The sequence below is a fragment of the Janthinobacterium sp. genome (assembly GCF_009923995.1).
Classification (GTDB): Bacteria; Pseudomonadota; Gammaproteobacteria; order Burkholderiales; family Burkholderiaceae_D; genus Janthinobacterium.
This window is the reverse complement of sequence record NZ_RFSK01000045.1, coordinates 1-52,298: the sequence shown is the minus strand read 5'-3', so window position 1 is coordinate 52,298 and position 52,298 is coordinate 1. Positions and strand designations below refer to the sequence as shown.

The 52,298-nt window shown below is 64.3% G+C and carries 48 protein-coding genes and 1 pseudogene; 38 read left to right on the top strand and 11 right to left on the bottom strand.

The annotated features are described in order from the left end of the window. The 35 genes from EBS11_RS20230 to tatC form a co-directional block, all read left to right on the top strand. Nucleotides 1-509: TonB family protein (locus tag EBS11_RS20230; RefSeq protein WP_290605738.1), on the top strand; the 509-nt coding region annotated here is incomplete at its 5' end. Between the two features lie 37 nt (nucleotides 510-546). After that, nucleotides 547-2,286 (top strand): putative porin, encoded by a 1,740-nt coding sequence (locus EBS11_RS20225; RefSeq protein WP_290605736.1) that lies wholly within the window; start codon nucleotides 547-549, stop codon nucleotides 2,284-2,286. Nucleotides 2,287-2,292: 6 nt separating this feature from the next. Then, nucleotides 2,293-2,991 carry a hypothetical protein gene (locus EBS11_RS20220; protein WP_290605734.1) on the top strand — a complete coding sequence of 233 codons (699 nt, stop codon included), beginning with the start codon at nucleotides 2,293-2,295 and terminating at the stop codon, nucleotides 2,989-2,991. Between the two features lie 25 nt (nucleotides 2,992-3,016). Continuing rightward, a complete protein-coding gene (locus EBS11_RS20215; RefSeq protein ID WP_290605732.1) occupies nucleotides 3,017-3,505 on the top strand; it encodes a YbjN domain-containing protein in 489 nt (162 codons plus the stop codon). A 209-nt stretch (nucleotides 3,506-3,714) separates the two neighbouring features. Further along, nucleotides 3,715-6,819 (top strand): DEAD/DEAH box helicase, encoded by a 3,105-nt coding sequence (locus EBS11_RS20210; RefSeq protein WP_290605730.1) that lies wholly within the window; start codon nucleotides 3,715-3,717, stop codon nucleotides 6,817-6,819. A 49-nt stretch (nucleotides 6,820-6,868) separates the two neighbouring features. After that, nucleotides 6,869-8,005: a HAMP domain-containing sensor histidine kinase gene (locus EBS11_RS20205; RefSeq protein ID WP_290605728.1), complete on the top strand. Its 1,137-nt coding sequence runs from the start codon at nucleotides 6,869-6,871 to the stop codon at nucleotides 8,003-8,005. A gap of 137 nt (nucleotides 8,006-8,142) precedes the next feature. Continuing rightward, nucleotides 8,143-8,823 (top strand): response regulator transcription factor, encoded by a 681-nt coding sequence (locus EBS11_RS20200; protein WP_034780956.1) that lies wholly within the window; start codon nucleotides 8,143-8,145, stop codon nucleotides 8,821-8,823. A gap of 18 nt (nucleotides 8,824-8,841) precedes the next feature. After that, nucleotides 8,842-8,988, top strand: coding sequence for a hypothetical protein (locus EBS11_RS20195; protein ID WP_290605725.1), 147 nt, complete (start codon nucleotides 8,842-8,844; stop codon nucleotides 8,986-8,988). A 132-nt stretch (nucleotides 8,989-9,120) separates the two neighbouring features. Beyond that, nucleotides 9,121-9,828 carry a transposase gene (locus tag EBS11_RS20190; RefSeq protein ID WP_290605724.1) on the top strand — a complete coding sequence of 236 codons (708 nt, stop codon included), beginning with the start codon at nucleotides 9,121-9,123 and terminating at the stop codon, nucleotides 9,826-9,828. A 194-nt stretch (nucleotides 9,829-10,022) separates the two neighbouring features. Beyond that, a complete protein-coding gene (locus EBS11_RS20185) occupies nucleotides 10,023-14,723 on the top strand; it encodes a glutamate synthase-related protein (protein ID WP_290605723.1) in 4,701 nt (1,566 codons plus the stop codon). 79 nt (nucleotides 14,724-14,802) lie between these two features. Then, complete coding sequence (locus EBS11_RS20180; protein WP_290605721.1) at nucleotides 14,803-16,266, top strand: glutamate synthase subunit beta; 1,464 nt, start codon at nucleotides 14,803-14,805, stop codon at nucleotides 16,264-16,266. Nucleotides 16,267-16,508: 242 nt separating this feature from the next. Next, nucleotides 16,509-17,318, top strand: a complete 810-nt coding sequence (locus tag EBS11_RS20175) for an ABC transporter ATP-binding protein (RefSeq protein ID WP_290605719.1) — start codon at nucleotides 16,509-16,511, stop codon at nucleotides 17,316-17,318. Further along, nucleotides 17,315-18,097, top strand: a complete 783-nt coding sequence (gene mlaE, locus EBS11_RS20170) for a lipid asymmetry maintenance ABC transporter permease subunit MlaE (protein ID WP_290605717.1) — start codon at nucleotides 17,315-17,317, stop codon at nucleotides 18,095-18,097. Before EBS11_RS20175 ends, mlaE begins: the two co-directional genes overlap by 4 nt. An 81-nt stretch (nucleotides 18,098-18,178) precedes the next feature. Then, the gene (gene mlaD, locus EBS11_RS20165; protein WP_290605715.1) at nucleotides 18,179-18,649 is read left to right on the top strand and encodes an outer membrane lipid asymmetry maintenance protein MlaD; all 471 of its coding nucleotides are present in this window, start codon (nucleotides 18,179-18,181) and stop codon (nucleotides 18,647-18,649) included. Next, on the top strand, nucleotides 18,646-19,536 hold the full coding sequence (locus EBS11_RS20160) for a VacJ family lipoprotein (RefSeq protein WP_290605714.1): 891 nt from the start codon (nucleotides 18,646-18,648) through the stop codon (nucleotides 19,534-19,536). Before mlaD ends, EBS11_RS20160 begins: the two co-directional genes overlap by 4 nt. Nucleotides 19,537-19,608: 72 nt before the next feature. Beyond that, the gene (locus EBS11_RS20155) at nucleotides 19,609-20,244 is read left to right on the top strand and encodes an ABC transporter substrate-binding protein (protein WP_290605712.1); all 636 of its coding nucleotides are present in this window, start codon (nucleotides 19,609-19,611) and stop codon (nucleotides 20,242-20,244) included. Nucleotides 20,245-20,296: 52 nt separating this feature from the next. Then, complete coding sequence (locus EBS11_RS20150) at nucleotides 20,297-20,644, top strand: STAS domain-containing protein (protein WP_290605710.1); 348 nt, start codon at nucleotides 20,297-20,299, stop codon at nucleotides 20,642-20,644. A gap of 210 nt (nucleotides 20,645-20,854) precedes the next feature. Further along, a complete protein-coding gene (locus tag EBS11_RS20145) occupies nucleotides 20,855-21,772 on the top strand; it encodes an ABC transporter ATP-binding protein (RefSeq protein ID WP_290605708.1) in 918 nt (305 codons plus the stop codon). After that, entirely contained in the window at nucleotides 21,769-22,530 is a 762-nt protein-coding gene (locus tag EBS11_RS20140; protein ID WP_290605706.1) for an ABC transporter permease, read from the top strand. Before EBS11_RS20145 ends, EBS11_RS20140 begins: the two co-directional genes overlap by 4 nt. 58 nt (nucleotides 22,531-22,588) lie before the next feature. Continuing rightward, entirely contained in the window at nucleotides 22,589-22,825 is a 237-nt protein-coding gene (locus EBS11_RS20135) for a BolA family protein (protein WP_290605704.1), read from the top strand. 4 nt (nucleotides 22,826-22,829) lie between these two features. Further along, a complete protein-coding gene (gene murA, locus EBS11_RS20130; RefSeq protein WP_290605702.1) occupies nucleotides 22,830-24,080 on the top strand; it encodes a UDP-N-acetylglucosamine 1-carboxyvinyltransferase in 1,251 nt (416 codons plus the stop codon). Between the two features lie 20 nt (nucleotides 24,081-24,100). Next, entirely contained in the window at nucleotides 24,101-24,769 is a 669-nt protein-coding gene (gene hisG / locus EBS11_RS20125) for an ATP phosphoribosyltransferase (protein WP_070219646.1), read from the top strand. Nucleotides 24,770-24,793: 24 nt separating this feature from the next. Beyond that, nucleotides 24,794-26,119, top strand: a complete 1,326-nt coding sequence (gene hisD / locus EBS11_RS20120) for a histidinol dehydrogenase (protein WP_290605698.1) — start codon at nucleotides 24,794-24,796, stop codon at nucleotides 26,117-26,119. A 5-nt stretch (nucleotides 26,120-26,124) separates the two neighbouring features. Next, nucleotides 26,125-27,090: a site-specific DNA-methyltransferase gene (locus EBS11_RS20115; RefSeq protein ID WP_290605741.1), complete on the top strand. Its 966-nt coding sequence runs from the start codon at nucleotides 26,125-26,127 to the stop codon at nucleotides 27,088-27,090. A gap of 33 nt (nucleotides 27,091-27,123) precedes the next feature. Further along, entirely contained in the window at nucleotides 27,124-28,218 is a 1,095-nt protein-coding gene (gene hisC / locus EBS11_RS20110) for a histidinol-phosphate transaminase (RefSeq protein WP_290605696.1), read from the top strand. A gap of 19 nt (nucleotides 28,219-28,237) precedes the next feature. Further along, nucleotides 28,238-28,828, top strand: a complete 591-nt coding sequence (gene hisB / locus EBS11_RS20105; protein ID WP_092801522.1) for an imidazoleglycerol-phosphate dehydratase HisB — start codon at nucleotides 28,238-28,240, stop codon at nucleotides 28,826-28,828. Nucleotides 28,829-28,863: 35 nt separating this feature from the next. Continuing rightward, entirely contained in the window at nucleotides 28,864-29,502 is a 639-nt protein-coding gene (hisH, locus tag EBS11_RS20100) for an imidazole glycerol phosphate synthase subunit HisH (protein ID WP_290605693.1), read from the top strand. 54 nt (nucleotides 29,503-29,556) lie between these two features. Then, nucleotides 29,557-30,330 (top strand): 1-(5-phosphoribosyl)-5-[(5-phosphoribosylamino)methylideneamino]imidazole-4-carboxamide isomerase, encoded by a 774-nt coding sequence (gene hisA, locus EBS11_RS20095; RefSeq protein ID WP_092801515.1) that lies wholly within the window; start codon nucleotides 29,557-29,559, stop codon nucleotides 30,328-30,330. 60 nt (nucleotides 30,331-30,390) lie between these two features. Then, complete coding sequence (gene hisF / locus EBS11_RS20090) at nucleotides 30,391-31,152, top strand: imidazole glycerol phosphate synthase subunit HisF (protein ID WP_152255889.1); 762 nt, start codon at nucleotides 30,391-30,393, stop codon at nucleotides 31,150-31,152. Nucleotides 31,153-31,179: 27 nt separating this feature from the next. Further along, nucleotides 31,180-31,614: a phosphoribosyl-AMP cyclohydrolase gene (gene hisI / locus EBS11_RS20085; RefSeq protein ID WP_290605689.1), complete on the top strand. Its 435-nt coding sequence runs from the start codon at nucleotides 31,180-31,182 to the stop codon at nucleotides 31,612-31,614. Continuing rightward, complete coding sequence (locus EBS11_RS20080) at nucleotides 31,611-31,982, top strand: phosphoribosyl-ATP diphosphatase (protein ID WP_076569447.1); 372 nt, start codon at nucleotides 31,611-31,613, stop codon at nucleotides 31,980-31,982. Before hisI ends, EBS11_RS20080 begins: the two co-directional genes overlap by 4 nt. Before the next feature lie 15 nt (nucleotides 31,983-31,997). After that, complete coding sequence (locus EBS11_RS20075) at nucleotides 31,998-32,369, top strand: histidine triad nucleotide-binding protein (protein WP_290605687.1); 372 nt, start codon at nucleotides 31,998-32,000, stop codon at nucleotides 32,367-32,369. Nucleotides 32,370-32,449: 80 nt separating this feature from the next. After that, nucleotides 32,450-32,686, top strand: coding sequence for a Sec-independent protein translocase subunit TatA (gene tatA, locus EBS11_RS20070; RefSeq protein WP_290605685.1), 237 nt, complete (start codon nucleotides 32,450-32,452; stop codon nucleotides 32,684-32,686). Nucleotides 32,687-32,734: 48 nt separating this feature from the next. Then, nucleotides 32,735-33,271, top strand: coding sequence for a Sec-independent protein translocase protein TatB (tatB, locus tag EBS11_RS20065; RefSeq protein WP_290605683.1), 537 nt, complete (start codon nucleotides 32,735-32,737; stop codon nucleotides 33,269-33,271). After that, entirely contained in the window at nucleotides 33,268-34,023 is a 756-nt protein-coding gene (tatC, locus tag EBS11_RS20060) for a twin-arginine translocase subunit TatC (protein WP_290605681.1), read from the top strand. Before tatB ends, tatC begins: the two co-directional genes overlap by 4 nt. 84 nt (nucleotides 34,024-34,107) lie before the next feature. Here tatC and EBS11_RS20055 read toward each other — a convergent pair whose 3' ends face one another. From EBS11_RS20055 to EBS11_RS20035, 5 genes are all read right to left on the bottom strand, one after another. After that, on the bottom strand, nucleotides 34,108-34,608 hold the full coding sequence (locus EBS11_RS20055) for a hypothetical protein (RefSeq protein WP_290605679.1): 501 nt from the start codon (nucleotides 34,606-34,608) through the stop codon (nucleotides 34,108-34,110). Between the two features lie 182 nt (nucleotides 34,609-34,790). Continuing rightward, nucleotides 34,791-36,644, bottom strand: a complete 1,854-nt coding sequence (locus EBS11_RS20050; protein ID WP_290605739.1) for a DUF885 domain-containing protein — start codon at nucleotides 36,642-36,644, stop codon at nucleotides 34,791-34,793. Nucleotides 36,645-36,820: 176 nt separating this feature from the next. Then, nucleotides 36,821-37,309, bottom strand: a complete 489-nt coding sequence (locus EBS11_RS20045) for a hypothetical protein (RefSeq protein ID WP_290605677.1) — start codon at nucleotides 37,307-37,309, stop codon at nucleotides 36,821-36,823. A 69-nt stretch (nucleotides 37,310-37,378) separates the two neighbouring features. Further along, nucleotides 37,379-41,560 carry a DEAD/DEAH box helicase gene (locus tag EBS11_RS20040; RefSeq protein WP_290605675.1) on the bottom strand — a complete coding sequence of 1,394 codons (4,182 nt, stop codon included), beginning with the start codon at nucleotides 41,558-41,560 and terminating at the stop codon, nucleotides 37,379-37,381. Further along, nucleotides 41,557-43,515, bottom strand: a complete 1,959-nt coding sequence (locus EBS11_RS20035) for a S9 family peptidase (RefSeq protein WP_290605673.1) — start codon at nucleotides 43,513-43,515, stop codon at nucleotides 41,557-41,559. The genes EBS11_RS20040 and EBS11_RS20035 overlap by 4 nt, the downstream gene beginning before the upstream one ends. Nucleotides 43,516-43,714: 199 nt before the next feature. Here EBS11_RS20035 and hemE point away from each other — a divergent pair, with 199 nt between their 5' ends. The 3 genes from hemE (at nucleotide 43,715) to EBS11_RS20020 (ending at nucleotide 48,040) form a co-directional block, all read left to right on the top strand. Beyond that, nucleotides 43,715-44,800, top strand: a complete 1,086-nt coding sequence (gene hemE, locus EBS11_RS20030; protein WP_290605671.1) for a uroporphyrinogen decarboxylase — start codon at nucleotides 43,715-43,717, stop codon at nucleotides 44,798-44,800. A gap of 880 nt (nucleotides 44,801-45,680) precedes the next feature. Beyond that, a complete protein-coding gene (locus EBS11_RS20025) occupies nucleotides 45,681-47,348 on the top strand; it encodes a histidine kinase (RefSeq protein ID WP_290605669.1) in 1,668 nt (555 codons plus the stop codon). Then, nucleotides 47,345-48,040, top strand: a complete 696-nt coding sequence (locus EBS11_RS20020; RefSeq protein ID WP_290605667.1) for a response regulator transcription factor — start codon at nucleotides 47,345-47,347, stop codon at nucleotides 48,038-48,040. The genes EBS11_RS20025 and EBS11_RS20020 overlap by 4 nt, the downstream gene beginning before the upstream one ends. A gap of 3 nt (nucleotides 48,041-48,043) precedes the next feature. Here the strand turns inward: EBS11_RS20020 and EBS11_RS20015 are convergent, their stop codons facing one another. The 6 genes and pseudogenes from EBS11_RS20015 to EBS11_RS19990 all read right to left on the bottom strand — a co-directional run. Continuing rightward, nucleotides 48,044-49,267, bottom strand: a complete 1,224-nt coding sequence (locus tag EBS11_RS20015) for a pilus assembly protein TadG-related protein (RefSeq protein WP_290605665.1) — start codon at nucleotides 49,265-49,267, stop codon at nucleotides 48,044-48,046. 23 nt (nucleotides 49,268-49,290) lie between these two features. Next, complete coding sequence (locus EBS11_RS20010; RefSeq protein ID WP_290605663.1) at nucleotides 49,291-49,713, bottom strand: TadE/TadG family type IV pilus assembly protein; 423 nt, start codon at nucleotides 49,711-49,713, stop codon at nucleotides 49,291-49,293. Nucleotides 49,714-49,721: 8 nt separating this feature from the next. Next, nucleotides 49,722-50,177, bottom strand: coding sequence for a TadE/TadG family type IV pilus assembly protein (locus EBS11_RS20005; RefSeq protein WP_290605661.1), 456 nt, complete (start codon nucleotides 50,175-50,177; stop codon nucleotides 49,722-49,724). Next, a complete protein-coding gene (locus tag EBS11_RS20000) occupies nucleotides 50,167-51,105 on the bottom strand; it encodes a type II secretion system F family protein (RefSeq protein WP_290605659.1) in 939 nt (312 codons plus the stop codon). The genes EBS11_RS20005 and EBS11_RS20000 overlap by 11 nt, the downstream gene beginning before the upstream one ends. A 25-nt stretch (nucleotides 51,106-51,130) precedes the next feature. Further along, a complete protein-coding gene (locus EBS11_RS19995; protein ID WP_290605658.1) occupies nucleotides 51,131-52,090 on the bottom strand; it encodes a type II secretion system F family protein in 960 nt (319 codons plus the stop codon). 1 nt (nucleotide 52,091) lies between these two features. Next, nucleotides 52,092-52,298 (bottom strand): annotated as a pseudogene (locus tag EBS11_RS19990) (CpaF family protein); the annotation flags it as partial.

The window sequence follows — 52,298 nt, the reverse complement described above, 5'->3', positions numbered from 1 at the left end:
CGCCGGAACCGGAAAAACTGCCGGAGCCGACGCCGGACAAGGTGGTGCCCGAGGTATCGGAGCCGGACCCGGCGCCGGCCGACAAGCCCATGGAGGACGCGCCGGAAAGCCCGTCGCCGGACAAGGGCGACCCCGTCACCATCGACGGCGCCGCGCAGGCCGGCAGCGACGCGTTCGGCATCCAGGCCGGACGCGGCGGCGGCATGACGGGCGGCGGCGGTGGCGGCGGCCTGGGCGCGGGATCGTACGGCCGCTATGTGGCCAATGCGCTGCAGCTGGCCATTGCCCGCGACCCGCGCACGCGCCAGCTGGCCTTTGCCGACATCCGCGTCGACCTGTGGCTCGATGCGGAAGGCCGGACGACGAAGGTGCACCTCGTGCAGGGCACGGGCAATGCGCAGACGGACGAGCAGGTGCTGGCCATGGTGCGCGACTTCCGCGCCGACGAGCGGCCGCCGGCGTCATTGCGTTTCCCCGCGAGAGTATCGATCAAGGGCCGCCGGCCGTAAGTGCACACATTCATTTTAATTTTTACCGAAAGAAACAATGAATTCCTTATTTTCTTCCCCACGGCGCACGCGCCGCCTGCCGCTGGCGCTGGCTGCCTTCGCCCTGAGCGTGGCGGCGGGCGCGGTGCAAGCCCAGGCCGCCGCACCGGCCGAGAGCACCATGGTCAAACTGATCCGTGGCCTGATGCAGAGCGGCGCCCTGAACAAGGATGCGGGCGAAGCCTTGCTGGCGCAGGCGCAGAGCGAAGCGCTGGCCGCTGCGCAAGCCCGTCCCGCCGCCGCGCCCGTGGCCCTGGCGCAAGTGCAGCCGGGCGACGTGCGCGTGCCGTATATTTCGCAAACCGTGCGCGAGCAGATCCGTGACGAGATCAAGGGACAAGTCATGGCCGAAGCGCAGGCGGGCGGCTGGGCTGCGCCGAACGAAGTGCCGGCATGGACCAAGCGCCTCCGCGTGGAAGGCGACGTGCGCGCCCGCTACGAATCGCGTTACTACGACATGGCCAACAGCAATATCGAGATCGACTGGCGCTCGCTCAACAGCGGCAGCGGCTACGACGTCAATTCGAACACCAACCTGGCCCTGCCGGCGCTGCTGAACACGCGCGAAGACCGCAAGCACTTGCTGCGCGCCCGCGCCCGCCTGGGCATCCTGGCCGACATTTCCGACAGCACGCAGGCAGGCATCCGCCTGGCCAGCGGCAATGACGACAGCCCCGTGTCCACCACGCAAACCCTCGGCGGCGGCCTGGGCAAGAAAAACATCTGGCTGGACCAGGCCTGGCTGTCGTATAAGCCCGCTTCCTGGCTGACGCTGACGGCGGGCCGCTTCGACAATCCATTTGTTTCCGCAGATGAACTGTTTTCCAGCGAACTCAATTTCGACGGCATCGCCGCCAAGGTGCAGCAGCCCGTCGGCGCGAGCAAGGACGTCACCGTCTTCGGCACCCTGGGCCTGATTCCGCTCGAGTATTCGTCCGACAATGCGCCGAGCCGCAGCCAGGCCAAAATGTCCAGCGAGAACAAGTGGCTGCTGGGCGCGCAAGTGGGCGCCTCGTGGAAGGTCAATGGCGACCACCAGCTGCGCGGCGCCTTGGCTTACTACAACTTCCGCAACATCAGCGGCGAATACTCGCAGCCATGCGCCCTGTACGCGGGCGCTGACGGCTGCAGCACGGACTGGTCGCGTCCGTCGAGCATGCAGAAAGGCAACAGCTTGATGCTGTTGCGCAATATCGCCCTCAATCCGCTGGACCCGGCCAACACGCCGCAGCCGCAATACGTGGGCCTGGCGTCGAAATTCCGCCTGGCTAACCTGAACGCGCGCTGGGACAGCAAGGTGGCCGGCGGCACGGACTTGCGCATCGAAGGCGATTATGTGCGCAACATGGCCTACGACAAGAATGCCATGTGGGCGCGCGCCAAGGGCGGCATCATGAACAACTTCGGCGGCACGGGCGGCGTCTCGCAAGCCGATTTCCGGAGCGGCGGCAATGCCTACATGCTGCAGGCAACCCTGGGCAAGGCGAATACCGTGGCGCGCGGCGACTGGAACGTGCTGCTGGGCTACAAGCGCATCGAACCGGACGCCTTGCCTGACGCCTACAACGATTCCACCTTCCACCTGGGCGGCACGAATGCGCGCGGCTATTACCTGGGCGGCGCCTATGCGATCGACCGGAATACCTGGTTCAGTGGCCGCTGGACGTCGAGCCGCGAAGTGTTCGGTTCGGCGCTGTCGATCGACACCCTGCAAATCGAATTGAATGCGCGTTTTTAAGGAGCCATGATGTTGATTTTCAACAAAACGCGCTTGCCGGCTTTGCTGCTGATGCTGCTGGCCGGCGGCACCGCCCAGGCGCAGGCGCAAAAGGGGCAAAGCATGGAAGAGCGATTGCGTGCCGAGTTGCGCAATGTCACGGCGCAATTGCAGCAGACGCGCGGCGAGCTGGAAATGCTGAAAGCCAAGGGCGCCCCTGTCGCCAAGGCGGCGCCCGTGGCCGCACCGGCCAGCGACGCCTTGAAGAAAGACCTGGCACGCAGCCAGTCGCAGCTGGCGCAGGAGCGCGCGCAGCGGGAAAAACTGGCCGAGGACCAGCAGCGCGGCGCGGCCGCCGCGCAGGAGATGGCCGCCCGCCTGGAGCAGTACCGCCAGGCCAGCGACAGCCTGGCGGCCAGCGGCAGGCAGCTGGAAGCGGAACGCTTGCGCCTCGATGGCGAAGTGGCGGCGCAGCGGGGCGCCCTGGCCCGTTGCGAAGGCAAGAATGCCCAGCTGTACGCCACCGGCCAGGAGATCTTGCAAGCGTATGAAGGACTCGACGTGCTGGGCGTCATGCAGGCGCGCCAGCCGTTTGCCGCGCAAAGCCGGGTCAGGCTGGAACAGATCGCCCAGCAGTACGGCGACCAGCTGTACCAGGGCCGCTTTGACGCGCGTCAAACCGAAGCTGCAGCAACGCCGGCCGCTCCTGCGCCGGCGCCCCACTGATTTTATTATTTGAAATGGAATAACGATGGAAAACACCAACAACTTGCTGATCACCCTGAACGCCGAGCAAATGGCCGACGCCATCAAGGCGGCCGGCTGCGCCGTCACCAGCATCGAACACGATGGCGTCGTGCGCCTGCACAGTGCCAGCCATGGCATCGGTTTTCAGGTGCTGTGGGGCAACGAAGCGGCGCCTGGCCAGTATGCGGACCTGACCCTGAGCTGTCCGCTGCGCGTGCAGGGCGGCGAGTTGCCGGCCGGCCTGCTGGCCGAATGGCACCGCAGCAAGCGCTTTGCCCGCGTGGCCCAGCATGGCGATTTCGTCGTGCTGGAAATGGACGTGCTGGTTGCCGGCGGCATCAGCGAAACGCACCTGAATATCAATCTGCAATTGTGGACGCAGATGATGGGCCAGTTTTTCTTGTTTTTACGCAACTTTACGCCCGCCCATGACGCTGCCGCGCCGGCCGTGGGCGCGCCAGCCGTGACGGAAGAGGAAAGCGTGCCAGCCTGACAAGGCGCCCCGCAAGCGGCAAAAATGGCCGATTCCGGGCCTTTTTTGCCGCCGGCATGGCGCAAGTGTCGTATTAAATACTTATTTTTTAGGCATCGCGCATTAAAACTGCTGAAAGAGCGTGTGTGAATCAAGCCAGCAACGCCCGTATGGCGGATAATATCGCCTGTTGCCGATTTGGATACGACCTTTACACAATAATGCGCCCCATGGATTTTACCCGCGACGAAACCAGTGAAACCCCAGTTGCCCCGGCCAGTGTGCCGGGAGCGCCTTTGCCGTATGCCGTCGCCACCTGGCTGCAGCGGGTGGAGGCTGCCGCTCATCCGAAGGCCGTGCTGACGATTGCCGAGCCTGATCCCAAACTCAACCAGCATCGATTGATCTACGTGCTGGCGCCCACCAGCGGTGGCCGCCATGTGGCCCTGTGCCTGTACAAGGCGCGGCTGCGGCCGAACGGCGACGTGGCGGCCGCTTCGCCCATCAGCGAAATCTTTTCGCTGCTGTCGGCGCCGCCCACGTTCCTGACGCCGGCCGATGAAGACCTCGTGCGCTTCTTCGTGGCCATGCGCAGCGGGCAGAACTCGCAGACGGGCAGCGCCACGGAGCCCAAGGGCAAGGTGGGCGCGGCCCTGCTGAAAATGCTGGCCGAGCAGGACAAGCTGCTGTGGGCCAATTCCTGGGCCGACGTCGGCAACGGTCTCGTGTACCCGTTGAAGGAAGGTCCCGTGCGCCCGGCGCGCCTGTTCTGGCGCGACGAGGGCAAGACCATGCGCCTGGGCTGGCAGGTGGACCCGCCGGAAGGCGCGAAGCACCATGGCGCCGACCAGATCGACTACATGCTGCCTACCGATCCGCCGTGGTACATCGACAACCTGTCGTGCGGCGTGCTGGAACTGAACCAGGGCGGCTCGGACATTTCCCTGGCCGACCTGCAGGCGCTGGTGGCGCAGGCGCCGCCCCTGAATGCGAACGACAAGGTGCGCGTGTCGCAGCTGCTGCTGGCGCAGGGCTTGCAGCATCTGATGCCGCTGCCGCAGCCCTTGCCGCAGCGCCTGCGCAAGGACGTGCCCGCGCAACCCGTGCTGCTGCTCGACAGCGCCATGCTGGCCGACGGCAGCCTGCAGCGCTGGCACGACTTCGCCGTGCTGTCCTACGACTACGATGGCGAGCGCGTCTCGTTCGACCCGTCGCAGCGCGTGGTGCGGCAAGTGGGCGAGGTGACGGAAATTATCCAGAGAAATACGGTCGACGAAGCGCGCGCCCTGGCCACCCTGGCCGAGCTGCAATTCAAGAAGCCCGGTTCCGCCCCCTTGAGCGGCTTGAAGGGCGCCTTGCTGCTGCCGTCCCAGGCGGAATGGCTGCGCTTTGCCGAGTCCGGCATCGATGCCTTGCTGGAGCAGGGCTGGATCGTGGAAAAGACGGCCAAGTACCGCTACGACGTGAGCGACGTGGGCGACTGGTATGCGGAGATCGACGACCAGGACCCGGACAGCGGCAATGCCTGGTTCGAGCTGGAACTGGGCATCGTCGTCAACCAGGAAAGAGTGCCGCTGCTGCCCGTGCTGGTGCAGCTGATCCGCAACGCGCCCAACGATTTCAACCCGAAAGTCATCGAAGCCCATGCGGACGACGACCAGATGCTGGCGACCTTGCCGGACGGCACGCGCGTCGCCTTGCCGTGGGGCCGGGTGCGCCCCATCCTCAACACCCTGGGGGAACTCTACTTCAGCGACAAGATCAAACATGCCGTGCGCATGTCGACCCTGGATGCGGCGCGCCTGGAAGAGCTGGCGCGTGGCCTGGAGATGCAGTGGACGGGCGGCGAACAGCTGCGCGCCATGGGCCGCAAGCTGAGCCAGTTCGGTTCCGTGCAGAAAGTGGCGGCCCCGGCCGGCCTGCAGGCGACCCTGCGCGATTACCAAGCGGACGGCCTGGCGTGGATGCAATTTTTGCGCGACCACGATCTGGCGGGCATCCTGGCCGATGACATGGGCCTCGGCAAGACCGTGCAAACCCTGGCGCATATCCTGGTGGAAAAGGAAGCGGGCCGCCTCACGCATCCGGCCCTCGTCATCGCGCCGACGAGTTTGATGGGCAACTGGCAGGACGAGGCGGCCAAGTTCGCGCCCGGCCTGAAGGTGTTGCTGCTGCAAGGCAAGGACCGCGCCCAGCAGTTCGACCAGATCGACCAGTGCGACCTGGTGCTGACGACGTACGCCCTGTTGCCGCGCGACGAGGAAACCTTGCGCGAGCACGATTTCCACCTCGTCATCCTCGACGAATCGCATTACATCAAGAATACGCGCAGCAAGGCGGCGCAAAGCGCGGGCCTGCTGCGCGCGCGCCACCGCCTGTGCCTGTCCGGCACGCCGCTGGAAAACCACCTGGGCGAGCTGTGGTCGCAATTCCACTTCCTGCTGCCGGGTTTGCTGGGCGACGAGAAGACCTTCAACACCCAGTTCCGTCACCCCATCGAGCGCCAGGACGACCCGCTGCGCCGCATGCTGCTGAACCGCCGCATCAAGCCTTTCCTGCTGCGCCGCACGAAGGACAATGTGGCCAAGGAGCTCCCGCCGAAGACGGAAATGGTGCGCAAGGTGGAATTGACGGGGCCGCAGCGCGACCTGTACGAAACCGTGCGGCTTGCGATGGATCAAAAGGTACGCGAAGAAATCGACAAGAAGGGCGTGGCGCGCAGCCAGATCGTCATCCTCGAAGCGCTGCTGAAGCTGCGCCAGGTGTGCTGCGACCCCCGCCTCGTGAAATCCCTGCCGGCAAAAAAACAGTCGGCCGGTTCGGCCAAGCTGCTCGACCTGATGCAGATGGTGGAAGACCTGCTCGACGAAGGGCGCAAGATCCTCGTCTTCTCGCAATTTACCAGCATGCTGGAATTGATCGAGGAAGAACTCGAGTCGCGCGACATTCCCTACGCCCTGCTGACGGGCGAGACGAAGGACCGTGGCGCCCAGGTGGCGGCCTTCCAGCAGGGCGCCGTGCCCATCTTCCTGATCAGCCTGAAAGCGGGCGGCGTGGGCCTGAACCTGACGGCGGCCGACACGGTGATCCACTACGATCCGTGGTGGAATCCGGCGGCGGAAAACCAGGCCACGGACCGCGCCTGGCGCATCGGCCAGGACAAGCCCGTCTTCGTGTACAAACTGATCGCGAAGGGCACCCTGGAAGAAAAAATCCAGCTGCTGCAGCAAAAGAAATCGGAGCTGGCGCAATCGATCCTGGCCGAAGGCGAATCGCAAAAGATGGCCCTCACACAGGAAGACTTGCAGCAGATTTTCGCCCCGCTGGAAGATTAAGGGCGCGGCACGCTTATACTTGGCGATTCTTTCTCGCCAGGTATAACGCATGCTGCCCTTCCTGCCGTTCCTCGTATTGCTGCTGGCCGGCGCCATCCTCATGGCGCTGCGCTTCGTCCAGCTGCGCCGCGCCCTGCTGCGCGCGCGGGCCGGCGAGCAACAGTTCCGCCTGCTGGCCGAACATGGCCGCGATGCGGCCTTCCTGCTCGACGCCACCACCCTCGACTTGATCTACATCAGCCCCGCCGCGCAGCGCATGACGGGTTACGACCCGGCCGCCCTGCGCGCGCACGCGGCGCGCCTGGCGGCCGACGTGCCGGCCCGGCTGCAGCGCTGGCGCGACGGCGATGCCAGCCGCGTGACCCTGCTGCGCGAAGTGGAGCTGCCGCATGCGGACGGGCACGCGCTGGCGCTGGAAATCCATTCCACCCTCGTGCCGGCTGCGGCAGGACGGGGCGTGAGCGTGGCGGGCACGGTGCGCGACGTCAGCGCGGTCCATGCGCAGGAGGCGGAACGGGAAAAGGAGCAGAAGCGCTTCGCTTCCATGCTGTCGCATGAATTCCGCACGCCGCTGGCCACCATCGACGGCGCCATCCAGCGCCTCGTCTCGACGTCCGGCGAGGCGGACGAAGCCACGCGCAAGCGCTACGTCAAGATCCAGACGGCCGTCGACCGCCTCCTGGGCATGATCGACGATTATCTGTCGCCCGAACGCATGGCGGCCATCGGCCGCGAACGGGCGGCCGACGGCATCGCGCCGCTGGCCCTGCTGCAACAGGCGGCGGCCACCGTGCCCGCCAGCCACACGGTGCGGCTGGAACTGGACGAGGAACTGCCGGGCAAACTGCGCTGCGACGTGCCCGGCATGGCCCTGTGCCTGAAGATCCTGCTGGATAACGCCGTCAAGTTCAGCCCGCCCGGCAGCGCCATCACCTTGTCGGGCAGCCTGGCGCCCGAGGGCGGCGTGGCGCTGTGCGTGCGCGATGCGGGACCCGGCCTGCGGGAAGAAGAGCTGCCCCACCTGTTCGAAAAAGGTTTCCGTGGAATCCATGCGACGCATCCCGGCGCGGGCCTGGGGCTGTACATGGCGCGTGCCGTGGTCGAGGTGCATGGGGGGAGTTTGCACGGGCATAATCTGCCCGAAGGCGGGGCGCTTTTCCGCATTTGGCTGCCGCTTCCTGTCTAGACAAGGAAAAGCCTTGCTTCCGCTGAAGGCAACCGTGATAATTCCTTGACGTAAACCTATTGTGCCGTCCATCATGGTGCAGAAGTCACTGGCACGGTTTGCCCACGGCAGCTCATTAACGGAAGAATGGCGTAGCAATGACGAAAATACTGATCGTCGAAGACAATCTGGACTACGCCGAAGACATGGCGGAGTTCCTCGTTGAGCTCGAGCACGAAGTCCATATCACCAGCTCGGCTGGCGGCATGTGGACTGCGCTCAGCCATGGCAATGTAGGCGTGGTGGTGCTGGACCTGGGCTTGCCCGATGAAGATGGTTTCAATGTCATCCCCCGCATGCGCCAGCTGTATCCGCAGATCGGCGTGCTGGTGCTGACGGGCCGCGTGGCCTTCGACAGCCGCATCCTGGGCCTGCGCCTGGGCGCCGACCACTATCTCACCAAGCCGATCAAGTTTCCCGAACTGGCCGCCCACATCGAGGCGCTCGACCGCCGTGTCGGTCCGCAAGACCCCGTGCCTGAGCCGGGAAAGTGGACCTTGAAAGTAAGCGCTCGCCAACTTGAGCTGATGGGCTCGGTCATCGCCCTGACGGAAAAAGAATTCAACTTCCTGCATTTGCTGACCATCAACACCCGCCCCGTGCCGCGCGACGTCATCGTGGCCGGCATGGGTGGCGAAGACCCCGATGCGGGCCGCCGGGTCGACATGCTCGTGTACCGCCTGCGCAAGAAGGCGAAGACGGGCCTGGGCCAGGACTTGCCCCTGCGCAGCGCCTACGGCGAAGGCTACAGCCTGTCGGCCAGTTTTAACTTGTCCTGACCGCCACCGGCGGTTTCCATGAAATGGCGTTCCCTGCTCGGGCTGCTGCTGATCGCTGGCTTGTCGCGTGCTGTCCTGTGGCTGCGTCAGGAATGGAAAATCGACAGCTGTCTCGACAATGGCGGCCGCTGGAACTACCCACTTGCCGTGTGCGACGGTGCATGAGCATCCTGTTCTGAAATTAAGGGACAGAGTCAACCGCTTTTTCCAGCACGTCAAATAAAACAGGGTCAGAGTCGCGTCTTGTACGTATCCTGTGTAGAATCAAGGCCTTAGCCTTCATTTCGCGATTCTGCCATGGCCCGTCTGCCCCGTCTCATCATCCCAGCACTGCCCCATTACGTGATCCAGCGCGGCAGCAACCGCCAGCCCGTGTTCCAGGATGCGGCGGACTATGCGCAATTCCTGTCCTGGCTGAAAACGGGCGCGAAAATGTTCAAGGTGGCCATCCACGCCTATGTTTTATTGCCTGATCAGCTACATTTATTGGCGACACCGGCCGATGCGACGGGCCTGGGCCAGCTGATGCAGTGGCTGGGGCGCTATTACGTGCCGTATTTCAACCAAAAATATGATCGCGAAGGCGGCTTGTGGCAGGGACGCTACAAAACGGCCGTTATCGATCCCGACAATTTCTTCCTCACCTGCTGCCGCTACCTGGAAGCCGTGCCCGTGCAGGCGGGACTGGCGGGCCAGGCGCTGGACCACGCATGGTCCAGCTATGCCCACCATGCGGGCGTGCGCCCCGACCCCGTCATCACGGACCATGCGCTGTACTGGGCGCTGGGCAACACGCCATTCGACCGCGAAGCGGCCTACCTGCGCCTGTTCGAGCAGGGCCTGAGCAGCAGCCAGGTCAAGGTCGTGGAGCAGGCCGTGCTGAAGGGCTGGCCCCTGGGTGCCGACGCCTTCAAGCAGGCGCTGGAACTGAAAATGAAACGGCAAGTGCTGCCCGCCAAGCGGGGACGCCCCCGCAAAATCGTGGTCGAAGCGGACGCCAAGTGAAACCCCTTCGCATTTAAAACAAAAAATGCTTCCTTTCCGCGCTTTTATTGAAATCCGTTTGACTATGTCCCTATTAAATTTTTAGAGCGACGGAAACGAATTTAATCTGACTCCGACCCTAATTGTTCTGATTGAGTTTTTTGTTGCGTTGCACTACTCTAGTTTTTCGATATCCATACGCAGCGGAGAAGCCCATGAAAGCGCAAGGCCTGTACGACCCAGCCAATGAACACGATGCCTGCGGCGTCGGTTTCGTCGCCCATATCAAGGGCAACAAGACCCATTCCATTGTTGAACAGGGCTTGCTGATTCTGAAAAACCTCGATCACCGGGGTGCCGTGGGCGCCGATGCGCTGATGGGCGATGGTGCCGGCATCCTGATCCAGATTCCCGACCAGTACTACCGCGAAGAGATGGCCAAGCAGGGCGTGGAATTGCCGCCGCCTGGCGAATACGGCGTGGGCATGGTTTTCCTGCCGAAGGAACACGCGTCGCGCATCGCGTGCGAACAGGAAATCGAACGGGCCGTGCGCATCGAGGGACAAGTCATCCTCGGCTGGCGCAACGTGCCCATCGATACGGACATGCCGATGTCGCCCACCGTGCGCGCCAAGGAACCCGTCATCCGCCAGATCTTCATCGGCCGTGGCCCGGACATCATGGTGACCGACGCGCTCGAGCGCAAACTGTATGTGATCCGCAAATCCTCGGGCCACGCCATCCAGGCCTTGAAACTGCTGCATGGCAAGGAATTCTTCGTGCCGTCCATGTCGGCCCGCACCATCGTCTATAAAGGCTTGCTGCTGGCCGACCAGGTGGGCGTGTACTACAAGGACTTGCAGGATGCGCGCTGCATCTCGGCCCTGGCCCTCGTGCACCAGCGTTTCTCGACGAATACCTTCCCCGAATGGCCGCTGGCCCACCCCTACCGTCTGATCGCCCACAATGGCGAGATCAACACGGTGAAAGGCAACTTCAACTGGATGCGCGCCCGCGAAGGCGTCATGAAGTCGGCCGTGCTGGGCGAGGACCTGCAAAAGCTGTTCCCCCTGATCTATGAAGGCCAGTCCGACACGGCTTGCTTCGACAATGCGCTGGAACTGCTGCTGATGGCGGGCTACCCCATCGCCCAGGCCATGATGATGATGATTCCGGAAGCGTGGGAAAACCACACGACGATGGATGACAACCGCCGCGCCTTCTATGAATACCACGCGGCCATGATGGAACCGTGGGACGGCCCCGCCGCCATGGCGTTCACGGATGGCCGCCACATCGGCGGCACCTTGGACCGCAACGGCTTGCGCCCGGCCCGCTACATCGTCACGGACGACGACCTGGTGGTGATGGCGTCCGAATCGGGCGTGCTGCCGATCCCGGAATCGAAGATCATCCAGAAGTGGCGCTTGCAGCCTGGCAAAATGTTCCTGATCGACCTGGAAGCGGGCCGCATCATCGACGACCAGGAACTGAAAAACACCTACGCCAACGCCAAGCCCTACAAGGCGTGGATCAACTCGGTGCGCATCAAGCTCGACGAGATCAAGATGCTGGAAGGGCAGGTCAAGCAGGACCGCGCCCAGGGCGAAAAAGCCCAGCCATCGCTGCTGGACCGCCAGCAAGCCTTCGGCTACACCCAGGAAGACTTGAAATTCCTCATGGCGCCGATGGCCGTGGCCGGTGAAGAGGCGACGGGCTCGATGGGCAATGACTCGCCGCTGGCCGTCATGTCGAACAAATTGAAGCCGCTGTATAACTACTTCAAGCAACTGTTCGCGCAGGTGACGAATCCGCCGATCGACCCCATCCGCGAAGCGATGGTGATGTCGCTCGTATCCTTCATCGGCCCGAAACCGAACTTGCTCGATACCAACAACGTCAATCCGCCCATGCGTCTGGAAGTGGCGCAGCCCGTGCTGGGCTTTGACGACATGGCCCGTTTGCGCAACATCAGCGCCCACACGGGCGGCAAGTTCAAGTCGTATGAACTGGACATCTGCTACCCGCTGGCCTGGGGCAAGGAAGGCGTGGAAGCCTGCCTGGCGTCGCTGTGCGCGGAAGCCGTCGATGCCGTGAAATCCGGCCACAACATCCTGATCGTGTCGGACCGCGCCATCTGCGCCGACCAGGTGGCGATCCCCGCCCTGCTGGCCACCTCCACCGTGCATCAGCACCTGGTGAGCAAGGGTTTACGGGCTTCCACGGGCCTCGTCGTGGAAACGGGCTCGGCCCGTGAAACCCACCACTTCGCCCTGCTGGCAGGCTATGGCGCGGAAGCCGTCCACCCCTACCTGGCCATGGAAACCCTGGTCGAACTGGCGCACGGCTTGCCGGGCGACTTGTCCGGCGACAAGGCCATCTACAACTACACGAAGGCGGTGGGCAAGGGCTTGATGAAAGTCATGTCGAAGATGGGCATTTCCACGTATATGTCCTACTGCGGCGCGCAGATTTTCGAAGCCATCGGCTTGAACAAGTCGCTGGTCGACAAATACTTCAAGGGCACGGCCTCGAACGTGGAAGGCATCGGCGTGTTTGAAGTGGCGGAAGAGGCGCTGCGCCTGCACGCGCTGGCCTTCGGCAACGATCCCGTGCTGGCTGACAAGCTCGACGCGGGCGGCGAATACGCCTTCCGCGTGCGGGGCGAAGACCATATGTGGACGCCGGACGCGATTGCGAAACTGCAACACTCTACGCGCAGCAACAATTTCTCCAGCTACAAGGAATATGCGCAGATCATCAATGACCAGAGCCGTCGCCACCTGACCTTGCGCGGCCTGTTCGAGTTCAAGCTCGACCCGACCAAGGCCATCCCGCTCGACGAAGTGGAACCGGCCAAGGAAATCGTCAAGCGCTTCGCCACGGGCGCCATGTCGCTCGGTTCCATCAGCACGGAAGCGCACGCGACCCTGGCCGTGGCCATGAACCGCATCGGCGGCAAGTCGAACACGGGCGAGGGCGGCGAAGATCCGAACCGCTACACGCAGGAATTGAAGGGCATCCCCATCCGCCAGGGCGACACCATGGCGTCCGTCGTGGGCAGCAAGCAGATCGTCGTCGACATTCCCCTGCAGGAAGGCGATTCCATGCGCTCGCGCATCAAGCAGGTGGCATCGGGACGTTTCGGCGTCACGGCCGCCTACCTGAACTCGGCCGACCAGATCCAGATCAAGATGGCGCAGGGCGCGAAACCGGGCGAGGGCGGCCAGCTGCCGGGCCATAAGGTGTCCGAATACATCGCCAGCCTGCGCTTTTCCGTGCCGGGCGTGGGCCTGATTTCGCCGCCGCCGCACCACGACATCTATTCCATCGAAGATCTGGCGCAGCTGATCCATGACTTGAAGAATGCCAATCCGCGCGCCTCGATTTCCGTGAAACTGGTGTCGGAAGTGGGTATCGGCACGGTCGCCGCCGGCGTCACCAAGGCCAAGGCCGACCACGTGGTCGTCGCCGGCCACGACGGCGGCACGGGCGCGTCGCCTTTGTCGTCCGTGAAACATGCGGGTACGCCGTGGGAGCTGGGTCTGGCAGAAACGCAACAAACGCTGGTCCTCAATGGCTTGCGCAGCCGCATCCGCGTACAGGCGGACGGCCAGATGAAGACGGGCCGCGACGTCGTCATCGCCGCCCTGCTGGGCGCCGACGAGATCGGTTTCGCCACGGCGCCGCTGGTGGTCGAAGGCTGCATCATGATGCGCAAATGCCACTTGAATACGTGCCCGGTGGGCGTGGCCACGCAAGACCCCGTCCTGCGCGCCAAGTTCTCCGGCAAGCCCGAGTACGTCGTCAATTACTTCTTCTTCGTCGCCGAGGAAGCCCGTCAACTGATGGCGCAGCTGGGCATCCGTACCTACGATGAGCTGATCGGCCGGGTCGACCTGCTGGACAAGTCGAAGGCGATCACGCACTGGAAGGCGCAGGGCCTGGACTTCTCGGCCATCTTCCACAAACCGGAAACGACGGGCGAACAAGCCTGCCGCCACGTGGAAAACCAGGACCATGCGCTGGAAAAGGCGCTGGACCACAAGCTGATCGCGCAGGCGCGCGCGGCGCTGGAAAAGGGCGAGCGCGTCTCCTTCATTTCGCCCGTGCGCAACGTCAACCGCACGGTGGGCACCATGCTGTCCGGCGAAGTGGCGAAGAAATACGGCCATGCCGGCTTGCCGGACGACACCATCCACATCCAGCTGCAAGGCACGGCGGGCCAGTCGGCCTGTGCCTTCCTGGCGCATGGCATCACCATCGACCTGGTGGGCGAGGGCAACGATTACGTGGGTAAAGGTCTGTCCGGCGGGCGCATCATCGTGCGGCCGAATACGGAATTCCGCGGCTGGGCCGTGGACAACATCATCATCGGCAACACGGTGCTGTACGGCGCCATTGCCGGCGAAGCCTTCTTCAACGGCGTGGCGGGCGAACGCTTCGCCGTGCGCAACTCGGGCGCCACCACGGTGGTCGAGGGCCTGGGCGACCATGGCTGCGAATACATGACGGGCGGCACGGTCGTGGTCCTGGGCAACACGGGACGCAACTTTGCGGCCGGCATGTCGGGCGGCATCGCCTATGTGTACGACCCGGCGGGCGACTTTGCCAGCCGCTGCAACACGGCCATGGTCAGCCTGGACAAGGTCGTGTCCGCAGCGGAACAGCATGTGGACCGCGACGCCTGGCATACGCAGCACCGCGACGGCGCGCCGGAAGCGGACGAAGTGATCCTCAAGCGCCTGATCGAGCGTCACTTCAAGCACACGGGCAGCACCCGCGCCCGCGTCCTGCTCGACGACTGGGCCGCGGCGCGCGGCAAGTTCGTGAAGGTCTTCCCGAACGAATACAAGCGTGCGCTGATCGAAATGGCGGCCGATGCCGCCATGGAAGTGCAAGCCGTCGCCGCCTGAGCCAGCCAAGCTCATTGCCATCTGAATGACCAGGGAGCGGCCCGGCCGCTCCCCGCCAGCCAAATACAAAGGAAACATCGTGGGTAAAATTACCGGCTTCATGGAATTCAAGCGCCAGGACGAGCACTATCTGGAGCCTGCCGCGCGTCTGAAGAACTACAAGGAATTCGTGCTGCACCTGTCGGACGCGCAAGCGACCGTGCAGGGCGCGCGCTGCATGGACTGCGGCATCCCCTTCTGCACCACGGGTTGCCCGGTGAATAACATCATTCCCGACTGGAATGACCTCGTGTATCGCGGCGCCTACCGCGAAGCGCTCGATATTCTGCATTCGACGAATAACTTCCCGGAATTTACGGGCCGCATCTGCCCGGCGCCGTGCGAATCGGCCTGTACCCTGGGCATCCATGAAGATCCCGTCGGCATCAAGTCCATCGAGCATAAAATCATCGACATGGGCTGGGAACACGGCTGGGTCACGCCGCAGCCGGCAGGATTCAGCACGGGCAAGAAAGTGGCCATCGTGGGCTCCGGCCCCGCCGGCCTGGCGGCGGCGCAGCAGCTGGCGCGCGCCGGCCATGCCGTCACCGTGTTCGAGAAGAGCGACCGGGTCGGTGGTTTGTTGCGTTACGGCATCCCCGACTTCAAGATGGAAAAATCGCACATCGACCTGCGCGTGAAACAGATGGAAGCCGAAGGCGTGGTCTTCCGCACCAGCGTGCTGGTCGGCAAGGATTTCCCTGCCAACGTGAACAACTGGGCCAAGGAAACCATTTTCCCGGAAGACCTGGAAAAGGAATTCGACGCCGTCATCATGGCCGGCGGCGCCGAGCAGCCGCGCGACTTGCCCGTGCCGGGCCGCGAGCTGAAAGGCGTGCATTTCGCCATGGATTTCCTGCCCCTGCAAAACAAGGTCAACGCGGGTGACAAGCTCAAGGACCAGATCAAGGCCACGGGCAAGCATGTGGTGGTGATCGGCGGCGGCGACACGGGTTCCGACTGCGTGGGCACGTCGAACCGCCACGGCGCCGCCTCGGTGGCCCAGTTCGAACTGATGCCGCAGCCGCCGGAACAGGAAAACAAGCCGCTCGTCTGGCCGTACTGGCCCACCAAGCTGCGCACCTCGTCCTCGCACGAGGAAGGCTGCGAGCGCGACTGGGCCGTGGCCACCAAGCGTTTCGAAGGCAAGGGCGGCAAGGTGGAAAAGCTGATCGCCTGCCGCGTGGAATGGAAAGATGGCAAGATGAGCGAAGTGCCGAACTCGGAATTCGAGATGAAGGCCGACCTGGTCTTCCTGGCCATGGGCTTTGTTTCCCCTGTGCAACAGGTGCTGGAAGCGTTCGGCGTCGATACGGATGCGCGCGGCAACGTCAAGGCGACGACGGACGGTGAGGGCTGCTACCAGACGTCGGTGCCGAAGGTGTTTGCCGCCGGCGACATGCGCCGCGGCCAGTCGCTGGTCGTGTGGGCCATCCGCGAAGGACGCCAGTGCGCGCGCGCCGTCGATGCATTCCTGATGGGCAACTCCTTGTTGCCACGTTAAACTTTCCAGTTTGGCAAGCAAGGGGCCACGGCGCGCGATGCGTCGTGGCCCCTTGTTATTTTGTTCACGCCGCCTCCGGCGGGTGCCGCCGGCGTGCAGCCTCGCGTTTTTTACAATAAAATATCTGACTTTTGATTCATTAGTGTTGTATTCTCCCCCAGTAGCGGGCGGTCCAAGGGGGTGTCTCAGCAGAGATTGGCGTTTCTGCACTACAATACGCCATTAAAATAGCGAGCCTCGTCGTGCCAAATCTTGTTGAAATCCGTGATTTACACTTTGCCTATGGAGAACGTTCGATTTTATCGGGCCTTCAAATGGATTTCCCACGTGGAAAAGTTGTGGCCGTCATGGGTGGTTCCGGGAGCGGCAAGACGACCGTACTGCGCCTGATCGGCGGACAATTGCGCCCCAGTTCGGGTTCCGTGAATATCGACGGCCAGATCGTGCATACGCTCAAGACCGACCAGTTATATCAGTTGCGTCGCAAGATGGGCATGCTGTTCCAGCACGGCGCCCTGTTTACGGACTTGACGGCGTTCGAGAACGTGGCCTTTCCCCTGCGCGAGCACACGGACCTGAATGAAGAGCTGATCCGCACCCTGGTGCTGATGAAGCTGCACGCCGTGGGTTTGCGCAATGCGGCGCAATTGAAGCCGGCCGAGATTTCCGGCGGCATGGGCCGCCGCGTCGCGCTGGCGCGCGCCATCGCCCTCGACCCCGAATTGATCATGTATGACGAGCCGTTCGCCGGCCTGGACCCGATTTCCATGGGCGTGACGGCCAATTTGATCCGCAATTTGAACGATGCGCTGGGCTCCACGTCTATCCTGGTATCGCACGACGTGAAGGAGTGTTTCGCCATCGCTGATTATGTCTATTTTCTGTCATCGGGCAAGATCGTGGCGCACGGCACGCCGGCCGAGATGGCCGTGTCGACGCATCCGTACGTGAAGCAGTTCGTCAATGCCGAGGCCGACGGTCCCGTGCCGTTCCACTATCCGGGCAAGTCGCTGGCCGACGACCTGGGTCTGCATGCGGGAGCGGGCCGATGATCGCGCGTTTCCTGGCGGCTATCGGAGCATGGTTGCGCAATTCGGTACAAGATCTCGGCTTTGCCGTGCGCTCGTTCTTTCTCATCATCGCCTCCTCGGGCGGCCTGTGGCGCCGTCCGCGCCTGGTGATCGAGCAACTGTTTTTTATTGGTAATCGCTCCCTGGTGATTACCGCCGTGTCCGGCCTGTTCGTCGGCATGGTGCTGGGCCTGCAGGGCTATTACACCCTGACGACGTATGGCGCCGAGCAGTCGCTGGGCTTGCTGGTGGCGCTGTCGCTGACGCGCGAACTGGGTCCCGTCGTCACGGCGCTGCTGTTTGCGGGCCGCGCCGGCACGTCGCTGACGGCGGAAATCGGTCTGATGAAGGCGGGCGAGCAATTGTCCGCCATGGAAATGATGGCCGTGAACCCCATCCAGCGCGTGCTGGCCCCCCGTTTCTGGGCCGGCGTGATCGCCATGCCGATCCTCGGCGCCATCTTTACGGCCGTCGGCATCATCGGCAGCTATCTGGTGGGTGTGATCCTCATCGGCGTCGATGAAGGGTCGTTCTGGTCGCAGATGCAAAGCGGCGTGGATGTCTGGAAGGAAGTGGGCAATGGCACCATCAAGAGCCTGGTCTTCGGCATTGCGGTGACGTTCATCGCCCTGTTCCAGGGTTACCAGGCGCAGCCGACGCCGGAAGACGTGTCCGGCGCCACCACGCGCACGGTGGTGATTTCATCGCTGATGGTGTGGTGGCTCGATTTCATGATGACGGCTTTGATGTTTAGCAAGTAATTGCTGATCGGCGACAAAAATTAGCGGCCTGGGCAGTGTTCTGCGCAGGTGGCGGCAAGTAAAAATTATTTAGGATTGTTTATGCAACGTAAATCTTTGGATGTCTGGGTCGGCTTGTTCGTCTTGCTGGGAGTGGCGGCATTGATGTTTCTGGCGCTCAAGGCCGGCAATATGAGCTCGCTGTCCTTCAGCAAGACGTATACCATTACTGCCAAGTTCGACAATATTGGCGGCCTCAAGCCGCAGGCACCCGTCAAGGGCGCCGGCGTGGTGGTGGGGCGCGTGGCACAGATCTCGTTTGACGACAAGACCTACCAGGCGCTGGTCAAGCTCGACATCGAAGATGGCTACAAATTTCCGAAAGACAGCTCGGCCAAGATTCTGACGGCCGGTCTGCTCGGTGAGCAATACATCGGCCTGGAAGCGGGCGGTGATTTGGCCAACCTGGCAGAGGGCGACAAGATTGCCCGTACTCAATCGGCCACAGTGCTGGAAGACCTGATCAATCAGTTCATCTACAGCAAGGCAGCAGACGGAAAGGACAGCAAATGAGCGAGTCGACCATGCAATCCCACGGCAGCCTGGCGCGTATCGGCCTGGCGATCGCCATCGCTGCCACGCTGAGCGCCTGTGCCACCGGCACCAATCCGCGCGACCCGCTGGAAGGGTACAACCGCGCCATGTTCAAATTCAACGATACCGTCGACGAGGTGGCCCTGAAACCGGTCGCCACGGCCTACAAGACGGTAACGCCATCGTTCGTGCAGACGGGCGTGGGCAATTTCTTCGGCAACCTGGCCGATGTCTGGAGCGCCGTGAACAACTTGCTGCAAGGCAAGGGTGAGGCGGGCTTGCAGGACGTCGTGCGCGTCGGCATGAACTCGACCTTCGGCATCTTCGGCCTGATCGACATCGCGTCGCAGGCGGGAATTCCCAAGCACAGCGAAGACTTTGGCCAGACCCTGGGCTGGTACGGCGTGCAGCCTGGTCCCTACGTGATGCTGCCGCTGCTGGGCCCGTCGACCGTGCGCGACACGGTGGCCTTGCCGCTCGACATCACGGGCGACCCGTGGCGCTACAAGGAGCCGGTCTCGGTGCGCAATATCGGCACGGTGACGCGCGTGGTCGACAAGCGTGCCGCGCTGCTCGACGCCACCAACCTGATGGAAGCGGCCGCGCTGGACCGCTATGAATTCATCCGCGACGGCTTCCTGCAGGCGCGCGAAAACAAGGTATTCGATGGCGATACGAACCGCCGCGACCGCCTGTCGCCGAAAAAGAACGACAGCAGCGATTATGAGCCGGAAGAGGACGTGAAACAGGCGCCGCAACAGCCGAAAGTGGCCGCACAAGCGGTCCCGGCTGCCGAAGTGGCACCTGCCGACCTCGTAACATCTGGTAGCAATACCGTTGCTTCCGAGGCCAAGCCGCAGGAGTAGACTACGGTACAAGAACACCACGGCTGCGATGAACGCCAGCCGGTGCACAGCAACACCATGAAAGGTAAAACCATGAAATTGATGAAACAACTGCTCGCGATGGCGACGATCGCCTTTGCCACCGCCGCCCAGGCTGCCCCGGCCGTGGAAGCGCCCGATGTGTTGGTAAAACGCATCAGCCAGGACGTGATCGACACGGCCAAGACGGACAAGGCCATCCAGGCCGGCGACATCAAGCGCGTCACCGAATTGGTCGAAAGCAAGATCCTGCCCTACGTGGATTTCCAGCGCATGACGGCCCTGGCCGCCGGCCGCTACTGGCGCGATGCCACGCCGGACCAGCAAAAGCAGCTGTCCAACGAATTCCGCACCCTGCTGATCTACACGTATTCGGGCGCCTTGTCGCAGATCAAGAATGAAACCGTGGAATTCAAGCCGCTGCGCGCCGATCCGAGCGATACGGAAGTGGAAGTGCGCTCGCAGGTGAACATGGCGCGCGGCGAACCCGTGCCCCTGAACTACCGCGTGGCGAAAACCCCGGCGGGCTGGAAGATCTATGACATCAACGTGCTGGGCGCGTGGCTGGTGGAAACGTACAAAAGCAGCTTTGCCAGCGAGATCAGCAAGGGCGGCATCGATGGCCTGATCAAGACCTTGCAGGCGAAAAACAAGGCCCTGGCCAGCCGTCCTGCCGTCAAAGCCAAATAATCGGCTATCATATAGCTCCTGACCCAGCTCCAGACCAGCGCAGCCCGACGCCATGCCCGACTCTCTCGACACCTTGCAGTCCCTGACTTCCCTGACCGTGCACAATGCCACCTCGGCATTGGAGCAGGGTCTGGACGCCATCCGCTCGGGCCAGACGAAGTTTGACTTGCGCAACGTCAAGGCCGTCGATTCGGCCGCCGTCTCCGTCATGCTGTCGTGGCAACGCGCCGCGCAGGACGCGGGCGGCGTGCTGGAGCTGAAGAACCTGCCGACGAACCTGAAAAACCTCACCAAGCTGTATGGCGTCTGCTCGCTCGTCTCGAGCACGTTGACGGCCGAGGACTGCGGCAGCGCCGGCGGCCACGCCGAACGCAGCCCGTCCGACCTGCATCATCATTGATCCTGTCCCACTCCCCGCATCAGCAGTAGCTTTCAAGCCGGCAGGCCAGCAGCGCCGCCGGATTGATCTCCAAGTGTTCCACGAAGTTTCCAACTATAATTGACTGTTGCGCCACCCTCTGCGGAAGGGGCGCCCTGCACCGGCCAGCCGGCCTGCATTGCACCGGCAACTGGCGCATCACACCAGACGCATTACACTTGAAACAAGCACATGACCGCAATTCAAATAACGAATGTAGAAAAGAGCTATAAATCGCTCAAGGCGCTGGGCGGCGTGTCGCTGGCCATCGAGGAAGGCGAATTTTTCGGCCTGCTCGGTCCCAACGGCGCCGGCAAGACCACGCTCATTTCCATCATCGCCGGCCTGATACGCCCCGATGCGGGCACCGTCAAGATCCATGGCCACGACGTGGTCAGCGACTTCCGCAATGCGCGCCGCAACCTGGGCGTGGTGCCGCAGGAACTGGTGTTCGACCCGTTTTTCACCGTGCGCGAGACCCTGCGCCTGCAGTCCGGCTATTTCGGCCTGCCGAACAACGACAAGTGGATCGACGAGGTCATGGAAAACCTGGACCTCACGGGCAAGGCGGACACGAATATGCGCGCCCTGTCCGGCGGCATGAAGCGCCGCGTGCTCGTCGCCCAGGCGCTGGTGCACAAGCCGCCCGTCATCGTGCTCGATGAGCCGACGGCCGGCGTCGACGTGGAACTGCGCCAGACCCTGTGGAAGTTCATCTCGCGCCTGAACCGCGAAGGCGGCCACACGGTCGTGCTGACCACGCACTACCTGGAAGAGGCGCAAGCCATGTGCCAGCGCGTGGCCATGCTGAAAACCGGCAAGGTGGTGGCGCTCGACACCATGTCGGCCCTGATCCGCCGCATCGCCGGCTCGCAGCTGCAGGTGCACCTCAAGCACGGCAGCCTGCCGGCCGACCTGCAGCACCTGGTGCTGCACCCGGAAGAGCAGCAGGCGCCGAACAAGTTCAGCCTGCGCGTCAACGAATACAGCGAAGTCGAGAAAATCCTCGCCCGCCTGCGCGAAGCGGGCGTCGAGATCGATGAAATGCAATTGCAACAAGCCGACCTGGAAGATATCTTCTTGCAGATCATGGATAAAGGTACCGTATGATTTCGACAGGATTCCGCACCCTCGTCTACAAGGAGACGCTGCGCTTCTGGAAGGTGGCGACGCAAACCGTGGCCGCGCCCGTGCTCACGTCCATGCTCTACCTGCTGGTGTTCGGCCATGTGCTCGACGGCCGCGTGGAGCCCAGCCCCGGCGTCAGCTACACGGCCTTCCTGATCCCCGGCCTGGTGATGATGAGCGTGCTGCAAAACGCCTTCGCCAATTCCTCGTCCTCGCTGATCCAGTCCAAGATCACGGGCAACCTGGTGTTCGTGCTGCTCACGCCCCTGTCGCACTGGGAAATCTTCTCGGCGTATGTACTCGCTTCCGTCGCGCGCGGCCTGGCCGTGGGCTTTGGCGTCTTTGCCATCACCTGCTGGTTCGCCGACCTGTCGTTCGTCGCGCCCCTGTGGATCGTCATCTTCGCCTTCCTCGGCGCCGCCATGCTGGGCACCATGGGCCTGATCGCCGGCATCTGGGCCGAGAAATTCGACCAGCTGGCCGCCTTCCAGAACTTCCTGATCATGCCGGCCACCTTCCTGTCGGGCGTGTTCTACTCGATCCACTCGCTGCCCGCGTTCTGGCAGTCGGTGTCGCACCTGAACCCCTTCTTCTATATGATCGACGGCTTCCGCTACGGCTTCTTCGGCACCTCCGACGTCAGCCCCTGGCTCAGTCTTTCCATCGTCGCCGGCTTCCTCGTGATCCTGGCGCTGGTGTCGATCCGCCTGCTGAAAAGCGGCTACCGCCTACGCCATTGATCACGCCATTGATTGCGGCACCTCATATCACTACATTATTCAATATCAAGGACTTATCGTGACCACCACTCCAGAACTGATCCACGGCTATCTGTCTGCCGGCCTCGAATGCACGCACCTCGAAGTGGAGGGCGATGGCCAGCACTTCCAGGCCGTCATCGTCTCGCCGCAATTTGCCGGCAAGCGCCTGATCGCGCGCCACCAGATCGTCTACGCGGCGCTGGGCGACCGCATGCGCGAGGAAATCCACGCGCTGTCGATGAAAACCCTGACACCTGAAGAATTCCAAGGATAAGCACATGGACAAGCTCCTGATCAACGGCGGCAACCGCCTGAACGGCGACATCGCTATCTCCGGCGCGAAAAACGCCGCCCTGCCCATCCTGTGCGCGGGCCTGCTGACGGCGGGCGACCTGGACCTGACGAACGTGCCGCACCTGCACGACGTCGCCACCATGCTGAAACTGCTGGGCCAGACGGGCCTGAAGGTGCAGCAGGACGGCGACCGCGTGGTCCTGAACGGCAGCGCCATCACCAGCCTGGAAGCGCCGTATGAACTGGTGAAGACCATGCGCGCCTCGATCCTCGTGCTGGGCCCCATGCTGGCGCGCTTCGGCGAAGCCAAGGTCTCGCTGCCGGGCGGCTGCGCCATCGGTTCGCGTCCCGTCGACCAGCACATCAAGGGCCTGGAAGCGCTGGGCGCCGAGATCCGCATCGAGGCCGGCTACATCTACGCCAAGTGCGCCAAGCTGAAAGGCGCGCGCATCGTCACCGACATGATCACCGTCACCGGCACGGAAAACCTGCTGATGGCCGCGACCCTGGCCGAAGGCGAGACCATCCTGGAAAACGCCGCCTGCGAACCGGAAGTGACCGACCTGGCGCACCTGCTGGTGGCCATGGGCGCGAAGATCGACGGCATCGGCACCAGCCGCCTGGTGATCCAGGGCGTCGACGCGCTGCACGGCGCCTCGCACGCGGTCATCGCCGACCGTATCGAGACGGGCACCTTCCTGTGCGCCGTGGCAGCCACCGGCGGCGACATCACCCTGCGCAACGTGCGCACCGATATCCTCGACGCGGCGCTCGACAAGCTGCGCGCCATGGGCCTGACGATGACCTTCGGCGCCGACTGGATCCGCGCCGAGATGTCGGCCCGCCCGAACCCCGTCAGCTTCCGCACCACGGAATACCCGGGCTTCCCGACCGACATGCAGGCGCAGTTCATGGCGGTGAACACCATCGCCAACGGCGCCAGCCGCGTCACCGAGACGATTTTTGAAAACCGCTTCATGCACGTGCAGGAAATGAACCGCCTGGGCGCCGACATCACCATCGAGGGCAACACGGCCATCATCGCCGGCGTCAAGCAGCTGCGCGGCGCGCCCGTGATGGCGACCGACCTGCGCGCCTCGGCATCGCTGGTGATCGCGGCCCTGGCCGCCGATGGCGAAACCCTGATCGACCGCATCTATCACCTCGACCGCGGCTACGACCGCATGGAAGTGAAGCTGTCGGCCGTCGGCGCGAACATCGTGCGCATCAAGTAAAAACAAGAAAAGGAACGAGCATGAACGGATCGAACAACGGCGACAGCTCCCAGCTGATCCTGGCGCTCTCGAAAGGGCGCATTTTCGAGGACACCATGCCGCTGCTGGAAGCGGCGGGCATCAAGGTGCTGGAAAACCCGGAGACGTCGCGCAAGCTGATTTTGGCCACCAACGATCCGAACGTGCGCGTCATCATCGTGCGCGCCAGCGACGTGCCGACCTACGTGCAGTACGGCGCGGCCGATTTCGGCGTGGCGGGCAAGGACGTCTTGCTGGAGCACGGCGGCGAAGGCCTGTACCAGCCGATCGACCTGAATATCGCCTCCTGCCGCATGTCGGTGGCGGTGCAGGCCGGCTTCGACTATGAAAAGGCCGTGCACCAGGGCGCGCGATTGCGCGTGGCCACCAAGTTCGTGCACACGGCGCGCGAGCACTTCGCCGCCAAGGGCGTGCACGTCGATTTGATCAAGCTGTATGGCTCGATGGAGCTGGCGCCCCTGGTCGGCCTGTCCGACGCCATCGTCGACCTGGTCAGCACGGGCAGCACCTTGCGCGCGAACAACCTCGTCGAAGTCGAGCACATCATGGAAATCTCGTCGCGCCTGGTGGTCAACCAGGCCGCCCTGAAGCTCAAGCGCGAGCGCTTGCAGCCGATTATCGAGGCGTTTGAACGCGCCTCGCAAGCCTAGACATTCAGTAGCAGAAAGCCGATTATGCCGATACAGATACGCAAGCTCGATTCAAGCCAGGAAGGTTTCCAACAATCGCTCGACACGCTGCTGGCGTTCGAGGCGGGCACCGATGAAGCGATTGAAACGTCGGTCGCAAAAATCCTGGCCGATGTGAAAACGCGCGGCGACGCCGCCGTGCTGGAATACACCAACCGCTTCGACCGCATCCCGCATGGCGGCGCGGCGGAAATGGCGGCGTTTGACATTTCGCAAGCCGAACTGCAGGCGGCGCTGAACGGCCTGCCGTCGGCCCAGCGCGAGGCGCTGCAGATTGCCGCCCAGCGCATCCGCGCCTTCCACGAACGCCAGCGCGAGGAATTGCGCGGCTTCACCTACACCGAGCCCGATGGCACGGTGCTGGGCCAGAAGATCACGCCGCTGGACCGGGTCGGCATCTACGTCCCGGGCGGCAAGGCGGCCTATCCGTCGTCCGTACTGATGAACGCCATTCCCGCGCATGTGGCGGGCGTGGGCGAAATCATCATGGTCGTGCCGACGCCCGACGGCGTGAAAAACCAGATGGTGCTGGCCGCCGCCGCCATCGCCGGCGTGACGCGCGTGATCACCATCGGCGGCGCGCAAGCCGTCGGCGCGCTGGCCTACGGCACGCAGACGATAGGCGCCGTCGACAAGATCGTCGGACCCGGCAACGCCTTTGTCGCCGCCGCCAAGCGCCGCGTGTTCGGCATCGTCGGCATCGACATGATCGCGGGACCGTCGGAAATCCTCGTGCTGTGCGACGGCACGACGGACCCGGACTGGGTCGCCATGGACCTGTTTTCCCAGGCCGAGCACGACGAGCTGGCGCAAGCCATCCTGCTGTGCCCTGACGCCGGCTACATCGCGCGGGTGGAAGAGAGCATCGCCAAGCTGCTGCAGACGATGCCGCGCCAGGCCACCATCAGCACCTCGCTGCAGGACAGGGGCGCGCTGATCAAGGTGCGCGACATGGCCGAGGCGTGCGACATCGCCAATGCCATCGCGGCCGAGCACCTGGAAATCTCGGCGGACAACCCGCAGCAGTGGGCCGAGCAGATCCGCCACGCGGGCGCCATGTTCCTGGGCCGCTTCTCGTCCGAATCGCTGGGCGACTACTGCTGCGGTCCCAATCACGTGCTGCCGACGTCGCGCACGGCGCGTTTCTCGTCGCCGCTGGGCGTGTACGACTTCCAGAAGCGCTCGTCCATCATCCACGTGAGCGAAGCGGGCGCGCAGACGCTGGGCCGTGTCGCCGCCACCCTGGCGTACGGCGAAGGCTTGCAGGCGCACGCGCGCAGCGCCGAACTGCGCCTGAAGCCGCAGCCATGACGACGATGGCGGACCTGCCGGACTGGGTCAACCGGGTGTATTGCGAAGACGCGCTGGCGGGACTGGCGCGCATTCCCGATGGCTCGGTGGACCTGATCCTGACGGACCCGCCGTACAACCTGGGCAAGGATTACGGCAATGCGTCGGACCAGCAGTCCGTGGCCGACTACCTGCGCTGGACGGAACAGTGGATCGATGCGGCGCTGCCCAAGCTGAAAGCCAACGGCAGCCTGTATATCTTCCTCACCTGGCGCTATTCGCCGGAGATCTTCGTCATGCTCAAGCAGCGCATGGCGATGATGAATGAAATCATCTGGGACCGCCGCGTGCCGTCCATGGGCGGCAGCGTGCGCAGCTTTTCATCGGTGCACGACACCATCGGCTTCTTCGTCAAGCGCAAGGATTACTACTTCGACCTTGACGCCGTGCGCATCGCCTACGACGCGGCCACCAAGAAAGCCCGTTCGCGTTCGATCTTCATCGGCGCCAAATGGCTGGAAGTGGGCTACAACCCGAAGGACCTGTGGAGCGTGTCGCGCCTGCACAAGGAACACCCGGAACGGGCCGACCACCCGACGCAAAAGCCGCTGGAAATCATCGAGCGCATGGTCAAGGCCTCGTGCCCGCCCGGCGGCGTGGTGCTCGACCTGTTCATGGGCAGCGGCACGACGGCGCTGGCGGCGAAGCGCTGCGGGCGCGATTTCGTCGGCTTTGAACTGAATCCCGATTACTGCGCCATCATCGAACAGCGATTGACGGCGCTCGCCCAGGAGCTGGCCGAACCGGCCGCGCCGAAGGTGGAAAAGAAGAAGGCGCCGGCCAAGGGCCGCGCCGCAGCGACCAGCACCGCGCCGAAGGCCGCCAAGGCGGCCGGCAAGAAACCGGCCGCGGCGAAAAAGCCGCCCGCCGTGAAAAAAGCGCCGGCCCGCAAGGCGCCCAGCGCCGCCGTGCCGGAAGATGTCGTCGTTTAGTCTCCATTTAATTCCATCAGGAGTGTTTGCAGCATGTCTTTCCTCGATCAGTTAATCAGCAACACCGTGCGGCCCGACGTGCAGGCCGTCAAGAGCTACCAGGTGGCCGACGCCAGCGGCTACGTCAAGCTCGATGCGATGGAAAACCCGTATCCGCTGCCGCAGCACCTGCGCGAGGAGCTGGGCGCGCGCCTGGCCGGCGTGGCGCTGAACCGCTACCCGCCGTCCTACGCCAGCCTGCAACAGGCCATCTGCGCCCGGCTGGGCGTGCCCGCCGGCTATGACGTCATGCTGGGCAACGGCTCCGACGAACTGATCTCCATCCTGGCCATGGCCTGCGCCACCCAGGAGCCGGGCAAGCGCGCCGTGCTGCTGGCGCCCGTGCCGGCCTTCGTCATGTATGCCCGCTCGGCGCAGTTCGCCGGCATGGATTTCGTCGGCGTGCCGTTGAACCCGGACTTCAGCCTGGACATGCCGGCCATGCTGGCGGCCATCGAACAGCACCGCCCGGCGCTGGTCTTCCTCGCCTATCCGAACAACCCGACGGGCAACCTGTTTGCCGGCGCCGACATCGAACGCATCCTTGCGGCCCTGGGCGACACGGGCATCGCCGTCGTCGACGAAGCGTATGAACCGTTCGCGCAGCACAGCTTCATGGGCCGCCTGCCCGAGTTCGAGAACCTGGTGGTGATGCGCACCGTGTCGAAACTGGGCCTGGCCGGCATTCGCCTGGGCTACATGTCGGCCGCGCCGGCCCTGCTGGCGCAGTTCGAGAAGGTGCGTCCGCCCTACAATGTGAATGTGCTGACGCAGGCGGCCGCCGAATTCGCCCTCGAACACCTCGACGTGCTCAATGCCCAGGCGGACTTGCTCAACAGCGCGCGCGACGACATGGCATTGCGCCTGGCGGAACTGCCGGGCGTGACCGTGTTTCCCTCGAAGGCAAATTTTCTTCTGATTCGTGTGGCCGATTCCGACGATGTTTGCGCCAAACTGCTTGCCCGCAGGGTGTTAATTAAAAATATGAGTAAAATGCATGCTGCGCTGGTCAATTGCCTGCGCATCAGCGTCAGCACCCCGGAAGAGAATTCCCTTTTTTACGATGCCTTCAAGGCATCCCTCGTTTAGCCTACCGCCAGAGCCTCCCATGACCCGCACCGCAGAAATCACGCGCAACACCAATGAGACGCAAGTTCGCGTCGCCCTCAACCTGGACGGCACCGGCCAGCAAAAGCTGAACACGGGCGTACCCTTCCTCGACCATATGCTGGACCAGATCGCCCGCCACGGCCTGATCGACCTCGATATCGAGGCGACGGGCGACGTGCATATCGACAACCACCATACGGTGGAAGACGTGGGCATCACCCTGGGCATGGCCGTGGCCAAGGCCATCGGCGACAAGAAGGGCATCCGCCGCTACGGCCACGCCTATGTGCCGCTGGACGAGGCGCTGTCGCGCGTGGTGCTCGATTTCTCGGGCCGCCCGGGCATCGAATACCACATCCCGTTTACGCGCGCCATGATCGCCGGCTTCGACGTCGACCTGACCCTGGAATTTTTCCGCGGCTTTGTCAACCATGCGGGCGTGACATTGCATATCGACAACTTGCGCGGCACGAATGCCCACCACCAGTGCGAAACCGTGTTCAAGGCCTTTGGCCGCGCGCTGCGCATGGCTGCCGAGCTCGACGAGCGCGCGGCCGGCATCATTCCGTCGACCAAGGGCAGCCTGTAAGCGCCCGCCATCCCCTGTAGATTCCGAGATTAAACATGAATAAAATTGTGGTGGTGGATTACGGCATGGGCAACCTGCGCTCGGTGGCGCAGGCCTTGCGCGCCGTGGCGCCGGAAGCGGATGTGCGCATTTCCGGCGCGCCGGCCGACATCGACAGCGCCGACCGCATCGTCCTGCCGGGCCAGGGCGCCATGCCCGACTGCATGCGCAGCCTGCGCGAATCGGGCGTGCTGGAAGCCTTGCTGCGCGCCGCCGACAGCAAGCCCGTGCTGGGCGTGTGCATCGGCGAGCAGATGCTGTTCGACAGCAGCGAGGAAGGCGACGCGGCCGGCTTGGGCTTGCTGCCAGGCAAGGTCGTGCGCTTCCAGCTCGACGGTCAGGTGCAGGACGATGGCTCGCGCTTCAAGGTGCCGCAGATGGGCTGGAACCAAGTGCGGCAAACGGCGTCCCATGTGATGTGGGACGGCATTGCCGACCAGGCGTATTTTTACTTTGTGCACAGCTATTTTGCTCAACCTCAAGTGGCCGCGCACACGGTCGGCGAGACTATCTATGGCGCGCCATTCGCCTGCGCCGTCGCCCGTGATAATATTTTCGCGACACAGTTTCACCCTGAAAAAAGTGCTGCCGCTGGCTTGCAGCTGTACAAGAACTTCGTTCACTGGCAACCTTAACGTTAGCTCTCCGGCTTTTTTTCCGCCTCTCACTCACTCTAAACCACACTGACCATGCTGCTCATTCCCGCCATCGACCTGAAAGACGGTCACTGCGTACGCCTGAAACAAGGCGATATGGAACTTGCCACCGTATTTTCCGAAGACCCGGCCGAGATGGCCCGCCATTGGCTGATGCAGGGCGCGCGCCGGCTGCACCTGGTCGACCTGAACGGTGCCTTTGCCGGCAAGCCGAAGAACGAAGGCGCCGTGAAAGCCATCCTGCAAGCGGTGCAGGACTTTGCCGTGGAAAACGACATCGAGGAAATCCCCGTGCAGCTGGGCGGCGGCATCCGCGACCTCGACACCATCGAGCGCTACCTGGACGCGGGCATCAGCTACGTCATCATCGGCACGGCGGCCGTGAAAAGCCCCGGCTTCCTGCATGACGCGTGCAGCGCCTTCCCCGGCCACATCATCGTCGGCCTCGACGCCAAGGATGGCAAGGTGGCAACGGATGGCTGGAGCAAGATGTCCGGCCACGAAGTGATCGACCTGGCGAAGAAATTCGAGGCCTACGGCGTCGAATCGATCATCTACACGGACATCGGCCGCGACGGCATGATGGGCGGCATCAACATCGAAGCCACCGTCAAGCTGGCGCAAGCCGTCAAGATTCCCGTCATCGCCTCGGGCGGCCTGCACAACATCGGCGACGTGGAAGCGCTGTGCGCCGTCCAGGCCGAAGGCATCGAAGGCGTGATCTGCGGCCGTTCCATCTATGAAGGCACGATCGACCTGGCGCAGGCGCAGGAACGCGCCGACGAACTGACCGACGCCGCCGTTTAAGCCAGCCTGGCCGGGGCGTGCGCGTGCATGCCCGGGCCTGGCGACAATCTGGATACCATCATGCTTGCAAAACGTATCATCCCCTGCCTCGACGTGACGAATGGCCGCGTCGTCAAAGGCGTCAACTTCACGGAACTGCGCGACGCGGGCGATCCCGTGGAAATCGCCCGCCGTTATGACGAGCAGGGCGCCGATGAAATCACTTTCCTCGATATTACCGCCTCGAGCGACAACCGCGGTTTGATCTTCGACATCATCGAAGCGGTGGCGTCGCAAGTGTTCATCCCGCTGACGGTGGGCGGCGGCGTGCGCGTCGTGGAAGACGTGCGCCGCCTGCTCAACGCGGGCGCCGACAAGGTCAGCATCAACACCTCGGCCGTGACGAACCCGCAGCTGGTGTTTGAGGCATCGCAAAAGCACGGTTCGCAATGCATCGTCGTGGCCATCGACGCCAAGCAGGTGTCGCCCGGCAAGTGGGAAGTATTTACCCACGGCGGGCGCAATGCCACGGGCCTGGACGCCTTCGAATGGGCGCGTAAAATGGAAAGCCTGGGGGCCGGTGAAATTTTGCTGACCAGCATGGACCGCGACGGCACCAAGGTGGGCTTCGACCTGGGCCTGACGCGGGGCGTGTCCGATGCCGTCAGCATTCCCGTCATCGCCTCGGGCGGCGTGGGCGGCTTGCAGGACCTGGTCGATGGCATCAAGGTGGGCCGCGCGGATGCCGTGCTGGCCGCCAGCATCTTCCACTATGGCCAGCACACGGTGCAGGAAGCCAAGCGGTTCATGGCGCAGCAGGGCATACCCATGCGCCTGGCGTAAACAAAGGATGGAAGCAGGTAGAACACTATGCAAAACGGAACTATCGTAGCGAGCAATGCCAAGTGGCTGAAAAAGGTCAAGTGGGACGAACACGGCCTCGTGCCCGTGATCGCGCAGGAAGCGGGCAGCAATGACGTGCTGATGTTTGCCTGGATGAACCGCGACGCCCTGGCGCGCACGGTGGAGCTGGGCGAAGCCGTGTACTGGAGCCGTTCGCGCAAGAAACTGTGGCACAAGGGCGAAGAGTCCGGCCACACGCAAAAGGTGCTGGAAATCCGCCTCGATTGCGACGAAGACGTGGTCTTGCTGAAAATCGAGCAGGCCGGCGGCATCGCCTGCCATACGGGCCGCCACTCGTGCTTCTTCCAGAAGTTCGAAGGCGACGAGAAAACGGGCGAATGGCAAGTCACCGACCCCGTGCTGAAAGATCCTGACACGATTTACGCGGAAACCAAGAAATGAGTGAAACTTTAAAGCGCCTGGCCGCCGTGATCGAATCGCGCAAGCTGGCCAATGGCGGCGATCCGGCCACTTCCTACGTGGCGCGCCTGTTTGCCAAGGGTGACGATGCCATCTTGAAAAAAATCGGCGAAGAGGCGACGGAAACCGTGATGGCGGCCAAGGATGCGCGGCGCGACAACGACCCGTCCAAAGTGCTGTACGAGTGCGCCGACCTGTGGTTCCATTCCCTCGTGATGCTGGCGCAGTTCGACCTGACGCCGCAGCAGGTGCTCGACGAGCTGGCGCGCCGCGAAGGCCTGTCCGGACTGGAAGAAAAGGCGGCGCGCAAGGATGAATTGCGTGATGCGGGCGAAGCGGACAAACACTGACTGACTGGAGCGTACGTGGATAACTGTATTTTTTGCAAGATTGCTGCTAAGAAAATTCCTTCGACTATCGTCTACGAGGACGAGGACTTGCTGGCCTTCAAGGACATCAACCCGGCCGCACCCGTGCACCTGCTGCTGATCCCGAAGCGCCACGTGGCCAGCCTGTCCGACTGCGACGACAGCCATACGGAGGTGCTGGGCAAGCTGCTGCGCCTGGCGCCGAAGCTCGCCGCCGAGTTCGGCTGCGCCGTCAGCTATGACGCCGACGGCGTGCCGTCGGGCGGTTTCAAGACCATGATCAACAGCGGCCCGAACGGAGGGCAAGAGGTGTATCACCTGCACCTGCACGTGTACGGCGGTCCCCGTCCCTGGCGCGGTCAGCACTGATTTCGCCGTGTGCGGGGTTCGCGTGTATACTACCCGCATTGGTTGACGCTATTCGGGCACCGGCCCGCAAGGAGAATGTGATGGGTTCATTGAGTATTTGGCACTGGCTGATCGTTCTGGTCATTGTGATGCTGGTCTTCGGCACCAAGAAACTGGGCAATATCGGCGGTGATATCGGCAAGGCCGTCAAAGGCTTCAAGGATGGCGTCAAGGGCGACGAGGATGCCCCGGCAGCCAATACCCCTCCTGCTGCGCCATCGCAAGTGGCCGACAAAAGCACCATCGACGTCGAGACGAAAGAGAAAAACAAGTTCTGATAGCGTGGCGGGGCGCTTGCCTCGTCCGGTAACAGCCCTTGTCCGCTTATGATCGATCTCGGTCTCTCTAAAATCGCCATCATCGGCGTGGTCGCACTGATAGTCATCGGTCCTGAAAAGCTGCCGAGAGTGGCGCGCATGGCCGGCACCCTGTATGGCCGCGCGCAACGCTACCTGAACCAGGTGAAATCCGAAGTCACGCGCGAAATCGAGCTGGAAGAGCTGAAAAACCTGCAGAAGGAAGTGCAGGATGCGGCCCATTCCGTCAAGCAAAGCGTGGAGAAATCCATGCATGGCGTGGAAAACTCGATTTCCGGCAATCTGGCCGAGGTGGAAAGCGCCTGGCGCGGCGATGCAAGTACATATGACGATGGGCAACACGACGCCCATGAAGCCATGCTGCGCGCCACCAACGATGACCTGGCCCGCAAGGCACGCGAATTCCGCCGCAAGAAGCTGGTGCGCAATTCCGCCATCCCCGGCTGGTACAAGCAGCGCCACGGCGGCAAGCTGCACGTGCAGTCGGCGGCGGCCCGCGTGGCGCGCTTCCGTCCGCGTGCCAGTTCCTCCTCCTTTTACTCATGAGTAGCAAATCCCCGGTGGAAGAAACCTTTATCTCGCATCTGGTCGAGCTGCGCAACCGCCTGGTCAAGGCTTCGATCGGCTTCGCCATCGTCTGCGGCGTCCTGTTTTACTGGCCGGGCGCCTCGCACATCTACGATTTCATCGCCGCGCCCATGCTCGCTTCGCTGCCCGTCGGCTCGAAGCTGATCGCCACGGGCGTGGTGTCGCCGTTCCTGATCCCCATGAAGGTGACTTTGCTGCTGGGCTTTATCGTCTCGCTGCCATGGGTGCTGTACCAGATGTGGGCGTTTATCGCGCCCGGCCTGTACACGCATGAAAAGCGCCTGATCGCGCCGCTCGTCATCTCCTCGTCGCTGCTGTTCATGGCTGGCGTGGCCTTCTGCTATTTCTTTGTCTTTGGCCGTGTATTTCACTTCATTAGCAATTTCGCGCCCTCCTCGATCGCCGTCACGCCCGATATCGAAAACTACCTCGATTTCGTCATGTCGATGTGCCTGGCCTTTGGCGCCACCTTCGAAGTGCCCGTGGTGGTGGTGATCCTCGTGCGCATGGGCCTCGTTTCCGTCGCCAAGCTCAAGGAAGTGCGCCCCTATGTCATCGTCGGCGCCTTCGTGATCGCCGCCATCGTCACGCCGCCCGACGTGGTCAGCCAGTTTTCGCTGGCCGTCCCCATGTGGCTGCTGTTCGAACTGGGCTTGCTGGTGGCGCCCGTCTTCGTCAGGGCGACACAGGCGCCGGAAGAGGCGTCCTAGCCGGCAAGCCGGCACGCAGGAAAAAGCAGCTGTCCTTCCCCGGGCGCAGCGGCTTTTTTTATGGCGGGCCATGTTGGTGAGCGCTTACTGCAGCATCAGTCTGCTGAGGATGCCCAGGTTCAGCAGGATCAGGGTGCTCATCATCCAGTAGACGTGTTTCATGTCGGCACCCTGGCGCAAGTCCAGGCGTTCCAGGCGGGCGTCGAATTTCTGGTCCAGGGTATCGATCCTGGCGTCGAACTTCTGCTCCAGCAGATCAATCCGGGTGTCGAATTTCTGTTCCAGTGCATCGATCTTCGTGTCGAGCTTCAACTCCAGCGCATCGATCCGGGTGTCAAGTTTGAGCTCCAGTGCATCTATTTTCAGATCCAGGGCATGCGTCCTAGTATCGAGCTGCTGTGCCACCAGCTTGATTTCCCCCAGCAGATTGCGCTCCAGCGCCGCCAGTTCGCCGTGCACGACGACGGCCGAGCCCAGCACGTCGCCCAGGGCGGCCGCATGGGCTTCGGCCTGCGGCGTGGGTACGCCTGCCGAGGCGAGGCGTTTGGCGTAATCGAGGGTGTCGAACTGGACGGGCATATGCATGGACGCTCCTGACTACCACCCTAGCAGAAAAATCGGCAATTGCCAGTGAGGAGAGCGGTGGCGCCTGCCTTCATGTCAGCGTAGGACATGGCCGGCGGAGCGCTTTGCGGCGGCGCAAACGGGGGCGGAAAAGCCAAAAAAAGGGCGCCGCGGCGCCCTTTGCAAGCGGAGGATGCGTGCCCTTAATTCATCAATTCCTTGATGACTTTCACGGGCGCGCTGCCGTAGCTGAGGAATTGCTCATGGAAATCCTTCAGCACGAACTTGTTGCCCAGGGCTTGCTTGCGCTGTTCGCGCAAGTCCATGATTTCGCTGTAGCCGCTGAAATAGCTGGTCAGTTGCACCGAGCTCAGCTGCACGCGGCGCCATTTTTCCGTCGCTTCACGCTTGGTCTGGAAGGCCTGGCGCGTCAGCAGGTCCAGCGCCTGTGCTTCCGTCATGCCCAGCACGTGTACGCTGTAGTCGAGAATCGTATTGGTGACGCTGCGCAAGTTCCACTTCGAGTACATCAGCCACATTTCCGGCGCATTGTTGCCGTAGCCCGATTCGAGCATCATGCGCTCGCCATACACGGCCCAGCCCTCGATCATGGCGCCATTGCCGAAGATGGACTTGATCAGCGACGGCGACTTGTTGGCGTACACGAGCTGCGTGTAGTGGCCTGGGATGGCTTCGTGGATGTTGAGGATCTGCAAGATCCAGTGGTTGTATTCGCGCAAGCTGCTTTCCGCCTGCTCCGGCGTTTCACCGTCGAGCGGCGTCACGTTGTAATACGTGCGGTCCTGCGGACGGTAGGGGCCGGGCGCCTCGATGCTGGCGCCGGCCACGCCGCGCTGGTAGGCGGGCGTTTCACGCACGACGAGGGGCTTTTTCGGGTCCATGGTCAGCAGGTTGTGGCTGGTCACCCATTCCTGCAATTCCGGGATCTGGCGGCGGATCTCCGGCACGAAATCGGCGGCGGCCACGTGGTTGCTCGACAGCTTGTCGATCACCATGCCGATCTTCGCCGTGCGGTCCGCCGGCTTGGCCGTGGCGCCCATGGTTTTCACCCACAGTTCGTCGGACAGGCTGTCCATGTGCTCGAGCAGCTTCTCGCGGGCGGCCAGGGCCTTCTGGTACATCTGCTCGGCGCTCACGCTGGCCTGGATATCGTAGGCAAATTTCTGCTCGTACAGGTCCTTGCCGATGCGGAAGGAGCGCGCGTTGCCATTCTGCGCCAGCGCGGCATCCTGCTCCGTCAGCCAGGCCGCATAGCCTTGCACGGCCGTGCGGGCGGCCGTGATGCGGGCGTTGTACAGCTGTTTTTCCGTCGGCGTCAGGATGGAGCCCTGTGCCGTCTTGTTCAGGTCATCGAGCACGCTGAGCACGCCGGCGCTCTGGGCGATGGCCAGTTGCGTGTGTTCGCGCGTGGGATTGACGATGCTGGCGCGCGCGGCGACATAGTATTGCGGCACGCTGGCGATGCGCTTGAGCAAGGTGCGCAGGCGCTGCGGCTGCGACGCGTATTCCGTATTGAGGATGAAGTCGATGGTGCCGGCCACGTTGTACTGGGCGGGATTCCACTCGAATTCGCGGAAGGTGGTCAAATACCAGCGGTCCGATTGCAGTTTGTTCGTCAGCAAGGCCAGGTCGGTGCGTTGCTTGTCCGACATTTTGCTCGCATTCAGCTTGTCGAACTTGCCCAGCCACTCCTCGATGAAGGCCAGCTGTTTCTGGCGGCTGGCGGCGTCCGGAATGGTCAGGTTGGCGGCGCCGTCGTACTTGCCGGCGGCAATCGCGCTTTCCGGGTCCTGGCGCCACAGGGCGGTGAGGAACTGGCTGCCCAGATTATTCATGGCACGGTCGCTGCTGGTCTCGTTGGCTGCGACGGCGGCGGTGGCTGCCGTGGCGGCGCCGGCGACGGCGGCTTTCTTGGCGACGGTTTTTTTCTTGCTGCTGCTGGTGCTGGCCTTGCCGTGCGTTTTCTTGGCGGCGCTGGCCGGTGCCAGCGTGAAGGCCATCATCAATGCGGCGAGCGCAACTTTATTTTTTATCAGCATCGTTCATCTCTTGAATATTTGGCTGTTTGTCATTATCAGGAAAGAATAAACTGACAATATAGGCAACAAACAACTATTGAAAGGTTGGCTTTGCTTGCCAGGGCGGCCCAAAGATTAGCACTAATTGCCGCCGTTGCGCAGATTTTTGCGCTCGCGCTGCCAGCCGCGGGGGCCTAGACGACGATGGCGCTGCCGTGCAGCAGCTCCTGGTGCCGCGCATTCAGGGCCGCCACGGCATCCTTGCCGCGCGCCATGCCGGTGGCATGGATTTCGATGTCCTGCGTGTAGCGCTGGCTGACGCGCACCGTATAGGACTGGAACAGCCAGCTCCAGAAGTTGGTCTCGTAGACGGCTTCATCCATGTCGCGCCATTTGACACCCGTGAGTTTCTTTTTCCACGGCAAGATGCCGGAGGCCAGCCACACGCCCGCCTCGTCGTAGTACAGCTGGTAGCTGCGCGTCGTCAGCAGGCGGTAGCCGACGATGAGGGCCGAGCCGACCAGCACGACGAAGGCGGCCCGCGTGTTGTACTTGAAGGCCAGCGGCAGGGCGGCAAAGAACAGCAGCACGGCAATGAGGAAGGTGCTGACATAGGCGGTCCAGGATTTGCCGCACAAGAAGGTGGCGCGCTGGCCCGCGCTGGTGGCGATGTAATCGGTCATGGCAAGGCATCAAGACAGGGAAAAAGGATGATCGCACGGAACGCGGCGGTGCCGCTTATTTTTTCGATCTCATTGCTTCAAGCCCTCCTGCAGCATGCCCAGCATGTCGCCCGCCGACATGCGCGCGGCCGCGTCGCTGCCTTCCAACAGGCTGTCGGCCAGGTCGCGCTTGTGCTGGTGCAACTCGACGATGCCTTCCTCGATCGTGTGCCTGGCCACCAGGCGATAGATGGTGACGGGACGCAACTGTCCCATGCGGTGGGCACGGTCGGAGGCCTGGTCTTCCACGGCGGGATTCCACCACGGGTCCATGTGGATCACGTAGTCGGCCGCCGTCAGATTGATGCCCATGCCGCCCGCTTTCAGGCTGATCAGGAAGACGTCGCCTTCGCCCGCCTGGAAGGCGTCCACGCGGCGCTTGCGCTCCTGCATGGGCGTGCTGCCATCGAGATACTGGTAACTCACGCCATGCTGCTCCAGGTGCTGGCGGATGAGGCTCAGATGGTCGACGAACTGGCTGAAGACGAGCACCTTGTGGCGGTTTTCCAGCAAGCCCGACAGCAACTGCGCGAAGGCCGCCAGCTTGCTGCTGGCCAGGCCCAGTTCCGGCGCCACCAGCTGCGGATTGCAGCAGGCGCGGCGCAGCTTCATGATTTCCGCCAGGATCTGGATGGCCTTTTTCGACGCCGGCCCTTCCACCATGGCCAGCTTTTCCAGCGCTTCGCGGCGCAGGGATTCGTACAGCGCCGTTTCCTGCGGCGACAGTTCCACTTCCAGCACGATTTCCGTGCGCGATGGCAACTCCGATAGCACTTGCGTCTTCGTGCGGCGCAGGATGAACGGGGCGATCAAACGGCGCAGGCGCAGCCGCGCGCCGGCTGCCGCCCGCTTGTCCTGATCTTTCTCAATGGGCCCGGCAAAGCGCAAATTAAACTGGTCGAGGGTGCCCAGCAAACCGGGATTAATAAAGCGGAACAGATTCCACAATTCGCCCAGGTGGTTTTCCAGCGGCGTGCCACTGGCCACCATGCGGAAGTCGCCCTGCAGCGCCATCACGGCTTGCGAGCGCTTGGTGGCGCCGTTCTTGATGGCCTGCGCTTCGTCGAGCACGATCGTATGCCAGCGCACGTCCGCGAACAGCTGGGCTTCCTGCTGCAGCAAGCCATAGCTGGCCACCACCAGGTCGAAGGGCTGCAATGTTTCCAGCATGTCGGCGCGGTCGCCGCTGCCGAACAGTTTCACGTTCAGGGTGGGCGCGAAGCGCTTGGCCTCGCTGATCCAGTTCAGGCACACGGAGGTGGGCGCGACGACGAGGGTGGGACCGTTGGGCGCGCGCGCGAGGATCAGCGCCAGCGCCTGCAAGGTTTTACCCAGGCCCATGTCGTCGGCCAGGCAGGCGCCCACGCCCCAGTGCGCCAGGCGCGCCAGCCACTCGTAGCCGGCCAGCTGGTAGTCGCGCAAGTCCGCCTGCAGGGTGCTGGGCAGCTGCGGCTGATAGTCGTCGAGGGCGCGCAGGCGCAGCAAGTGTTCGCGCCACAGTTTATCGGCCTTGACGCCGCCCGCATCGTTGGCCAGCTCTTCCAGCGCGAAGGCGGCCAGCGGGTGGATGTGCACGCCATCGGCATGCGCTTCGCCATACGCGGCCAGCTCGGACAGGCGGCGGTGCAATTCGTCGCTGAGGGCGAGGAACTGGTTGTCGCCCAGGGCCACGAAGCGGCTTTTATTGTTCTGCATCAAGTCGAGCAGGGCGCGCAAATCCATCACCTTGTCTTCGTCGATCTGCACTTCGCCGCTGGCGGCAAACCAGTCCTTCTCGCTCTTGATATTCAGGCGCATCTGGCCGCTGTCGATGCGTTTCGACACGCGCATGGTTTCGCCCTCGGGCCAGGCCAGGACCATGCCGGCGGGGTCCAGCGCCTGCAGTTCCACCAGCAGCTGCAGGCCCAGCGCAGGCTGGCCCAGCAGCCACTCGCCGTGCTCTTCTTCCGCCTCTTCCAGCACCAGGCAGCGGCCGATGAGCTGGCGCTGCGCTTCGCGTTCCCCGTTCAGGTCGCGCCGCGCCTGCACGGCCCGGCCCGCCACGTCGGCAAACACGCTTTCGGCGCCGCTGCCCGGTGCGTAATAGGCGCCGTTGTCGCGCAGCGGACGCACGAGAATCTGCATCTTGAGGCCCTGCTGATATGGCAGCAGGTGCACGTGCAGGCGGTGGTCGGCCGTGATGGCTTCCGCGTCGCCCGCGCCGCCGCCGATGTCCGACTGCACGGTGACCATGGACGAGATGGCGCCGATGGCCTGCAGCACCTGTTTTTCCGCGTGCAGGGGCACGGACAGGCCCAGGCCCACGATGGCGCCGATGCGCCGGTGTTCGTCGAGGATGTGCACCACGCGCAGGCGCGTCGGCGTCTCGCGCTGCACCACGACACTGCTGCCGTTGTCGGGCAGGGGCGGCTGCATGCCCAGCCACAGCTGCCCCTCGTGCGACTTGATGAGGAGCTCGGGCGCGCCGGCGATCAGTTCCACGCGCGTGTCGGGGTGGTCGAGCCAGAAGACGAGCGGGTGGCCGACGAGCAGCACGGCGGCCTTGTCCAGCTCCACTTCATAGCGGGGCGCCGACGAATAGTATTGTTTGAATGGCGCGATGCTGCCGGCCGCGCGCGCGTCCTGCGGCGTGAGGAAATCGATGTCGCCCGCCTCCTCGGCCAGGCGTTTCAGGCCCATGGCGCGGCCCTTGCTCCAGCCGCCGCGCGCATCGCGCTTCTGCTCGCGTACTTCCACGGCCGTCAGGCCGAAGCGCGGGTCGAACGCCACCAGCCACACGAGGCGCGAGACGCCGCCGGCGGCCTCGGCGGGCGCATTCTGCTGCAGGTTGATGAGGGCGCTCAGCTGGCGCTGCCACGCTTCCTGGCGCTCGAACCACGGCGCCATGTCCGTCAAGCCATGCTGCGCCCGCTTCGAGGTGGCGTAGCGTTCCTGCTGCGGCTCGCCCATGAGGCCCAGCAAGCCGGCCGCCTGCGCCGCGATCAGCTCGTAGCCGGCCGCGTCCGCCTGTTGCACCAGCGCGTGCAGCTGCGGCTTGCGTTCGCTCAATTGCGGCAGGGCCAGCCAGTAGTACAGCAGGGCCTGGAACAGTTGCGCCTGCAGCGCCGTTTCCCAGTTGCGCGTGGGGATGGCGTCCGCCTGCAGCACGCCGGCGCGCACCAGGCGCAGGGTATTGAGCTGCTGGTAGACGAGGCTGTCGTGGTTCGGCTGCGCGTGCAGGGCGATATCGAGGTAGGTTTCCGCGCTTTTCAGCAGCTTGGCGTCATTGCTGCGCAGCAAGGCCAGCACGTACAAATGGCCGCCGATGCCCGTGAAGCACAGCTTGCGCTTGCCTGCCTCCTTGCGCAGCCCCTTCAGGGCCGTCTCGAAGCCCGCCACGGCGTGCGCATGTTCGCCGCGCAACAGGGCGATGCTGCTGTCGATAAACAGCACCTGCGGCCCCTGCTGGCCCGCCAGGTAGCGGGCGGCCGTGTCGAGTTCGCCGCACAGCAGGGCGTCCTCGGCCAGGGCCAGCGGCAGGGCCCCGCCGATGTGGTCGCCGGCCGCCGCCTGGCGCGCATGGTGGGCGCGCGCATAGGCGCGGATGGCGTGCGCCGTGCCCGGCTCGCGGGGGGCGTTGCCCAGCAGCACGGCGAGGATGTCATCCTGCAGTTGGGGCATGACGAAGGACAACATTTCCGGCTCGAACGGGCGGCCGAAAATCTCGATCAGCGGATGCAGCTGCTGCGCTTCATAGCAGGCCATGCAGGCAGCCAGGATGGCGGCCACGTGGCGCACCTCGTCGTTGCGCAAGAGGGCGATGCGCAGGCGCGCCACGCCCTGCCGGTAGCTGCGCAGCTCCACATAGCCATCCCAGTTGCGCCGCACGGGATTGATCAGTTCGATCGCCTGGCACAGGTCGCGGAACACCAGGTGCTCGATGGCGGCGCGCATGGCGGGCCAGCGCAGCTTCGCCTCGCAGGCAAAGCCGCGCCCGACGATCTCCGACGCCAGTGCCAGCCGCGTCAGGCGCTGCAGCATGTGCGTCACCGTCAGCAGGCTGAACGGCGTGCCGTCCGGCTCGACGACATTTGCCCGCTGCAAGTGCTCGTACACGGCATGCTTGCCCACCGGCTCGCCCGTGATCGCCAGCAGGGCCAGGATCATCTGCTCGTGCCGCTCCAGCGCGGCGAATTCGTCCAGCAGGTGCTGGTCTGCGTGCGCTTCCGTCATGCAGGCAGGTTGGCGATATGCACGGGCGGCTCGCCGGCCGCCACGGGCAGGCCGAACACGCGCTGGTAGAAATACAGTTCCGCTTCCAGCGTGCGCGCGATGTTTTCCGCCTTGCGGAAGCCGTGGCCCTCGCCTTCCAGGGGCACGTAGGCGACGGGCACGCCGCGCGCCTGCAGGGCGTCGACCATCAGCTGCGACTGCTGCGGCGGCACCACCTTGTCGTCGAGGCCCTGGAAGAAGATCATCGGGCGCGACAGCCTGTCCGTGTGGTGGATGGGCGAGCGCTCGCGGTACAGCGCCTCGGCCTCGGGCTGCGAAGCGATCAGGTAGTCCGTGTAGCGCGATTCGAACTTGTGCGAATCGTTGTCCAGGCCTTGCAGGTCGGACACGCCATAGTAGCTGGCGCCCGCCTTGAAGACGTCGTGGAAGGTCAGGGCGCACAGGGTCGTCAGGCCGCCCGCGCTGCCGCCGCGCACGATCAGGCGCTCGGGGTCGGCCAGGCCGTTGGCCGCCAGGTAGCGCGCGCCGGCGATGCAGTCTTCCACGTCGACGATGCCCCATTGCCCGCGCAAGGCATCGCGGTATTCGCGGCCGAAGCCGCTGCTGCCGCCGTAGTTGACGTCGAGCACGCCGATGCCGCGGCTGGTCCAGTACTGCGTAGCCAGTTTCAAGGTGTTGCTGGCCATGCTGGTGGGCCCGCCGTGGCTGATGACGATGACGGGCGGCAAGGTGCCGGCCGGCGCCTGCACGTCATCGTTTTTCGGCGGATAAAAGAAGGCGTGGGCCGTGCGGCCATTGCTGCTAGGAAAGCTCAAGCTGCGGGGCACGGACAGGTAGGCGAGCGCGGGCAATTGCGTGATCGACTGCGCCAGCACTTCCAGCTCGTGGTTCGATAGATCGATGCGCGCCAGTTCCAGCGCGATGGTGGGGCTGCCGCCCAGCAAGGCGACGAAGCCGGGTCCCACGCGCAGTTCGCGGATTTCCTGGTAGGGGTGGGGTATCGGCTCCAGCTTGGCCGCCGCCACGTTCAGCCGGGCCAGGTAGCTGACGCCGGCCTGGATGTAGGTACAGACGAGCTCGTCGTCGGACAGGAAACCGTACATGCTGCCGCCGAAGGTCCAGTGCGGCGTGGCAAATTCCGCTTCCATCGGGCACAGCGCCTCGATGTCGCCGCCGTGCAGGCGGTACAGATTCCACCAGCCGCTGCTGTCGGAAACGAAGTGCAGCAAGCCGTTCGGCGACCATTCCGGCTGGCAGATGGACTCGCGCGCGCCGCCGGCGATCAGGCGCGGCGAACCGAGGCTGCCGTCCGGGTGCACGTCGGCCAGCCACAGTTCCGTGCCCTGCCACGGCAGGCGCGGGTGGTCCCAGCTGATCCAGGCCAGCTGGCTGCCGTCCGGCGACAAACGCGGCGCCGCATAAAAGTCGTGGCCGCGCGCCAGCACCGTTTCGCGCCCGTCGAAGCCGACGGCCGCCAGGCTGTTTTCCGGATGCGCATGGCCCTCTTGCGGATGTTGTTCGCGCACGGCGACCAGGCGGGCACGGGCCGCATCGACGACGAAGTCCGCATGGCGCGTGTTGCCGCCCGCGGTGAAGGGGACCGGCGCGGCGTCTGCCGTCACGCGGTACAGGCGGTTGTCGGCGAAATGCGAAAAGATCACGTCGTCGCCGTCGACGGCGTAGGCGCCGCCGCCGTATTCATGCACGCGGGTGCGCACATTGAAGGGCGCCGGCGTGAGTTCATCGACGCGCGCGCCGCGCTGGCGCAGCAGGGTATTGCGGCCCGCCTCGCTGGCGCGGCCTGCCAGCCAGTACACGTCGCCGCCATCGGTGCCGCCCAGGGCCAGCTGCGTCAGCGGCGAGGCGCCCGCGGCGACGACGGCGGCGCTGATCGGCGAGGGCCAGGTGCCGTAGGGGGCGCTCAGGGCGGATGGGCTGGATGCGGTCGATGTCATGCGGGCTCCGTGTAGTGGGGGGATCAAGGGCCGCCAGGCAGGGTCAGGGCGCGTGGCAGCGTGCATCATCATAATGGAAGGGCAGGCGCAGTGAAAGCCATGGCGTGCACGGCAAATGCTGCAAAGCCGCACCGGAATCAATGAAATGGCGGCGATTGGATGCGATAATACCGCTTCTCCAAGCTATTGATTGCCTTCCATGCCACAATTTGCTCCGCTCCAGAACGATACTTTCCTGCGCGCCCTGCTGCGCCAGCCGACCGAGCATACTCCCGTCTGGCTGATGCGCCAGGCCGGCCGCTACCTGCCCGAATACCGCGCCACGCGCGAGCGGGCCGGCTCCTTCCTGGGCCTGGCGAAGAATCCCGATTACGCCACGGAAGTGACCTTGCAGCCCCTGGAGCGCTTCCCGCTGGACGCGGCCATCCTGTTTTCCGACATCCTGACGGTGCCCGACGCCATGGGCCTGGGCCTGTATTTCGCCGATGGCGAAGGACCGAAGTTCGAGCGTCCGCTGCGTACGGAGCAGGATGTCAAGGCGCTGCAGGTGCCGGACCTCGATTCGCTCGACTACGTTTTCAAGGCCGTCACGCAGATCCGCACGGAACTCAACGGCCGCGTGCCGCTGATCGGCTTTTCCGGCAGCCCGTGGACCCTGGCCTGCTACATGGTGGAAGGCGGCGGCTCGAAAGAGTTCCACACCATCAAGAAGATGCTGTACAACCGCCCGGACCTGATGCACCACATCCTGGCCATCAACGCCACGTCCGTGGCGCAGTACCTGAATGCGCAGATCGATGCCGGCGCGCAAGCCGTGATGATCTTCGACTCGTGGGGCGGTGCGCTGGCCGATGGTGCCTACCAGGAATTCTCGCTGGCCTACATGCAGCAAGTGGTGGCACAGCTCAAGCGCGACAAGGACGGCGTCAAGATCCCCGCCATCGTCTTCACCAAGGGCGGCGGCCAGTGGATCGAGCAGATCGCCGACATCGGCGCCGATGCCGTCGGCCTGGACTGGACCGTCAACCTCACGCGCGCGCGCCAGCTGGTGGGCCATAAAGTGGGCTTGCAGGGCAACCTCGACCCCGCCATCCTGTTCGCCAGCCCCGAGCAGATCCGCGCTGAAGTGGCGAAAGTGCTCAACGCCTTCGGCGCACCGTCTGCCGGCACGGGCCACGTTTTCAACCTGGGCCACGGCATTTCCCAGTTCACGCCGCCCGAATCGGTGGCGGCCATGGTGGAGGCCGTGCACACCATGAGCCGCGCCATGCGCAGCGGCCAATAAGCGGGCGCGCCGCCACGGCGCGCGGCGCCCGGCAGCCAGCCAAGGCAGGTTTTCCACAGGAAGCCTGCCTTTTTTCATGCCTGTCGCTTGCGGGGCAATACCGACTTATGCACAATTTTTTTTACTGCGGAAATAACAGGCAGTCAAAAAGCCATGCCCGGGGAATGCATGCAAGTATTTGATTATTAAGAAATAAAAAATGCATCACAGGCGTGGGTTTGCCGCGATGGGCAAGGTTGTTCTGTTGCCCGGCAGGCTTATAAGTTCATTGTCCACAAAGTTATCAACAGATTCTGTGGATAAAATTGAAAAGTATTTTGTTAACCGGGACTTAGCGCCGATGTTCAGGTTTCACCTGAGGTGCATGTTGCAGTGCATGATATTTAAACAATTTTTACCCGCCGCTAGCGGGTCCGCCATGCCCTGGCCCCGCAAACAGGGATTTTGCCCCCGCGTGGCAAGAAAGACATGGATTTTCGCCATGCAGATTGTGTCTATTCTTGTGTAAAAAATGCATGTATGGCTCAGTTATGCACAGAAGGGCGGAAAGTCCCGTGATTTTTCACCTTCTTGGACACTATTTTTAAGTCATTGATTTTAAATGATTTAATTTTATTGCGTGCCCCCTTGACGGCGATCAAAATTTTCTATCCACATTATTCCCGGAGTTAATTTTGCTTTGTCCACAAAGTTATCCACAGACATCCGCCCGCCCTGGGGCGGTTTTTTTTCCTGGGTAAAGGAGTGCGTATTTTCCTGTAGACAAACACTAGTTCCCTGCGTACACTCGCGACTTGCAAAGAAGGCAATTTTATTAAATGGTGAACGGTGATGCGTGTCATCCTTCGCCGGCCCCGACGTAATTCCACAGCCTGGAGGTATGGTGAAGGACGAGAACGCATTCAGCGTGCAGTTGACGAGCGATACCGCCGACGCTGCCATGGTGTGCGGTATCCGTTTGCTGCTGGCCGTGTTTGCCGTCGTCATCTGCGTCGTCAATCCGGGCGGCGATGCGCGCCTGAGCGGCCTGGCCACGGTGGTCTGCGGCGCGTATGCGCTGCACAGCGCCGCCCTGTTCGCCCTGATGCTGATCCGCCTGTCGAGCATGCCCGGCAAGGCCGTCTACTGGTATGACGTGGGCTGGTTCGGCCTGATCGTGTATTACAGCGGCAGCAGCAACGGCTATGTCTTCCTGCTGTTCTTCTTCGCCATCCTGGCCGCCTCGTTCCAGTGCGGCTTTCGCGAAGGCGCGCGCGTGACCCTGCTGTCGGCCGCCGCCCTGCTGCTGGTGGCGGCGCTGGCCGAGACGCCCGAGCAGCGCTGGCACACGCTGTGGTGCACCAGCTTCCTGCTGGCGCTGGGGCACCTGATCGCCTACTGGGGCGGCATGGGCTTGCAGCAGAAGCGCCGCCTGGCCCTGCTGCGCGACGTCAGCCGCCTGTCCAATCCCCGCTTCGGCGTCAACCATTCGCTGTCGTCGGTGATGGAAAAGAGCCGCGTCTTCTTCCGCGCCAGCAGCTGCATCCTCGTGCTGCAGGATGGCGATTCCGACAAATGGCTGCTGCGCACGGCCACGGCGGCCAATGCCGGCACGGCGATCGCTCCCGTGCGCCTGAGCGCCAGCGCCATGCCGGCCCTGCTCGCCTTCGCGCCCGACCACAGCGTGCTGCATGGGAGCGCGCGGTGCTGGCCCTGGCTGGGCGGCACGCGCGTGCTGGCCCGCGGCTGCCGCAAGTGGCGGCGCTTCGGCGGCGACGCGGGCGCGCGCCTGGTCGAGCTGCTCGAGGCGCGCGCCTTCATCAGCGCTTCCTTGCGCCTGCGCAAAGGCCAGGGCCGCGTGTACCTGATGTCGTCACGGCACGGTTTCAGCAAGGACGATGCCTTGTTTCTCAAGCATATCGTGGCGCAAGTGTTTCCCATGATGGAAAACATCGAGCTGCTCGACCGCCTGGCGTCGGAAGCGGGCCAGCGCGAACGGCAGAAAATTGCCTGTGACTTGCATGACAGTACCCTGCAGCCGTATATCGGCTTGCGCCACGGCATCAGCGCCGTGCGCCAGGCGGCCGCGCCCGACAATCCCCTCGTCGATGACCTCGACAAGCTGCTGGCGATGGCCACCGAGGTGGTGGGCGACATGCGCCATTTCGTGAGCAGCCTGAACAGCGGCCAGTCGCGCAAGGAGCCGGAACTGCTGCTGGCCCTGCGGCGCCAGGCGGAGCAGGTGCGCCAGTTCTATGGCATCGACATCGCCCTGCGCGTCTCGCCCGCCATCGAGGTGAGCGACCGCCTGGCGGCCGAGGTGTTCCAGATCGTCAGCGAGGGCATCAGCAATATCCGCAAGCATACGCGCGCCCGCCATGGCGCGATCGAACTCGATTGCGAGCAGGGCTGGCTGCAGATCCTCATCGAAAACGAGGGCGACGGCGCGCCCGCCGTGCCGTTTACGCCCTCTTCGATCGCCACGCGCACCAGCGCGCTGGGCGGGCGCCTGCTGGTCAAGCGTCCCGGCGACGGCGGCACCTCGCTGCAGATTGCGATTCCCCTGTGAGCCTGCACCACGGCGCGCCGACGGGCGCCGCGCCCGCCATCCGCGTGATGCTGGTCGACGACCACAGGACCATGTTGTGGGGACTGGAAAAGCTCATCGAGGGCGCGCCGGAAATGTGCCTGGTGGGCTCGGCGGGCGACGCCGACGCGGCGCTGGCCATGGCGGCGGCCACGCGTCCGCACGTGATCGTGCTGGACCTGGACCTGGGCGGTTCCTGCTCGACGGATATCCTGCCGCGCCTGCTGGCAGACGGCGGCGCGCGGGCGCTGGTGCTGAGCGGCACGCGCAGCCAGGAATTGCTGGGCAAGGCCGTGCGGGCGGGAGCGCGCGGGGCCCTGGGCAAGGAAGCGCCGGCCGAACTGCTGCTGCAGGTGATCCGCAAGGTGCACCAGGGCGAACTGTGGCTGGAGCAGACCCTGCTCGGCTCGCTGCTGGGCGAATTGCTCGCGCCCAAGACGCCGCCGCCGCGCAATCCCGAGGAGGCGCGCATCGCCAGCCTGACGGCCAAGGAGCGCAAGATCGTCGGCATGATCATCGATGGCAACGGCGCCCTGAACAAGGACCTGGCGCAGCGCGCCTTCATCGCCGAGCACACCCTGCGCAACCACCTCAGTTCGATTTATCACAAGCTGGGCGTGAGCAACCGCCTGGAGCTGTACGTGTATGCCACGCGGCACAAGATTGGCGCCTGAGGCCTATTCGGCGAGGGCCACGCGCGTACCCTGGTAGGCGCCGTTGTAGACGGGTTTGTTGAACTCCGTCAACATGCCGCCCGTAAAGGACAGCGTGTCGGCGATCAGCATCAGGTAGGGCTGCCCTTTCAGGCCGCCGCTGCCCACCAGGTCCAGGGCCGAGGACGGGAAGTACAGCGTGCCCGCCAGCTCGCCGCTGATGCCGCCCGTGATGGCGTTCTTGCCCGTCACCCTGGCGCGGTCGCCATAGAACAGGATGCCGGCCATGGCGCCCGTCTCGGGCGCCGACAGCTTGAGCACGCCGCTGCCCGTGATCGTCACGGGACCCTGCGTATAGAACGCCACGCCGCTGCCGTTCAGGTTGACGGCACCGTCGACCGTGAAGCCGCCCTGGAGCACATAGATGCCCGGCTGGAAATTGACCGTCATGCCGCCCGATAAATGGATGCCGCCGGGATACACGCCCGGGCTCAGCGCGTGCGTGCCCGCGCCATTCAGCGTGCCGTTTGCCTGCGTGGCACCGCCGGCGGGCGCCTGCAGGCCCGCCAGCGGGTCCTGGCGCGCCGCCTGGCGCACCTGCGGCGCGGGCAAAAAGGCGCTGCCGCCGTCGTGCCGGTAGGCGGGCGATTGCACGCCGATGCTGTCGGCGCGGATGGTCATGGCGCCGCTGGCCGACAGGGTGTCGGGCACGCTGCCGTTGACGAAGATGGAGCAGTGCTCACCGGCAATTTCCCCCGCCCCCGTGACCGTCATCGCATCGGCCACGTTCTTGCTGTTGAGGGCGAGAAAACAGGTGGCGTCGGGCCGCGCGCCCGCCACCGCGCGCGCCGTCACCTGCACCGTATTGATGCCGAACAAACCCATGAAGTGCGTGGGCACGGCGTGCGCCAGGCGCACTTCCGCGTAGCCGGGGCGCGCCGCATGGGGACCGGACACGGGCGGCGTGTCCACGCGCGTGCCGCTGGCGGCGAAACCGTTCAGCGCCGCATCCCGCTTGCCGGCCGCAACCACGTCGGCCACGCCGGCCTGGCGCCGCAGTTCCAGCGCGGCCGAGATGGCGCCCGCGTCGGCCGCCGTCTGCATGCGCCGCTTGGCCAGGTAGAGGTTGCCGCTGTCGCCGGCCAGGCCGGCAAAACCCAGCAGCAGGGGCAGCAGCAGGGCGGTGGCGACGGGGATGCTGCCCCGTTGCGGGCGGGCGGAGGGGGAGGGGCGTGGGAGCAAGCGCATGGGGAGCCTGAAGGAGAGGATAACTAGTTGGAAATCATCATGCTGGCCGAGCTGTGCAGGGCGATGCCCCGCTTGCCGAACAGGGGCGTGACGGGCTGGAAGCGGTAGCGTGTCGTCACCGTGACGACCTTGCCCGGCGCGTTCTCGCCATCTTCCCAGCTGATGTCGATGGCGTCGACGCGTTGGCCGACGGCCAGGTCCTGCACGCGGGCGCGGATCAGCGCGCGCGCCTGCTCGCGGCTGTAACGTCCTTCGCTGTTGCCCAGCACGCTGCCATAGCGCGCTCCTTCGCGGCTCGCGTGCGCGATGGTGGTGTAGTTCCACGCGGCCAGGCCCAGGTTGGCGATGGCCAGCGCCAGCAGCAGGAGCAGGCCCAGGACGAGGCCAAATTCGACGGCGAAGGCGCCGCGCTGGCGCCCGTGCGGCACGGGGCGGGGGGCAGGCATGGCCATCGTCATTGCAGGCGCGCGACGGCGCTTTGCCGCAGCCGCAGCGGCTGGGAAAAGACGGGCAGCAGGGGCACGAAGGCGGCCCCCAGCTGGTAGCTGGCATGCACTTCCACGTAGGTCCACGGCGCGCTGGCGGCGCCCGCGCACGGGCCGCTGCCGCCGTACGGGCTGCCGTCGGCGCAGCGTTGCACGATGGCCACGGCGGGCAGGGGCATGCCGGGCAGGTCGGGCAGGGCGTCGCGCCGGGCGGCGGCGGCGATCAGGGCCACGTCGCGCGTGTTGCTGGCAAGGGCATATTGCATGCCGGCACGGGCCGCATGGGCCAGCGCCAGGTCCACGACATACACGCGGCCCAGGCCGGCGATGCCGAAGAAGATCAGCAGCAGGACGGGCATCAGCAGGGCCAGTTCGACGGCCGCCACGCCGCGCTGGCGCCGTACGCTGCGGGGCTCAGCTCGCATTGGCCATGGCCGGCAGCAGCTGGCGGTAGATTTGCAGGATGGCCGGCCCCATGAGCACCACCAGCAGCGAGGGAAAGATAAAGAAGATCAATGGAAACAGGAGCTTGAGCGAGATTTTCGCGGCCTGCTCCTCGGCGCCCTGGCGCCGGCGCGTGCGCAGCTGTTCCGACAGCACGCGCAGCGAGGCGCCGATGCCCGTGCCGAAGCGCTCGGCCTGGATCAGCATGGTGGCCAGGATGTCGACGTCTTCCACGCCCGTGCGCATGGCCAGGTTGCGCAGGGCCGTTTCCTTGTTGCTGCCGGCGCGCAATTCCAGCGTGACCAGGGTCAGCTCCTCGCTGACGACGGTGCTTTTCAGGGCGATCTCGGCGGCCACCCGGGCCAGCGCCGCGTCCATGCCCAGGCCCGCTTCCACGCACACCGTCATCAGGTCCAGGGCGTCGGGAAAGGTCTCGACGATGTCGCGCTGGCGGCGCTGCGCCAGGCGCGCGAGCAGCAGGTTGGGCAGGTAATAGCCGCAGGCGGCGGCCATGCTGAGGCATAGCAGCAGGCCATTGCCGCCCAGTCCGGGCCGGGCGTGCAGCAGCAGGAAAAACAGCAGGGCCGGCAAGCTGGCGGCCAGCACCGTCTTGGCGGCGAAGAACAGCAGCGGCGCGGCGGGCGCGCGCAGGCCCGCGTGCAGGAAGCGCTGGCGCAGGGGCGACGCTTCCCAGTTCTCCGTGGGCAGCGACCATTTGCCCAGCGGCACGGCCAGGCGCAGCAGGCGCGCCAGCCAGCGTCCGCCCCGCCGCGCGCCGGCGCCCATGCCGGCCTGTGCCTGCAGGCGCGCCTGCACGGCGGGCGGGCCGAACGGGCGCAGCACGAGCAGCATCAGGCCCAGGGTGGCGCAGAACGTCAGTGCCAGCAACAGCAGGTGCAGCAGTGTCATGGTGTTTCCTTCCAAAAAAATGCCGTTACAGGCGGATGCGCGTGACCTTGCGGATCACCAGGATGCCCAGGCCCATCATGGCGAGGGCCGTCGTCAGCATCTTGCGTCCGCCCGGGTCCGTGTACAGCAGGCGCAGGAAATCGGGGCTGCTCAGGTGCATCATCAGCGCCACGGCGAAGGGCATCAGCGACAAAATCCACGCCGACATGCGGCCCTCGGCCGACAAGGTGCGGATTTCGCCCAGCAGGGTCAGCCTGTCGCGGATGATGGCGCTGATGCGCCCCAGCAATTCGGCCAGGTTGCCGCCCGTTTCGCGCTGGATCAGCACGGCCACGACGAAGTAGCGCAAGTCGGTGCTGGGCACGCGGCTGGCCAGGTTGCCCAGCGCATCGGCCATGGCCACGCCGAAATTGACTTCGTCGAAGACGGCGCGCATTTCGCTGCCCAGCGGCGCGCGCAGTTCGTCGCCGACCATTTTCAGGGCCGTGGGAAAGGCGTGGCCGGCGCGCATCGAGCGGCCCATCAGGTCCAGCGCTTCCGGCAATTGCTGTTCGATGCGGGCCAGGCGGCGCTGGCGCGCGCGCAGCAGCCGCCAGCAGGGCAGGGCGACCGCCAGCGCGCCCAGGCCCGGCGCCAGGCCCAGCACGGCAGCGGCGGCCAGGCCGGCCACGCCGGCCAGCAGCGACCAGCCCAGCACCTGCGCCACGGTCCGGGTGCTGCCCGCCTGCAGCAGCAGGCGGTCCAGGGCGGCCGCCGGCGGCAGCCTTGCCAGCAGCCGCTGCAGCAGGGGCTGGCGCGACAGCAGGCGCCGCTTGCTGATCGACAAGACCGCGCCGCCGCCCGCGTCGCCGCTGGCATTGCGCACGCGCTGCGCCAGGCGTCCCGGCGCGCGGTTGCGCATGCCCCGCCACAGCAGGTACAGGCCGGCGGACAGCAGCAGGGCGGCGGCGAAGACCAAGGTACCGAAGAGAAATAATTGCGCCATGTCACAGTCCCTGCCGCGTCGGCTCGAACAGCCCCGCCGGCACGGTGATGCCGAAGGTGTGCAGGCGTTCGAGGAAACGGGGGCGAATGCCCGTCGAGGAAAAGTGGCCCAGCACGGTGCCGCCGTCGCCCACGCCCGTCTGGCGGAAGCCGAAGATTTCCTGCATGGTGATCATGTCGCCTTCCATGCCCGTGATTTCCTGGATCGA

Coding starts and splice junctions, on each gene's coding strand:
- EBS11_RS20225 (WP_290605736.1), top strand. CDS start 547: ATGAATTCCTTATTTTCTTCCCCACGGCGCACGCGCCGCCTGCCGCTG.
- EBS11_RS20220 (WP_290605734.1), top strand. CDS start 2,293: ATGATGTTGATTTTCAACAAAACGCGCTTGCCGGCTTTGCTGCTGATG.
- EBS11_RS20215 (WP_290605732.1), top strand. CDS start 3,017: ATGGAAAACACCAACAACTTGCTGATCACCCTGAACGCCGAGCAAATG.
- EBS11_RS20210 (WP_290605730.1), top strand. CDS start 3,715: ATGGATTTTACCCGCGACGAAACCAGTGAAACCCCAGTTGCCCCGGCC.
- EBS11_RS20205 (WP_290605728.1), top strand. CDS start 6,869: ATGCTGCCCTTCCTGCCGTTCCTCGTATTGCTGCTGGCCGGCGCCATC.
- EBS11_RS20200 (WP_034780956.1), top strand. CDS start 8,143: ATGACGAAAATACTGATCGTCGAAGACAATCTGGACTACGCCGAAGAC.
- EBS11_RS20195 (WP_290605725.1), top strand. CDS start 8,842: ATGAAATGGCGTTCCCTGCTCGGGCTGCTGCTGATCGCTGGCTTGTCG.
- EBS11_RS20190 (WP_290605724.1), top strand. CDS start 9,121: ATGGCCCGTCTGCCCCGTCTCATCATCCCAGCACTGCCCCATTACGTG.
- EBS11_RS20185 (WP_290605723.1), top strand. CDS start 10,023: ATGAAAGCGCAAGGCCTGTACGACCCAGCCAATGAACACGATGCCTGC.
- mlaE (WP_290605717.1), top strand. CDS start 17,315: ATGATCGCGCGTTTCCTGGCGGCTATCGGAGCATGGTTGCGCAATTCG.
- mlaD (WP_290605715.1), top strand. CDS start 18,179: ATGCAACGTAAATCTTTGGATGTCTGGGTCGGCTTGTTCGTCTTGCTG.
- EBS11_RS20160 (WP_290605714.1), top strand. CDS start 18,646: ATGAGCGAGTCGACCATGCAATCCCACGGCAGCCTGGCGCGTATCGGC.
- EBS11_RS20155 (WP_290605712.1), top strand. CDS start 19,609: ATGAAATTGATGAAACAACTGCTCGCGATGGCGACGATCGCCTTTGCC.
- EBS11_RS20150 (WP_290605710.1), top strand. CDS start 20,297: ATGCCCGACTCTCTCGACACCTTGCAGTCCCTGACTTCCCTGACCGTG.
- EBS11_RS20145 (WP_290605708.1), top strand. CDS start 20,855: ATGACCGCAATTCAAATAACGAATGTAGAAAAGAGCTATAAATCGCTC.
- EBS11_RS20140 (WP_290605706.1), top strand. CDS start 21,769: ATGATTTCGACAGGATTCCGCACCCTCGTCTACAAGGAGACGCTGCGC.
- murA (WP_290605702.1), top strand. CDS start 22,830: ATGGACAAGCTCCTGATCAACGGCGGCAACCGCCTGAACGGCGACATC.
- hisG (WP_070219646.1), top strand. CDS start 24,101: ATGAACGGATCGAACAACGGCGACAGCTCCCAGCTGATCCTGGCGCTC.
- hisD (WP_290605698.1), top strand. CDS start 24,794: ATGCCGATACAGATACGCAAGCTCGATTCAAGCCAGGAAGGTTTCCAA.
- EBS11_RS20115 (WP_290605741.1), top strand. CDS start 26,125: ATGGCGGACCTGCCGGACTGGGTCAACCGGGTGTATTGCGAAGACGCG.
- hisC (WP_290605696.1), top strand. CDS start 27,124: ATGTCTTTCCTCGATCAGTTAATCAGCAACACCGTGCGGCCCGACGTG.
- hisB (WP_092801522.1), top strand. CDS start 28,238: ATGACCCGCACCGCAGAAATCACGCGCAACACCAATGAGACGCAAGTT.
- hisH (WP_290605693.1), top strand. CDS start 28,864: ATGAATAAAATTGTGGTGGTGGATTACGGCATGGGCAACCTGCGCTCG.
- hisA (WP_092801515.1), top strand. CDS start 29,557: ATGCTGCTCATTCCCGCCATCGACCTGAAAGACGGTCACTGCGTACGC.
- hisF (WP_152255889.1), top strand. CDS start 30,391: ATGCTTGCAAAACGTATCATCCCCTGCCTCGACGTGACGAATGGCCGC.
- hisI (WP_290605689.1), top strand. CDS start 31,180: ATGCAAAACGGAACTATCGTAGCGAGCAATGCCAAGTGGCTGAAAAAG.
- EBS11_RS20080 (WP_076569447.1), top strand. CDS start 31,611: ATGAGTGAAACTTTAAAGCGCCTGGCCGCCGTGATCGAATCGCGCAAG.
- tatA (WP_290605685.1), top strand. CDS start 32,450: ATGGGTTCATTGAGTATTTGGCACTGGCTGATCGTTCTGGTCATTGTG.
- tatB (WP_290605683.1), top strand. CDS start 32,735: ATGATCGATCTCGGTCTCTCTAAAATCGCCATCATCGGCGTGGTCGCA.
- tatC (WP_290605681.1), top strand. CDS start 33,268: ATGAGTAGCAAATCCCCGGTGGAAGAAACCTTTATCTCGCATCTGGTC.
- EBS11_RS20055 (WP_290605679.1), bottom strand. CDS start 34,608: ATGCATATGCCCGTCCAGTTCGACACCCTCGATTACGCCAAACGCCTC.
- EBS11_RS20045 (WP_290605677.1), bottom strand. CDS start 37,309: ATGACCGATTACATCGCCACCAGCGCGGGCCAGCGCGCCACCTTCTTG.
- EBS11_RS20040 (WP_290605675.1), bottom strand. CDS start 41,560: ATGACGGAAGCGCACGCAGACCAGCACCTGCTGGACGAATTCGCCGCG.
- EBS11_RS20035 (WP_290605673.1), bottom strand. CDS start 43,515: ATGACATCGACCGCATCCAGCCCATCCGCCCTGAGCGCCCCCTACGGC.
- hemE (WP_290605671.1), top strand. CDS start 43,715: ATGCCACAATTTGCTCCGCTCCAGAACGATACTTTCCTGCGCGCCCTG.
- EBS11_RS20025 (WP_290605669.1), top strand. CDS start 45,681: ATGGTGAAGGACGAGAACGCATTCAGCGTGCAGTTGACGAGCGATACC.
- EBS11_RS20015 (WP_290605665.1), bottom strand. CDS start 49,267: ATGCGCTTGCTCCCACGCCCCTCCCCCTCCGCCCGCCCGCAACGGGGC.
- EBS11_RS20010 (WP_290605663.1), bottom strand. CDS start 49,713: ATGCCTGCCCCCCGCCCCGTGCCGCACGGGCGCCAGCGCGGCGCCTTC.
- EBS11_RS20005 (WP_290605661.1), bottom strand. CDS start 50,177: ATGCGAGCTGAGCCCCGCAGCGTACGGCGCCAGCGCGGCGTGGCGGCC.
- EBS11_RS20000 (WP_290605659.1), bottom strand. CDS start 51,105: ATGACACTGCTGCACCTGCTGTTGCTGGCACTGACGTTCTGCGCCACC.
- EBS11_RS19995 (WP_290605658.1), bottom strand. CDS start 52,090: ATGGCGCAATTATTTCTCTTCGGTACCTTGGTCTTCGCCGCCGCCCTG.